The 46910-nt window shown below is 55.0% G+C and carries 45 protein-coding genes; 6 read left to right on the forward strand and 39 right to left on the reverse strand.

Going from position 1 to position 46910, the window contains the following annotated elements; all coding sequences use genetic code 11:
• Positions 1-191, reverse strand: a 191-nt coding sequence (locus E4P00_RS15870; RefSeq protein ID WP_248132039.1) for a hypothetical protein, incomplete at its 3' end; no start/stop codon positions are given.
• Complete coding sequence (locus E4P00_RS15875) at positions 178-429, reverse strand: carbon storage regulator (RefSeq protein ID WP_248132041.1); 252 nt, start codon at positions 427-429, stop codon at positions 178-180. The genes E4P00_RS15870 and E4P00_RS15875, both read right to left, overlap by 14 nt.
• 206 nt (positions 430-635) lie before the next feature.
• Between E4P00_RS15875 and E4P00_RS15880 the strand changes: the two genes are divergently transcribed.
• Positions 636-3083 (forward strand): alkaline phosphatase family protein, encoded by a 2448-nt coding sequence (locus E4P00_RS15880; protein ID WP_248132043.1) that lies wholly within the window; start codon positions 636-638, stop codon positions 3081-3083.
• 168 nt (positions 3084-3251) lie between these two features.
• Here the strand turns inward: E4P00_RS15880 and E4P00_RS15885 are convergent, their stop codons facing one another.
• From E4P00_RS15885 to E4P00_RS16040, 32 genes are all read right to left on the reverse strand, one after another.
• Positions 3252-3623 (reverse strand): LytTR family transcriptional regulator DNA-binding domain-containing protein, encoded by a 372-nt coding sequence (locus tag E4P00_RS15885; RefSeq protein WP_248132045.1) that lies wholly within the window; start codon positions 3621-3623, stop codon positions 3252-3254.
• A gap of 105 nt (positions 3624-3728) precedes the next feature.
• Positions 3729-3920 carry a DUF4223 family protein gene (locus E4P00_RS15890; protein WP_248132047.1) on the reverse strand — a complete coding sequence of 64 codons (192 nt, stop codon included), beginning with the start codon at positions 3918-3920 and terminating at the stop codon, positions 3729-3731.
• Between the two features lie 324 nt (positions 3921-4244).
• Positions 4245-4538 carry a hypothetical protein gene (locus E4P00_RS15895; RefSeq protein WP_248132049.1) on the reverse strand — a complete coding sequence of 98 codons (294 nt, stop codon included), beginning with the start codon at positions 4536-4538 and terminating at the stop codon, positions 4245-4247.
• 390 nt (positions 4539-4928) lie between these two features.
• Positions 4929-7181 carry a type II secretion system secretin GspD gene (gene gspD, locus E4P00_RS15900; RefSeq protein ID WP_248132051.1) on the reverse strand — a complete coding sequence of 751 codons (2253 nt, stop codon included), beginning with the start codon at positions 7179-7181 and terminating at the stop codon, positions 4929-4931.
• Positions 7178-7663: a hypothetical protein gene (locus tag E4P00_RS15905; RefSeq protein ID WP_248132054.1), complete on the reverse strand. Its 486-nt coding sequence runs from the start codon at positions 7661-7663 to the stop codon at positions 7178-7180. Before E4P00_RS15905 ends, gspD begins: the two co-directional genes overlap by 4 nt.
• Positions 7664-7710: 47 nt before the next feature.
• Positions 7711-8307 carry a type II secretion system protein GspM gene (gene gspM / locus E4P00_RS15910; RefSeq protein WP_282443237.1) on the reverse strand — a complete coding sequence of 199 codons (597 nt, stop codon included), beginning with the start codon at positions 8305-8307 and terminating at the stop codon, positions 7711-7713.
• Positions 8288-9136 carry a general secretion pathway protein GspL gene (locus E4P00_RS15915; protein ID WP_248132056.1) on the reverse strand — a complete coding sequence of 283 codons (849 nt, stop codon included), beginning with the start codon at positions 9134-9136 and terminating at the stop codon, positions 8288-8290. The genes gspM and E4P00_RS15915 overlap by 20 nt, the downstream gene beginning before the upstream one ends.
• Positions 9137-9363: 227 nt before the next feature.
• Complete coding sequence (locus tag E4P00_RS15920; RefSeq protein ID WP_248132058.1) at positions 9364-10011, reverse strand: type II secretion system protein GspK; 648 nt, start codon at positions 10009-10011, stop codon at positions 9364-9366.
• A 62-nt stretch (positions 10012-10073) separates the two neighbouring features.
• Positions 10074-10676 carry a prepilin-type N-terminal cleavage/methylation domain-containing protein gene (locus E4P00_RS15925; RefSeq protein WP_248132060.1) on the reverse strand — a complete coding sequence of 201 codons (603 nt, stop codon included), beginning with the start codon at positions 10674-10676 and terminating at the stop codon, positions 10074-10076.
• Entirely contained in the window at positions 10673-11050 is a 378-nt protein-coding gene (locus E4P00_RS15930; RefSeq protein WP_248132062.1) for a type II secretion system protein, read from the reverse strand. The genes E4P00_RS15925 and E4P00_RS15930 overlap by 4 nt, the downstream gene beginning before the upstream one ends.
• Positions 11047-11502 (reverse strand): GspH/FimT family pseudopilin, encoded by a 456-nt coding sequence (locus E4P00_RS15935; RefSeq protein ID WP_248132064.1) that lies wholly within the window; start codon positions 11500-11502, stop codon positions 11047-11049. Before E4P00_RS15935 ends, E4P00_RS15930 begins: the two co-directional genes overlap by 4 nt.
• A 2-nt stretch (positions 11503-11504) precedes the next feature.
• Positions 11505-11927, reverse strand: a complete 423-nt coding sequence (gspG, locus tag E4P00_RS15940) for a type II secretion system major pseudopilin GspG (protein ID WP_248132066.1) — start codon at positions 11925-11927, stop codon at positions 11505-11507.
• Between the two features lie 12 nt (positions 11928-11939).
• Positions 11940-13151 carry a type II secretion system inner membrane protein GspF gene (gene gspF / locus E4P00_RS15945; protein WP_248132068.1) on the reverse strand — a complete coding sequence of 404 codons (1212 nt, stop codon included), beginning with the start codon at positions 13149-13151 and terminating at the stop codon, positions 11940-11942.
• A gap of 2 nt (positions 13152-13153) precedes the next feature.
• Positions 13154-14854, reverse strand: coding sequence for an ATPase, T2SS/T4P/T4SS family (locus E4P00_RS15950; RefSeq protein ID WP_248132070.1), 1701 nt, complete (start codon positions 14852-14854; stop codon positions 13154-13156).
• Positions 14855-14908: 54 nt separating this feature from the next.
• Positions 14909-15337 (reverse strand): phospholipase C accessory protein PlcR, encoded by a 429-nt coding sequence (locus E4P00_RS15955; protein ID WP_248132072.1) that lies wholly within the window; start codon positions 15335-15337, stop codon positions 14909-14911.
• Positions 15338-15512: 175 nt separating this feature from the next.
• Positions 15513-15965, reverse strand: a complete 453-nt coding sequence (locus tag E4P00_RS15960; RefSeq protein ID WP_248132074.1) for a phospholipase C accessory protein PlcR — start codon at positions 15963-15965, stop codon at positions 15513-15515.
• 109 nt (positions 15966-16074) lie between these two features.
• Entirely contained in the window at positions 16075-18390 is a 2316-nt protein-coding gene (locus tag E4P00_RS15965) for a phospholipase C, phosphocholine-specific (RefSeq protein ID WP_248132076.1), read from the reverse strand.
• Between the two features lie 156 nt (positions 18391-18546).
• Positions 18547-19896 (reverse strand): OprD family porin, encoded by a 1350-nt coding sequence (locus tag E4P00_RS15970; RefSeq protein WP_248132078.1) that lies wholly within the window; start codon positions 19894-19896, stop codon positions 18547-18549.
• Positions 19897-20046: 150 nt separating this feature from the next.
• On the reverse strand, positions 20047-21105 hold the full coding sequence (locus E4P00_RS15975; RefSeq protein WP_248132080.1) for a haloacid dehalogenase-like hydrolase: 1059 nt from the start codon (positions 21103-21105) through the stop codon (positions 20047-20049).
• Between the two features lie 314 nt (positions 21106-21419).
• A complete protein-coding gene (locus E4P00_RS15980) occupies positions 21420-22235 on the reverse strand; it encodes a hypothetical protein (protein ID WP_248132082.1) in 816 nt (271 codons plus the stop codon).
• Positions 22236-22684: 449 nt separating this feature from the next.
• Complete coding sequence (locus E4P00_RS15985) at positions 22685-23536, reverse strand: hypothetical protein (protein ID WP_248132084.1); 852 nt, start codon at positions 23534-23536, stop codon at positions 22685-22687.
• Between the two features lie 5 nt (positions 23537-23541).
• Positions 23542-24084 carry a fimbrial protein gene (locus E4P00_RS15990; RefSeq protein ID WP_248132086.1) on the reverse strand — a complete coding sequence of 181 codons (543 nt, stop codon included), beginning with the start codon at positions 24082-24084 and terminating at the stop codon, positions 23542-23544.
• Between the two features lie 8 nt (positions 24085-24092).
• Positions 24093-24587 (reverse strand): fimbrial protein, encoded by a 495-nt coding sequence (locus tag E4P00_RS15995; protein WP_248132088.1) that lies wholly within the window; start codon positions 24585-24587, stop codon positions 24093-24095.
• Entirely contained in the window at positions 24584-25069 is a 486-nt protein-coding gene (locus tag E4P00_RS16000) for a fimbrial protein (protein ID WP_248132090.1), read from the reverse strand. The genes E4P00_RS15995 and E4P00_RS16000 overlap by 4 nt, the downstream gene beginning before the upstream one ends.
• Before the next feature lie 8 nt (positions 25070-25077).
• Positions 25078-25572, reverse strand: coding sequence for a fimbrial protein (locus E4P00_RS16005; protein WP_248132092.1), 495 nt, complete (start codon positions 25570-25572; stop codon positions 25078-25080).
• Positions 25569-26054, reverse strand: coding sequence for a fimbrial protein (locus E4P00_RS16010; protein ID WP_248132094.1), 486 nt, complete (start codon positions 26052-26054; stop codon positions 25569-25571). Before E4P00_RS16010 ends, E4P00_RS16005 begins: the two co-directional genes overlap by 4 nt.
• 10 nt (positions 26055-26064) lie before the next feature.
• Positions 26065-26640 carry a fimbrial protein gene (locus E4P00_RS16015; protein WP_248132096.1) on the reverse strand — a complete coding sequence of 192 codons (576 nt, stop codon included), beginning with the start codon at positions 26638-26640 and terminating at the stop codon, positions 26065-26067.
• 39 nt (positions 26641-26679) lie between these two features.
• Positions 26680-27435 carry a fimbria/pilus periplasmic chaperone gene (locus E4P00_RS16020; RefSeq protein WP_248132098.1) on the reverse strand — a complete coding sequence of 252 codons (756 nt, stop codon included), beginning with the start codon at positions 27433-27435 and terminating at the stop codon, positions 26680-26682.
• 24 nt (positions 27436-27459) lie between these two features.
• On the reverse strand, positions 27460-29949 hold the full coding sequence (locus tag E4P00_RS16025; RefSeq protein WP_248132100.1) for an outer membrane usher protein: 2490 nt from the start codon (positions 29947-29949) through the stop codon (positions 27460-27462).
• Positions 29950-29973: 24 nt separating this feature from the next.
• Positions 29974-30522 (reverse strand): hypothetical protein, encoded by a 549-nt coding sequence (locus E4P00_RS16030; protein WP_248132102.1) that lies wholly within the window; start codon positions 30520-30522, stop codon positions 29974-29976.
• A gap of 70 nt (positions 30523-30592) precedes the next feature.
• Complete coding sequence (locus E4P00_RS16035; protein ID WP_248132104.1) at positions 30593-31135, reverse strand: fimbrial protein; 543 nt, start codon at positions 31133-31135, stop codon at positions 30593-30595.
• Between the two features lie 170 nt (positions 31136-31305).
• Complete coding sequence (locus tag E4P00_RS16040) at positions 31306-31932, reverse strand: response regulator transcription factor (protein ID WP_248132106.1); 627 nt, start codon at positions 31930-31932, stop codon at positions 31306-31308.
• A 204-nt stretch (positions 31933-32136) separates the two neighbouring features.
• On the opposite strand from E4P00_RS16040, the gene E4P00_RS16045 reads away from it, so the two are divergent.
• Positions 32137-33357, forward strand: a complete 1221-nt coding sequence (locus tag E4P00_RS16045; protein WP_248132108.1) for an EAL domain-containing response regulator — start codon at positions 32137-32139, stop codon at positions 33355-33357.
• A 118-nt stretch (positions 33358-33475) separates the two neighbouring features.
• Positions 33476-37111 carry a transporter substrate-binding domain-containing protein gene (locus tag E4P00_RS16050; RefSeq protein ID WP_348984611.1) on the forward strand — a complete coding sequence of 1212 codons (3636 nt, stop codon included), beginning with the start codon at positions 33476-33478 and terminating at the stop codon, positions 37109-37111.
• Positions 37112-37636: 525 nt separating this feature from the next.
• On the opposite strand, the gene E4P00_RS16055 is transcribed toward E4P00_RS16050, so the two are convergent.
• Positions 37637-38428 carry a helix-turn-helix transcriptional regulator gene (locus E4P00_RS16055; protein ID WP_216090970.1) on the reverse strand — a complete coding sequence of 264 codons (792 nt, stop codon included), beginning with the start codon at positions 38426-38428 and terminating at the stop codon, positions 37637-37639.
• 136 nt (positions 38429-38564) lie between these two features.
• On the opposite strand from E4P00_RS16055, the gene E4P00_RS16060 reads away from it, so the two are divergent.
• Complete coding sequence (locus E4P00_RS16060) at positions 38565-39668, forward strand: polyamine ABC transporter substrate-binding protein (protein ID WP_078820751.1); 1104 nt, start codon at positions 38565-38567, stop codon at positions 39666-39668.
• Positions 39669-39716: 48 nt separating this feature from the next.
• Positions 39717-40004: a hypothetical protein gene (locus tag E4P00_RS16065; protein WP_005786654.1), complete on the forward strand. Its 288-nt coding sequence runs from the start codon at positions 39717-39719 to the stop codon at positions 40002-40004.
• Between the two features lie 501 nt (positions 40005-40505).
• On the opposite strand, the gene E4P00_RS16070 is transcribed toward E4P00_RS16065, so the two are convergent.
• The 3 genes from E4P00_RS16070 to E4P00_RS16080 all read right to left on the reverse strand — a co-directional run bounded on the left by E4P00_RS16070 (position 40506) and on the right by E4P00_RS16080 (position 44876).
• Positions 40506-41105 carry an FAD-dependent oxidoreductase gene (locus E4P00_RS16070; protein ID WP_248132112.1) on the reverse strand — a complete coding sequence of 200 codons (600 nt, stop codon included), beginning with the start codon at positions 41103-41105 and terminating at the stop codon, positions 40506-40508.
• Complete coding sequence (locus E4P00_RS16075) at positions 41092-43272, reverse strand: hypothetical protein (RefSeq protein WP_248132114.1); 2181 nt, start codon at positions 43270-43272, stop codon at positions 41092-41094. Before E4P00_RS16075 ends, E4P00_RS16070 begins: the two co-directional genes overlap by 14 nt.
• 113 nt (positions 43273-43385) lie before the next feature.
• A complete protein-coding gene (locus tag E4P00_RS16080) occupies positions 43386-44876 on the reverse strand; it encodes a PLP-dependent aminotransferase family protein (protein WP_248132116.1) in 1491 nt (496 codons plus the stop codon).
• A gap of 78 nt (positions 44877-44954) precedes the next feature.
• Here E4P00_RS16080 and E4P00_RS16085 point away from each other — a divergent pair, with 78 nt between their 5' ends.
• The gene (locus tag E4P00_RS16085) at positions 44955-46616 is read left to right on the forward strand and encodes a M24 family metallopeptidase (protein ID WP_248132119.1); all 1662 of its coding nucleotides are present in this window, start codon (positions 44955-44957) and stop codon (positions 46614-46616) included.
• 98 nt (positions 46617-46714) lie between these two features.
• Here the strand turns inward: E4P00_RS16085 and E4P00_RS16090 are convergent.
• Positions 46715-46910 (reverse strand): hypothetical protein (locus tag E4P00_RS16090; protein ID WP_248132121.1); only part of this gene is annotated, 196 nt, incomplete at its 5' end.

The raw sequence follows: 46910 nt of genomic DNA on the forward strand, positions 1-46910 counted from the left end.
CGACCAAAGAAGTGCTGAAGGGACCGTTTTAGTTCCTGGGTACCTGGCCGATTGCCGAGCAGTTCCAAATGGAAGAACACTTCTTCTTTGGCAATTGTTACAGTGGCTTCATTGCCTGTTTTGTTCAAGGCGTTTATCAGTGCGGCAACTGCCCACTGTGTGGCTAGCTCATCCGATTCAAGTTCCGTCATTAGAGGCCTCTTCTACGTCGCCGTCGGAGGGTGTATCTAATAGGAATACACTGTATTCCTTGTCGTTGCCATTATTGCGGCGCATGTGATCATTCCGCTCCTTCCAAGTAACAGGGATGTGTTCTGGGACACCGATAGCCAACGAGACGTTGTTTTCTTCAACGGCAAGCACTTGTAGCTCAATGATGTCATTGATGCGCAGGCACTCGGCAGGCTGCCGAGTAAAAAAGTAAAACATGGGATGCCTCCCGCAATTCAATATCTGAGCTCAGTCGTATTGAGCGCACAGACGTTCGGTAGCGTATGCAGGAAAATTCACTGCGTGCTGCTCAGCGTCGGCGTGGTCGCAGAGAGATAAATTTAAGTCGCCTTCAGAGTGGTCAATAATAAGCGTTCTATATAGTCGTCATTTTTCTGCCCAGACAATCCTAACGAGGCTTGCGTATGTCCAGAATTAATAGACGCGATTTTTTAAAAGCAAGTGCTACCGCAACGTTGACCGCAGGTGCCTTCGCTGGTTTACCTGCCAGTATTCGTACCGCATTGGCAAGTATTGACCCTAACACACTCCCAACCTCGCTGGCCGGTATTGAACACGTCATAATATTCATGCAGGAAAACCGCTCTTACGATCATTATTTCGCAACGCTGCCTGGAGGTCGTGGTCTCTTTGACCCACGTCCTGTACCGCTTCCAACAGGTAAGTCGGTTTTTTTTCAAACCAAATATGTTACTCCGCCGGGCAAACCGAACACCACTCACTACGCACCTTTCAAACTGAGGGATGTTTACAAGGAAAACTCCTACAAGAATATTGGTCTGGCTCATGATTGGGCATACGACGTAGACTGGAAAAATTGGGACCGTTGGCTTGATAACAGAGATCCAAATTTTCAAGGTACACAGGGATATTTGGATAAAGAAGATATTCATTATTACCACAGCCTGGCAAGCGCCTTTACGCTGTGCGATAAATATCATTGTTCCTTATTTGCCGGTACCAACATAAATCGAAGGTACTTTTGGTCTGGTACATCGGGCGCGGGAATCCCACAAGCCGTCAATTATAGAGAGGGTAAATATATTGTTTATAATGATGCGTGGGAAAAAAACTTGACGGCAGATGCGGTTCTCGACCAAGCCGAAGCAGGTTGGAAGTGGGAGACTTATGCGGATATTTTAGAATCGAATAAAATATCCTGGAAGGTGTATCAGGGGTTGGACAATTATGGTGATAACGGTCTCGCTTACTTTGATAATTTTCGGTTCAGTGGTAGAAAGGATAAAAGTGGGGCCGCACTCGCCAGCGTAAATAGCAAAATACAAAAGGCACGGTCCTATGCGGGTAGTAAAGAAGATTACGATAAGGCCAACGGCGATCTGGATAAAATCGCCGACGTTTCCATTACCGCACTGATGAACAGTTTGAAACAGGATGTTCAAAATAATGCACTTCCTGCGGTGTCCTGGATTGTTGCACCCCTAAAGTATTGCGAGCACCCAGGCTCTAAGTACTCAACAAACGCGGGTGAGTTTTTTACAGAAAAACTGTTGGAGGCTATTACAACGCCTGCACAAAACTCCGGCACTTCAGATGTATGGGCGAAAACAGTTGTTTTCATGACTTATGACGAAAACGATGGGTACTTTGATCATGTGCCTGCCGCCATGCCGCCCTTGGCGGGAAAGCATAATTTACTTACAGATATGGACGATCCAAAGGAAAAGTTTTCCCCCAATCGTGTTGATGTAGTCAATGCAAACGCCCATAAATTTCTTGGGTTGGGACCGCGCGTCCCGATGCTGGTCATTTCGCCGCTCAGTGTTTCCCAGGGTAATGGCCGGATATGTTCCCAGCTCTTCGATCACACATCGGTCATCCGCTTTCTGGAGGATTGGCTAGTTGCAAAGGGGCATAAGGCTGAGGCGGTTAAATGCAAACTTATTTCAAACTGGCGTCGTGCAGTGTCGGGGAATTTGGTGTCCACGCTCAATTTCTCTCGACCTTTTCCTGATATGAAACCTCCGAAAGAAACTGTCCCTTTTTCTGAGAAAGTACCACTAGCTAAAAAGCCCTCGAAAAAAATTCCTGAAAATAATCCACTTCCCGACTTTTCCATCTATGAAGGCAAGGACAAGGAAGCGGCTATCGCTTGCGCCATGCCCTTCCATAATACGGCGTGGGGAAAAATAGCCGCGAACAACAGTTTCTCAATCACTTATTCTACTCACAGAAATACTGCTGAAGATCTGTCTGCTACCTTCATTACCTACAAAAACCCGGGCTTGCCCACTCAAACGCCGTTCCACCTTGCTGTTTCGAACAAAACATCGCTCACTGTCGATTTTGAAAGTTCCTTGGGAACGGATGGTTATAAATTTTCGGTTTATGGTGATAACGGGTTTTACCGGTTTCTTTCAGGAACCCGTGATGATTCAATTACAGTGGAAGATAGTCTCGAGCGTTCATCAAACACCTTAAGGCTAACGATAAAAAACACGTCAGCAACTCCAAGAGCCGTCAAAGTAGAATTGAATAACGACTACACCGCACCCTCAGCGTATTTTATCTACTTGCCCGAGCAGTCCTCCAAGGTCGTCACGTTGTCTATCAGTGGCAAGCAAAACGCGGAGGCGTTGGTTTTTTCATTAAAAAACAGTGCTGGCTGGTACAATGTTAGCGTTCTGACTTCTGGCAATAAAAAGCAAGATGGAACTTATGAGAAAGGTTTTTATAGAGTGTTTGCGGGGAATGTTGAAACTTTTGAAGGGCGTGTCGATCCCGCTATTGGTTACTATCGAGAGGACGTTTGCAATAACAACTTACGACCCAATGCCAAGGATAATGGGGACATTGCGCAGGCTGGCGCACAAGGTGTGCTGAGGCGCTGATGTTGCAATAAATATCAGTGCATCTGGCCAGATGCACTGACAGTTCCTCACGAACCGCAGTCAATAGCCAAGTGCTGGACTTGTAGAGCGCACCTATCGAAGGTGTGCAGTTGTGTCTGCAACAATGATCGAACTCACGAACCACGGCATGCGGAACATCTACAGGTTTCACGCGATGGCGTTACGGGCTAAAAGGTGTAGCTTGTATTGGTTTTTGACAGTCGACCGGCATTGACGGGAGATCTGAAGTTCTCGTTCACCGATCATGCAATACGTTTCGCGGTTCCCTCCTAGTGGGGTACGCGCCACGAAACAGTCAATGGCACTTATTTTAACAATCATACGCCGATGAATACGAACGAACCCAAGGGTGTTGGCCAGAATCTGTTTTAGTGTATGGCCATCGATAAATAGCCATTCCACTCCGTCTGCATCCAGGCCGCACACAAACTTGTGGTCTGCCCAAAAGACGGTGAATTCCGACGCTTCAACTTTTTCCGGTTTCAAACGATGGTTTTTTCTGTAGCGGTGGAGTTCCATGATCAACGCCTGAAGGTCAGTCAGCCCTCTGCTCTGGTCCTCCGCATATGCCATACGGAGGACCAAACTCAATAAAAACCTTAGGAAGTTGGCGTAGTTGTTGGTTTATTGTTGTGGCGATAATTTTGCAATTGGACCGCAACCACCAATAATTTTTGAGATCGAGACAGAAGGTGTGAACAGATAGTCATAGGAACAATTTTTTTCCTGGTTATATACTTGGCCGGTGCAACCAGAGAGAAGAACTGTACTGGAGATTACCAGGGCTGCCAGAGAGGTTTTAAGTTTAATTATCATTAATCCTTAAATGTATAGGGCGGGCCACCTAATGATGGCAATCAAAGACTAGCGGGTACCTATGCCCATGGCTGTAGGAAAATTCACCGCAGTTTTGAAGGCACTCGAAATTGGGAGGGTAGGCTGGATACCACACGTGTTTTTGGGGGGGGCGATGGTCGCGATTAGGTTGGCTAACAGGCAATCATCACGGGTTGCAGGCTTTGAGTTGGCTCACGCAGCAAAATATTGATGAGATGAGCGCGGCTCATCCAATTGGGTTGATGAGCAGCCCAGTGTTTGAAATGACGGAGCCGCAGGAATAATACTTTGCGATTAATAGAGTTAAGGTGATTCCTCGCCCCGCGTCGGTAGGGCTGGCTGGCTTGCAAGTTCTTGAGGCAGGCTTGGAATTCGGGTCGCTATTTCGTTGGATGCGACAATATAAAATTGATGATCATTAATTTTCTTCGCCATACCACCACCCATTACAAGATAGATTTTTTGAGCAGCCTGCAAGCTAGTGTCCGCTGCCTGGCTGCTATTTTTAACTAAGCTTTTTTCGACCAGCAAGTAGATAAGCCCGGATGAACTTTTGACTTTAAAATGATCTGTTTCTATTGAGCGAAAGAATGTCATTTTACATTCCTGGGTCAAAAGTATGGCGTGGTTATATTGTCGGCGTGGTGTTCAATTATTTTTGCTTGACGAAGACTGTCGCCGGTCACTTCAATGATTACGATCAAAATGGTTGCCTCAAACGTACTGATGAAACTTGCATCAGGTTGGCGCGGACCCTAAGTCGAGCACTCATTGTTATTGCGCTTTCAACGAAAAGATGTGGGAAATTTCACCAGTTTTTGCACGCCCAACCGTGCCACTGTCCTTAGTTTTTAACCCTCTTCCCGGCTTTCATAGAGGTGAGTTGGATGTCTGGCTAGCGACCTCCCATGTATTCACGACCAGCGATGCAATCACAGGATTGAATACCGAGGATAGGATGTGACCCGCCCTTTATAGGCAACCACGTCAAGGCGTGTTACCTGGCTGCGGGCCACGCACAGGTTGGATCAACTGAAAGCGTTGCCGATATTCATCCGTTACTTCCCTTGCCTCGCTGGTATTGGTGATGACGCGTGGTGTGATAAGCACAATCAACTCTGTACGGTCGTCATTGTGCGCGGTATTTCCGAAGAGCCACTTCAGTACGGGAACTCGCCCCAGGTAGGGCAGGCTGGTGTCCGTTTCTATCTGGTTTTGCTTGATCAAACCGCCGAGTAACACGGTTTGGCCACTTTGCACCGCGACCTGTGTTGAAACAGCGCGGGTCGATATGGTGGGGTTCGCCGCAGGTGCTGTAGCGTTTGCGGCGGTCGTGGGAGTCGTTGCGTCGCTGACTTGTTGCTGAATATCCATGTAGACCAACCCTCCTTGATTGATCCTCGGTACGACGTTAAGGATCACCCCTGTTTGTACATACTGCACTGAGCTGGTCTGTAGCGCGCTGGAGCCGGTATTGATGGTGGTCTGGCTAATCGGAATATTGTTGCCCACTTGGATTTGTGCCGGCTGATTGTTCATCACCACCAGCGAGGGTGCCGAGAGTACTTTGGTGTTGCCGCTGGTTTCCAGTGCCCGCAGGGCGACTTGGAAGTTATTGCTGACAAACGAATAGAACAGTGACGATGTGCCTACACCTAAACCGCCGGCGCCCAATGCGCCTTGGCTTCCGGATGCGTTTTGGATATCTGGCGTCGTTGAGTTGACCGCCAAATTTCCCAGATACCATTGAACGCCCATTTCCAAAGAGCCCCTCAAATTGACTTCGAGAATGCGTGTTTCTATCTGTACTTGCAGGGGAGGGGTATCCAGGCGCTGTATGGCGGACTCTATTTCTGCCCATTGAGCGGGGCGGCTGCGCACCAGCAATTGGTTGCTGCTCTTTTGCGCAGTGATTTTGACTGAGTTATCGAATGTTTCGCTGGCCGCCGCGCTCGGTTCCTCTTGGCTGGGTTCGCTGGTGGGCTCGGATTCATCTTCAGGCGGTGGGGCCCTATCAGCGTTATCGTCCAACTGGAGGGTGCCACTTGCGCTGTTGGGGCCTCCCATGGCTGAAGCCTCACCACCTCCCATGCCGCTACCGAACTCATTGCTCGACAAGGTTACGGTTCGCAAACCAGGAGCGACATGGGCGGCAGGTTCATCGTTGATTTTTTCATTGCCATAAATCTGTCGCAGATACTTGGCCAAGTCGGTAGCTTTCATGTTACGCACGTCATACACGTACATTTGCGGCTCGTTGCCACCGCCCTGATCGATGGCGTCGATCCAGCTTCCCACTTCGCTGAGGTAGTGGGGTTGTGAGGAAATCGCCACGATGGAGTTGGTGCGTTCGATCGGCAGAAAGCGCAGCATGCCGGCCATGGGGGTGCCGCTCTGTGCACCAAACAGGCGGTCCAGGTCGGGCATCAGTTTGCTGACGTTGGCACGTTTTAGTCCGAACACGCTGATGGACATGCCTTTGAGCCAATTGATATCGAAGGTTTCGATGGTCTGTTGGTAGTTGTGCAATTCGTCAGAAGTCCCCGCCATGATCAACAGGTTTCGCGCGGGATCGACTTGTACGAAGGCATTTTCTCGCGCAAAAGGCTTCAAGAGTTTTTGCATTTCTGGCGCTGAGATGTAGTTGAGTAGAAAAAAGCGTGCGGTCATCCCACTGCCTGGTTGGGGCAGCGATAATTGTGGTGCAAGCTTACCTGCGATTGCCTGATTTTCAGGCAGCACGACATACCTATCCTGTTGGCGGATGAGTGTGTTTTTGGTCAGGGCCAGCAGCGTTTCCAGAATGGGCAATGCCTGGTTTTTATCGACCGGCTTGGCGGTGGAGAATGTGACGTTGCCTTCCACACCAGGGGCGATGGTGTAGTTTTCCTTGAGGACATCACCGAGAATCGTGTTGGCGACCGCTTGAATTGACACATTGGCGAAGTTGAAGGTAACGCCAGGCTCTTGTGACGCGATTGCACCAAGCCCCCTCGCAGGCGTTTTCGTGTTGATGAATTGTTGGTTGCCTTTAACTGCCTGAATGGTTGTCGTGGGCGACATGACCGCTAATGGCGACGTCTGCGACATCGAAGTGGGCAATGGCTTACGATCACTTCCGGTACCCATTAACGCTTCATTGATCAGTGTGCTGTCACGTGCATCTTGCAGAGTCTGTGTCGCGCAACCACCGAGAAGGATTGCACTGGCAAGGCCAGGGTAGAAAAATCGTTTTCTCACAGAGTGCGATCCTTGAAAGTATCGGACGAAGGGGAAGGGGCAGGGGAGTTCTGGGGAATTTTCAACAGCTGTAGCGTGAGGATTTGGATCTCGCTCCCCTGTATCAGGGAGACATGCAAAGGTTGGACCTGATCGACGAGCCATCCGTTGGGCAGCGATTGGTGTTCAAGGGCTGACAGCTGTTGCCCGTCTTCAGTTTTGAAAAACGCCTTGCGAACTTTTCCAGACGCAATCACGCCGGTCAGGGTGAGTCCTTTGAGGGCCACAGGTGTCTTTTCGCGGCTGTGCTGAGGCGGTGGATCTGGTCGCCGCTGGGCATTGAACAGCGGTTTTTCCCAAGTCTGGCTGTAGGTTTGTAATGCAATAGAAGTGGCCGGTGCAGTGGTAGCGATGTTCGCTGGCGCAGTGGAGGGGGGGAGTGCCGGTAGCCACTGCACTGTACGTCCTGCGCCGTTCAGCACAACCACGGTCAGCCCGACCAAGCCCAGCGCGCCGGCCCCGGCCCACAGTCTCCAGACGCTTGGGCGGTTTATTGCGTCGCCTCCTTCAATGCGGGGTTTTGCAGATAAGCGCTGATCAACAGCTGCGTAGCCAGTCGGTTGCCGACGAGCGCTCTTGTTCGGTTCGTTTCGATTTTCATGGACTCGATGAACATCGATACCTTGCTGTTTTCCAACTGATGTAACAGGCCCGCGAGTGGTTCGATCGCGCATTCAAGGTTGATACGCACGCTGACTTGGCGGTAGGGCGCTGTTTGATTCACGGTCACCGGAATTCGATTGGTGACAGTGCACTCGCCAGCTGTGGTAAACGTCTGAAGATCGGCTGCAATCAACTGCATGAGTTGGGCGGTGGCGGTGCCCATGTCTGCATCTGCCAGCAGGTTCTCATTGCCCGCAGCCGAGACTCTGAGTTGCGCCAATGTGGCCTCCAACGCGGGCCTTTGATTGGATAACGCGCCATAGCGTTGCTGATTGAGGCGCAGTGTTTGCATCTGCTCGGCAATGTCCATTAACGGTCGGCTGAACCATACATCCAGGGTCAAAAAGTACACTGCTGCCAGGCTGAATGCGGCCAATCCCAAGGCGGCGGCCCGCCGGCTGGCGCTAAGGAGACGTGGGTGCATGGCTGCTCTCCATCTTGCGCAAGGTGGCGAGCAGGGTGAACCGGTCCTGGCCGGTAGCCGAGTCCGGCTGGATGGCGCCCTGGAAGTTGATGCCTGTCAGGCTGTTGCAGCTTTTCATTGAAGACATCAACGCACTGGCCTGGTTGCTGTGGCCTGTCAGGCTCACTTGGCCATCGACACTGATGTCCAGGTACTCCAGGGAGGTGTCCAGGGTGATGCATTGGGTCAGTTCATTGAGTAATGCACTCATGGACGTTGTTTGCGCTCGACGCTCGACGACATAGCGCTGGGCATTCAAGGTCTCGTTGATCTGCTGATTGATCCTCAGCACTTGCTGTGTTTGCTCTTGCAGCACCTTGACTTGGCGCTGCATGTCTTCCAAGGCTTGTTGGCGATTGTGCAGCCAGAGCAGCGGAGGAGTGATCATCAGGGCAAGGGCAGCCAGCACCAGCGCTGGCAATGGCTGCATGAATGTGCGACGTACTTGGGCGCGACGATGAGGCGGGAGCAGATTGACGTTCAGGCGAGCGCCATGCTCGTCGACTACATCGACGGCGGTGATCGAGTGGTCCGCCTGCTGCGCCTGATCGAGGAGTGTATCCAACCGCTCCCGCTTGACCACGGCCAGGCGAATACGCACCAGCGCTCGATGCTTGATGGGTTCGTGAGCGAAATCGAAGTAAACCTGGCTGGCGGTGTATGGGGTGTATCTGTCCATTTCATACGACAGCACCGAGGCAAGATTCTGCGCCGCTGCAACAGGCAGCAATACCTCGTGGATCAACAATTGTGGAGACTGCAGGATAAGTACGGCTATGCCGGGTTCCATCACGGCGTGTTGAGCCCCGGTTTCTGTACAAAAAGCATTGTCACGAAAAAACAACAGCCGGTGCGTCTTCGCAGGCTTGATTGCGGCGTGCCAGGAGGCCGGCAGGCATGCCATCAACTCGGTCCCCCACCACAAGAAAAAAGCAGGCAGTGGCGAGGCGTGCCAGCGCTGCATGAGTAAGCTAGCCGAGGGCCGCAGGCGCTCTGCCAAGGCCTGGACCAAGAGGTTCATTCTTTCCAGCGCAGCACACGATGCGGCTGTTGGCCGCCTCCTTGAGGTGATAGAAAAACCACGGCCTGCAGCGAGGCGGATACCTGATTGTCAGTGGTGGCGAGAACATGCACATTGACTACCGACTCAGGCCCACGCTGCACGGCGCTTTTTGAAGGGGACAGCTTCAGCAAGGTCAGCAGGGCAGGGGTAGCGGCGTCCGGATCAGGTTCGGTAAGTCCCGACCACAACGTGATATGAGGTAGTAAGTGTTCATACAGCCGAGCATCCATTTGCGGCAGCTGTTGCAACTGTTCAAGTGCGGTGAGCTGACCGACAGATCGCTGCCGACGCAACGATTGGCTCCACTGTCGAGCCTGTTCGGATGTGGCGCCCAGCCGGTGAGCCAGGAGTGCGAAGCTCTCTGGCATGGCGAATTTCAAATCCAGCTTGCCACGTTCACTGCCGACACGGATGTCAAGCCTGGTCTGTTCAAAGGGGATCGAATAAACACGACCATCGGCAACCATGTACGGGGGATAGGCAAGCAGGCCCTGAATCGTCAACGCCAACCCGGCCTGAGCAGCCAGTCGAGCATGGGCTTGTTGCAGCGAGAATGCGCTTTGGCGGTTTTCCAGGCGCAAGGTGTCGACCACGCCGGCCATAATCAGCCCCAGCAGGGCGAGGGTCCAAAGGACCATAAGCAACGCAGCCCCACGTTGGCGCTTCATGGGCTGACCTCTGCGTCCAACCGCAATGCGATGACTTGCGTTGGCCAAAGGCTGCCTCCATCCGTAGAGACTTCGATGCGCACAGCCTGAGGCAGCTTGTGTGGCCATGGCCATTGTTCCAGCCATCCGGTGGGGTTTTGGTCGAGGTCCAGGCCCTTGTAACTCAAGTGCAGGCCGCTTACTTCCCGCATGAGTATTTGGGTATCCTCCCAGGGGGGCAGGCCGTCCGCGATGTTCTGGTTGAAGCGTATTTGCAGCGTGCCGGCGGTCTTCGATTGCGCAACGTATTCGAGTATGTGCACCTTCATTCCACCGCTCAGTTGGTCAGGCAGAGGGGCAAAAAAACGCATGTAATGCGGTGCGCCCTCAAAGACCTGAGCATCGGCGTTGTAGCGCGAGCCCTGGGCCTGTTGGAGTGCGCTGCGTAGGAAAAGCTGCGCGGCCCTGATCTGGGTCAGACGGTCAGCCTGGTGTTCGCTCAACCCCAACATACGGTTGCCAGCAATCAGGGCCGAGCCGATCAGGACTATCAACACACCGAGAAAACTCAGCGCAATCAGCACTTCCAGCAGCGTGAACCCCTGCGCATGGCGTCTCATTGCGTCAACCCTGCCGGACGCCCAAGCGCTCTTAGGGTGACAAACCGCTCTTGCCGATTGCCCAATTGCAGCAGCAGTTCCAGGCGCGAAAGCACAATGCTGCCGTTACCTGCAAGCGGTGTCGCGGTAAGGCGCCATTGCATGCCGTCGAGCGTGCCCTCCAACAGCGCAATCCGGCTCAACGTTTCGGCGTGTTCGTCGATAATCGACTCTGCCGCCAGGGCCATCTGCGTGACCTGCTTGTCGCGCGCCAAGGCTTGGGTGGCATGCCCCAGCGTGTTGAGCAGCACACTGAAACCGATACTCAGGACGATAATCGCCGCGAGCAGCTCTAGCAGGGTAAAGCCACGTTGAGACGGGTGTGAGATGTTCATGGTTGATGGATGTCCTGCCAACTGACGCGCCCGGTGAGCCATTCGATATCAATGCGTGACTGCTGTGTGCCGTGCGACACGTACAGGTGCCCGCCGCTGGAGCCTCCATTGGGGTAGAAGATGACGATGCCCGTGTGATCATCCGGGCCGGCAGCTGTCGTCAGACGTAGGGTCGTGCCGCGAGGTAAAAAATGGATCCTTTGGCCAGGCACCTGATAGCTGTTTTGCACTACATCTAACAGCAGCGATACAGACTGGCCAGAGCTAATGGCCTGACTGCGGACCTGGCGTAATGCCAGGCTCAGGTCCCGTTTGAGTTGGCGCTCCTCGGCGCTTTTGAGCCCCTGAGAGATACTGGAAGCCAGCAGGCCGAAGCCTGCGGCAACAATGACGAGTACCACCACCATCTCCATCAGGGTGAACCCCCGTTGAGTCGGCTTGGTAGTGGGCATGGCTACTCCCAATTGCCCAGGTCCTTGCTGTAACCCTCACCACCGGGCTGGCCGTCCTGACCGTAAAAAATCAGATCATATGCGCCGTGCTGGCCGGGCTTGCGATACCCAAACGCGTGGCCGAACGGGTCCTTGAGCTCGCTGGCCTTGGCGTATGGGCCGTTCCAGCGCGCAGCGTTGGCAGGTGCGACATTCAGGTCTGCCAGGTTTTGTGGCGGGCTGCCCAGATCAAGTGCGTAACTCTCGATTTTCATCGACAGGCTGGCCAGTTGTGCTTTGCCGGCACCGTACTTGCCTTTGTCGACGTTGCTGCCCACCTGACGTACCACGATGGTTGCAACGATACCGAGCAGAACAATGACGGCGAGCATTTCCAACAGTGTAAAACCGTTTTGATGTCTGGGACACGAGCGAGCTTTTTGCATGGTGATCTCCGGCTAAATATTACTGGTGAGGCTCATCAGCGGCAGCATGATGGCCAACATGATTACGGCCACTAATGCGGCCATGACCACCGTCAGGCTGGGAACGAGGGCAGCGAGTAAGCGGTCGATGCTGCGCTTGGCTTCATCGTCGAAAATACTTGCGACTTTAAGCAGCATGGCATCGAGCCGGCCGGACTCTTCACCCACTTCTATCATTTGAATTCCCAGGTCGGGTAACAGGTGTTCGGCTTCCAGTGCCGACGACAGGCTGCGGCCGTCCTTGACCTTTGCCGTGGCGTTTTCAACCGCAGCCCTCATTGCCAGGTTGTTGGCCACCTGCTGGCTGATGCCCAGTGCGTGGATCAATGGCACCCCGTGCGTCAGCAAGGTGCCCAAGGTGCGCGCCAGGCGAGCCGTTTCCAGACGTTTTAACAACGTCCCGGTCAGGCGCGATCGCAGCAGGTGCCTGTGCCATTTCAGCCGGTTTACGGGGCGGCTCATGTACGTCAGGGTGACCCAGGCCAACCCCAGGATGATTGCCAACAGGTGCAGGCCGTAGCGGGCAAGAAACTCGCCCAGGTCAAGAATGATTTGGGTCAGCAGGGGAACTGGTACCCCCAGGTCATTAAAAATGGGCACGAACTGCGGTACTACGTAGGCCAGCAGCAACACCAGTGAACCTAAGACCCCAACCACTAGAAAGGCCGGATAAATCAAGGCATTAACGACCTCTGCCCGAATGGCCTGCATTCGCTCTAGATAACGCGCCAGTTGTGCCAGGCTCTCGTCCAGTGCACCGGCGGCTTCGCCGGCATGAACCAGGCTCAGGTACAGCGCGCTGAACGGCTGTTGCTCAATGGCCATGGCTGCCGAAAGTGTCTGTCCAGATTTGACGCGATCCCGAATGCGCTCGATCAGTTGCTGGGCCAGGGGATTTCCGGGCTGGCGAGTCAAGAGGCTCAGGGCACGCTCCAGCGGTTGGTCGGCTTCCAGCAACGTTGCCAGTTGCTGCGTAAAACGCGTGAGTGCTTCGCGACTCAGATGCTCTTTGTGCAACCATTTGGGGCGGGCAAAACCAGCGTTGTTGCTGGTGCGCTGTAATTGCAGAATCAGCAACCCACGCTCCTGCAGTTGTACTGCCGCTGATTGCGGATTATCGGCTTTGAGGGTTCCGCTCACGGTTTGGTCGTCAGCATCCAGCGCCTTATATCGATACTGTTCCATGGCTAATCATTGCGCGTTGCGCGCAACACCTCTTCCAGTGAGGTGATACCCGCCAGTGCCTGACGTAATCCTTCTTCATGCAGGGTACGCAAGCCGGCGGCACGCGCTGCCTGTTCGAGGGTGGTCGCATCGGCATGGCGCATCAACAGGGTACGAATCTGTTCATCCATCACCAGCAACTCGGTAATCGCACTTCGCCCGCGATAGCCTGTACCAGGTGCATCGGCCCGGGGACGATAAAGGCGGATTGGACGTTCATCGGTGTAGCGATCCAAATGATGGGCGGCAATGAGTTCGGGGGGCGCGTCGAAGACTTCACGCCACTGGGGATCAAGTCTGCGCACGAGACGTTGCGCCAGAATGCCGGTGACGGTCGAGGCGATCAGGTAGCCCTCCACGCCCATGTCCAACAGCCGCGTGATGCTGGCCGCCGCACTGTTGGTATGCAGTGTCGACAATACAAGGTGGCCGGTCAGGGACGATTGGATGGCGATCCGGCAGGTTTCCAGGTCGCGTATCTCGCCAATCATGATCACGTCGGGATCCTGCCGGACGATCGAGCGCAACACGCCGGTGAAGTCCAGGCCGATCGCCGGTTTGACCTGAATTTGGTTAACACCGGCCAATTGATACTCCACCGGGTCTTCGACAGTAATAATCTTGCGTTCGGTGGTATTAAGCCGAGTCAGTGCGGTGTACAAGGTGGTGGTTTTGCCCGAGCCGGTGGGGCCGGTTACCAGCAGAATGCCGTGGGGACGTTCGAGCAGGTCAAGCAGTTGTTGGAGTCGCTGGGCATCGAACCCCAGGCTCGGGAAATCAAAGGTGACCGCCTCCCGGTCCAGCAACCGCATAACCACCGATTCACCGTGACGAGTAGGTACGGTCGATACCCTCAGGTCCAACTCCCTGCCTTGAATCCTCAACATCATGCGCCCGTCCTGCGGCAGCCGCCGTTCAGCGATATCCAGGCGTGCCATGATTTTGATCCGTGAGATAACCGCTGCCGATGAACTGACCGGAGGCGCTTCACCTTCGTGCAGGCTGCCATCAATGCGATAACGGACCTTGAGTTGATTCTCGAAAGGTTCGATATGAATATCCGAGACCCCGAGTTCCACCGCCCGCTGCAACAGTAGGTTGACCACGCGAATAATCGGCGCTTCGGAGGCCTGATCCTTGAGGTGTTCAATGTCGTCGGTTTTTTCGCTGCCTTCTTCGAGGTTTTCGATTAAAGCGCCCATGGCCGAGCGGCCCTGGCCGTAGTAACGCTCGATTAGCTGCTCGATCTCACTGCGAACGCCGATCGACACGCGTGCAGAGGCCTGGCAGGCATATTCCAGAGCCAGGATCGGGTAACGGCTCACCGGGTTGCAGGCCAGTACATGCAGCCCTGTATCAAAGGGGGGCAGGGGAACCACGCCATAATGTTTGAGAAAACGCGGTGATACTTCTGGCGGGCTGTCTTGAGTGAGGGCGACATCGACACTGCACAGCAAGGGGACTTCAAGCAGTGTCGACCAGGCGATGGCCAGATCCTGCTCCGAAAGGCGCCCGAGCCGAATCAGCAGTTCGATGAGCCCGGTTTTTTTGTCATCGGCTTCCAACTGCCGAGCCTGGGCGACCTCTGCAGTTTTCAGGTGCCCGTGGGCCACCAGCCAGTCAATCACCTGAGTGGTCAATGTGAGTGAGTCGGGTGTATTCATCAGCGGCTTCCGGCACCCGTTGTCTGGTGGTGTTTTGCTCTGTAAAAAACAGGGTCAATGGTTCAACGGTTGTTGCGCACTTTCTCCGAAAATTTCCAGACGCAACGCACTGAGCTTTTGTTCGATGGCGATACGTCGCGCATCGTCTGCGTCGACGGTATTAAGAACCTCATCAATCGCTTTTTCCGAAGCTAATCGATAAGCGTCCAACTGCTGCTGTTGGGCGGCGCTTGGTGGGGCAGGGGGGATGTAGTTGCTCTTCATATCCCTCCAGATTTTGTAGTTCAAGGCCTCCCGTAGCTTGGGGTCGGCCTCGATATAGGGCGTCAGTTGCTGGGCCTGTGCGTAGACGGTTTCAAGGTCTGCACCAGTGCTGATGGCGGCTTTGAGCTCATTGATCGAGCGCTCGGCGGCCTGACGACGTTGTGCGGGTGAAAGCGTTGCGCTTTGTGGTGGCAGCGCGAGTGTTTGGCTCTCGGCCATTGGCGGAGCCGGAGACACGGCTGCGTTTATCGACGGGGCTGAGGCCGTTGTGGGAGCGACTACGGAAACCTGATCCGTCCACTGGCGAACTACAAGCAGGTAGGCAACCAGCACGCCACATAGCACGAAAAAAATGGTTTTCATTGTTAAATGACTCCTGGATGGCTGTGCCACTTCATTGAAGCAAGAACTGGGGTTCTTCTACGCCAAAGATTTGTTTGCGTAACGTACTGAGCATCTCTTCGATAAGCACGTGCTGCGCCTCTTCGCCTTCGGTCGAACTCAGCACTTCGTCGATGATCTGCTCGGACGCTTTGGAATAGATTTCTATCTGTTCACGCTGAGCCGCAGTGGGCGCGGGAGGTGGGGTGTAGTTGTTCTTGAGTTTTCTCCAGACCTGATAGTTCAGAGCTTCCAGAGAGCTGGAGCTCGATTCGATATGCATCGTCAGTTGCTGGGCGTACTCATAGGCCGTGTGTAAATCAGCCCCTTGTGCCACAACATTTTCGATGGCTCCAATCAAATGCGTTGCGGTTTGCTTGCGGTCTGGCTCCGGAAGAGACCCAGCGGTTTGCGAGAAGGCTTCGATACGCTGAGCCAGCGATGACAGCGTTTGAGGATCGATCATAAAGGCCTCTGTAAAACGGTAAATGGCTGGTGTGTTCGGCATTAAAAATGCCGTTCATCAACGCCCACAGATGTGGGCGTGGGTGTTCTTTACCTGATAACTCATCTGTTCATGATGGCGTGATATCCAACAACGGATCTGTTCGACTGAGCTTGCCCGTTTCGACATGCCCGGCGAGCCGGCGGGAGAAGTTGGGTTCAGTATTCGTAGCGGTGAGGGTCAGGTCATACCAGCCATCACTGAGGCTCAATAACCACATGTCGCTGATGCTGGCCCCGGATTTGAGCGCAAAAGTTCGCTCTGGGTCTCCTTTGTAAGCCGCATTTGGTTTCACGGTTACCAGGCAATCCAGCGTTCCGGTATTGGTAATTAACAGTTCAATCTTCTGGCCGCTGTAGCGTGTGTTTACTTCAGGACGGGCCATACGTTTTGCTTGCAGGTTATTGCCCGTGAACTCCCTGAAAAAACCGTTGGGACCATGGACTTCAAAGTCGTAACGCCCATCGGGTTTGATTCTGTCGTCGAGTTGCACCGGGGTTGCTTGCACGGTGCTGGCTTGGCTGGTGGGGGCGTTAATATCGTAGCTGGTCACAGTATGGAAGCCCGGCTCACCGACTTCATTGGAGTGAATTTGAAAAACTGCCGCAGAGCGACCGAATGGATTGCCCGGCAGGGCCTTGCCATCATTTTTCAGGTTCAGTAACAAGGCGCCATCTGAGGCCCCGACACTGACGTAGGCGTGCAATTGGTAAGGGACAGCAAGTGCAACACGCTGGCCTTTTTCCTGGCCTGGCAGCGAGGTGGGCGCGATATAGTAAGGTGATTGACGATAGTACTGTTTCCAGTACGCATCATCCTGGCGAGCCTTGCTCTGGCTAAGATTTGTCAGGTCCGCCGGGACATCGGTTTTGCGTTGCCCGCTGAAGTCAAACAAAGACGTCAGGTCACCACAAACCGCGCGACGCCACGGGGAGATATTATCTTCAATGACGTTGAAGCGTTTTTCGAGAAACTGCAGGACCGAGGTGTGATCGAAGACTTCGGCGCTGATGTTTCCCCCTCGTGACCAAGGAGAGATAGCCAGTATTGGTACTCGGAAACCTAGGCCAATGGGTTGTTTGGATTGGGCTTCAATTTCCCCTTCGGTGCTGACGGTTGAACTGCCTGATTGAGTATCCCAACAGGGTGTGGGAGGGGAAACATGATCGAAGAAACCATCACCTTCGTCGTAGTTGACGATAAATACCGTTTGGGCCCACACTTTGGGGTTGCTGGTCAAGGCTTCCAATATTCTGGCGACATAGTTTTCGCCAAAGGATGGACCCCAATGTGGGTGTTCGGAGGCGCTGAACGGTGGAACGATCCACGACACTGAAGGTAGGGTTTCGTTTTGCACATCTTCGCGTAATTTGCCGATGCCCCTGGCAACCATGCTTCGCTGCCAAATGTCTGACTCGGGTGTCTTTTCCAAGTCTTTAAATTTTTTAAACCAGGCGAGGGCATTGCAGTCGTAGTTGTTATCTTCCTGGATGTAATTTACCCACTTCGATTGAAAGGGGAGCGCAAAGAAATTGGCAATCGATGCTACGGCTCCAAGTACAACCCCACCGACGATAGGGAAAATACCATTTCCCTGGTCCCACGCACCTTTAACAATATCGGTTAATTTATAAGGGTTACATGACCGATAACCGCCTTCTTGGTAGATGCGCCAATTTATATTTTTTTTGCTCAGTCGTTCGGGGTAGGTCATCCAATCAATTGTGCTACCCCCGTACCCTGAAGGCAGGGCCATGGACCCATCCCCCATGCTGTTGTCGATATGAACATCTTTGCCATCCGCTAAGGGTGAGGCGCGCCCCGTCATATGATAAAGACGATTAGGATTGGTGGGTCCTAACATGGATTGATGATAAGCCTCGCCCAACGTGAAGGCATCTGCCAGCGCATAATAATATGGAATGTCTACGCGCTTGAAATAGCCCATGGTCGTTGGGAGCTGGACCTCTGCCCACAAATCGTTGCGACCTCTGTTCCACGCTTCATGAAACGGGGACCAGTCATGGTGCTGACCTGCTGACCACTGAGCGCTAAACTTTGTCGTGTCGAAATGAAAGGGTAGGTAATCATTGCCCTTGTCGGACTGATACATCACCGAACGACCGTCTTTACGCTTGAGTGCTCGAGGATCATTAAATCCGCGAACGCCGTTAAGGTGACCGAAGTAATGATCGAAGGAGCGGTTCTCCTGCATCAGGATGACAATGTGCTTCACATCCTCAATCGTACCTTCGCGTATATCCGGCTCAATGGCCATTGCGCGGCGTATGGTTTCCGGGAGGAGTCCGGAAAGACCGGCCATTGCAGTCAGTTGAGCAGTACCTTTTATAAAGGTGCGACGATGAAACTTAGGGGTGTCTGTCATTGGTGAGACCCTACCATGTGCATGGTTTTTCAAACTATTGGGAAGCTTTGAAATTCGTTGGGTGGTTCATTTTATTGACAAGCTGCCGATAGTTACTGTGAAAGCGACCTTTCTATACAAAAAGCGACGGCGTGAGCGCTTAGGACGTTCTAGGTTTTATAAGAAAGAAACTGGAATCGGATAATCAACGATCAACCGGAACTCAGATATATCACCTTCACCTTGGTCGGCGTTCGCGCTGTGCCACGCTTGACGAAGGCGGAACGATAAATCCTTAGCCGGCCCAGACTGGACTATATACCTGGCCTCAAGGTTGGTTTCATGGTGTTTGCCGTCTGCACCATACAGCGGGGAGCCATTTCTTTTGCGATAGACGCTGTTGCCAGGCAGGCCAGTGCCATCAATGTCCCAGCCCTTGACGTAACGGCTCATAAAGCTCAAGCCAGGGACGCCATACTCGGCCATTTTAATGTCATAGCGAACTTGTGCGGACTTCTCATTTGGGCCATTGAAGTCAGAATACTGAATGGAGTTGGCGAGGAGGACAGAGTTACCACTACGGTCATTGTCACCGACACCGATGTAGTCGAAAGGTGTATCGCCATTGATTTTCTGAAAGGCAACGGTAACGGTGTGAGCCTTGAGGAAGGCGTAGGCGGCACTCAGGGAAAAAGCCGTATTGTTAATATCGCCTGCTTTGGCTTGGCCGGTGTCGGTCGTGCGGTAAATGTTGCCGCCCAAGGTAATGGACTGGCTATCGGCCAGGGGAACAATGTAAGTAAGGTTGGCGTAGTATTGCTTCCAAATGTCTTCAAACTTGGATGCGTAAAGCGATGCGCTCAGGTTCTCGCTGATGGCGTACCTGCCACCGGCATAATCGACTGTCTTGGCATCAACGTGAGCGTAATAAGCCCAAAGATTACCATCTCGATTGGTTTCATCCTGGCTGGTGGACGAGTAAAAGTGTCCCGCTTCGACATCAAGGTTATCGATCTCGCTGCTCTGCAATTGAAAACCACTGGCCGTTTGCGGGAGCAGGCGAGACCCGCCGACCGCGAATACCGGGCTGGTGTTCGGCTGCAGATCACCGACTTTCAACTCAGTCTTGGAAATACGGACTTTCAGGGCTGCCCCGGCCTTGCCAAAGCTTTCATGGTTCCTGCCTCGGCTATCAACGCTCAAGTTGCCTGAGCCTGAGTACTTATCTTGACCGTCGAGCTTGAGGCCCAGATAACCAAAAGCATCTATACCGACACCCACGGTGCCCTGCGTGTAGCCAGACTTTAAGGTGCCCTGTAGCCCCTGCGCCCAGTCTTTATCGTCAACGCCACCCGCCGTTTTATTCCGGTTGTAGTAGTAGTTACGTAGGAGTAAATCGAGCTTGCTGCCCTCTACAAAACCTTTGGCGTCCGCTTGGTTGCTCACAAAAGGCGCGGCCATACCAACTTGATGATTGGTTGCCGTAGCGACCAACGCGATCATGCTCCACTTCATTATACGTTTCATGATGTGCCCCTTTAGTGGTCGAAAGTGTTATTGCTTCGCCTGAAGTGATTATTCGGGAAGTCTTTTTATAGAGACAGATCATCTTTAATCGTAGTTAACTGCAGTAAAAATACTGCAGAAACTTAATTGCTTGCCACGACGGGTTATTGATTACTGAATGTCGGCCGGTTTCACGATCGCCCAGTTCTTGTCCGCAGTCACCGGCAACCCTTCTTTAGCCTGAGCCGCAGCATGTTTGGCGATCATGCCGTTCAATTGCGCCATATACTTGTCTTTGCGGTTGATCCATAGATGGATACCGCCCTTGGTTACGTCAACATCATGGAACAGCATGTAACCGTCACTGGTGGGGGTGTCACCAGCCACCAACACAGGTTTTTTCCATTCGTCGATATAGGTCAGGATGGCCGCATGCTTACCGGCCATCCATGTGCCAGGGGTCCAAAGATAGGGAGTCAGTTCCAGACCGAGGTTTGCGCTCTCGTTGTATATACCTTCAGTCACCTGTTTACGCGCTGTCGTCAGCTCGCCAGTCTTGCGATCCTTGAGTAACAGCGTTACACCGATCACGTTTTGCGGCTTGACGTTGTAACCATATTTGGGGTCTGAGGCGACCATGCGCACCAATTCTTCGGAAGCTGCGGTCATTACATAAACGTCGATGCCGTTTTCCATCAGCTTGTTGAACAATTCGACCTGGCCGGTGAAAATTTTCGGTGGTTGGACCTCAGTATTCTTGACTACGCCGCCTTCAAAGTAGCTGACGGGCACCGGCTTATCCAAGGCCATCAATTCATCGACGTAGCCTTTGAGTTCTTTGAGGGTGAAGCCCGAAAACACCTGGGCCACCCAGGGGTAGCAAACCATGTCGTCAATTTCGCAGAGGCGATAGTAGTAGCTGAACAGGCTTTCCTTGTGCTCGGCAGTATCTTTGAAGGGCATCAGTTTCAGTGAAGGGTCGAGGGTGTCCCGCGTGATCAGGCCCTTATTCTCCATATACGGCAGCAAGGACTCTTCCAGGTCATACCGGTAACTGGTGTTGTCCATGTCGAAGACAGCGTAATTGCCCTTGTTGGCATTCGCGGCGATCATCGTGTCCAGTTGTTTTGCCACGGGGGTCGGCCAATGTTTGAGCTCGGTGGCTGCAATGGCTTGGCTGGCGAGCCCCAGGCAGAGCACGGCGGCATACAACTTCGGTGCGAGTTTCATTGGCGGTTCTCCCTAAGTGAGGTTCAGGAAGTAAACAACGTCCGCGTTAAAGCTTTCATTCAAGGGCGACCGTTTTCGTCTTGAACGCGCCACCGTCATACGTCTATGCGCCATTTCATCTTCTAAAAACGACAAGGTCATGCGGCGACGATAATAAGCCGGTTGTGGTTGGCACGATTAGTGCGGCGCGCGGTGTGGATGAGATAGTTCGGTCTGATGCCTGAAGCAGGCTGAGGTGCAGTCGCAGGTTTCTTCGCGCTCTCAATGGAGGTACGCCATGTCCGACGCGCTCACATCTGACTACCCTTTGGCCCTCAAGGCGGTGAAACAGTAACAACGGTAGAGCCGGAGAATGAGCCGGGCTCGACTGTTCCATGTGTGCTCAGGGTAGAGGTGATGTTGAGCATAGCGGTTGTGCCATCAGAAACCTGGACATTGATGCCCTGTGTAGCGTCTTCGTTATTAACGGTGATTTTTGAGTAAAGGCTGCCGTCGCTTCTGAGTTGCACACCATTGCTGTTTGATCTGCTTGCCGAGACGATCAAGCTGGCTGGACCCCCCTTGCATTGTACATTCAGTAGGAGAGAGGCCTTCGCGCCGTCCAGGGCATTGTCGGGCAGGCTTTTGTGGTCAATGGTAGTATCGCCCTGAATGTCGCATTGCAGCGCAGGCGCCATAACGGGTGTGCATGGTCCGAAAGGCGCCATTTGTACGCCACCACCGCTCGTCACCGCAGCGAGGAAACTAATGCAAACCCTCCTGTTACGGTCGACCAGTATCGAATTCTTTGCCTGAAAACCCTTACTCTGAAGGTCTACTAGCAAGGTACCCAGATTGGTCTTCGGATAGGCTGGTAAGTCCCATTGTTGAAAGGAGCTTGCCATCACCCCGAAGTCGATTCCGGAAAGCGCAACACGGCATATTTTTTTTTCAGGGTTTGCTGTCTCGCATGGGCTGGGTGAGGGGTCAGTCGGTGACCAGTTTGTCACTTCAAAGAAGTAGCGGACCCCTTGTGACTCATATTGACTCCCCGTCGAGACGATATTGTAGGCTTGCGCTTGAGCCATGGCTGCGCATGACAGCACGGCTAACAGTGTGCTGCGTAGAGTGATTCTGTAAAATTTTCTCATGATAGTTACTCATAATTCACGGCAACGGTGTGTCGCCAATGCTCTCTAGCTCTGCCAACAGGCTATGAATATTTGCACTCTGTACTCACGCAGGGTCCGAAAAATTGGCCACCGCCTATCCCGGTTGAGCTGTATGTTGTGGCAACGAAACCTATGCAAGTTTCATTAGTGATACTGCCTTTTTGGAATTAACCCTGAACCATTGAAAGGCATTTGGAAACGCTCGCGCTGAAGGTCGGATAGGCACTTTCCCATGCTCGCGTTCTGCCGAGCAGCCCGATTTTAAACCGTCGTTGAACTCGATAAAATCTTCGAACCGAAACTCGCATTACATGCTGTATTCGCATGACTCAGCAACGGCTGTTCAATGAGTTAACAGACCCGCTTAGGATAGGTAGATCCTGCACGGTATGTTCGGTCGTCGTTCGGTCACACTACCCTTTGGTCCTTCAAGGTGGTGAAACGGTAATCACCGTGGAACCGGAAAAACCGCCTGGAGCAACAGTTCCGCGGGTACTTAAGGTCGAGGTGACGTTGATCGGGGTGGCCTGGCCAGCGACAACCGGCAGGTTGATGCCATTCGTGGCATCTTTGCCGTTGAGGGTGATCTTCGAGTAAAGACTGCCGTCGCTTCTGAGCTGCACGCCATAGCTGTTTGATCTACTTGCTGAGACAGTTACGCTGGCCTGACCTTTACATTGCACATTCAGTTGGAGGGAGGCCGTCGCGCCGTCCAACGCATTGTCGGGCAGGCTCTTGTGGTCGATGGTTGTATCGCCATTGATCTCGCATTGCAGCATTGGCGGCTTAACGCGTTGGCAATGTCCGAAAAAATTGCCAGCGCCTATCGTGCCTGGCTCGTATGGCGCCGCAACGAAACCGATGCAAGTTTCATCGGTGTAAACACTTTGTGTGTCCAGCACCGAGCCATTGAACGGGATTTGGAAGCCCTGGACCATAAGGTCAAGTAGAAAGGTTCCCATGGTGCTTTTCCGACGACTCGGTACAGTCCATGTGTAGGGTTTGCCCAGTATATAGAGGATGTTCGCGTTCCCGGCGTTTCGACGGATTGCGAGTGTAACGTGGCACTTTCCGTTTTTAGTCGCATTAGGATCCTCGCATGGACTGGGTGATGGATCATTCATTGACCAGTTGTTTACTTCAAAGTTATGAAGTATGCCATCCGGCACATACCGGGTTTCCGTTGAGACGATATTGAAGGCTTGCGCTTGTGCCATGGCTGCGCATGACAGCACGGCTAACAGTGTGCTGCGCAGAGCGACTCTGTAAGGTTTTGTCATGATAGTTACTCGTAGTTCAAGGCAAAAGTGAGAGACGCGTAAAAGTCGCCCAGTCCTAGTGAGCGATTGACCAGTGCCTTGGGGTCTCCTTGCAGGTAAGCGTTGAAGCTGACAAGGTTGTCGCCGCTGGCCAGCTTTCCCATACTGTGAGTCTTGTTCAAAGGCAATGGAGTGCCGCCAGCGGTCTCCAGCCCTACCAACAGGCCATGAACGTTTGCGCTCTGTACTATCAGCAGCCCTGGTGGCTCGATGCTTTCGGTACCACGAAGGGCGATAAAGGTGATGCTGACCATGTGCTTGCCGACGTCCAGTTCGCAATTTTTCAGACGCAAACTGATAGGGTGCCCGCGAGTCCTGCCGTTCAGATAGAGGTCTTTGTTTACCACGCTTTTGAAATCCAGTTCGATGACTTCATCTTCCACCGCAAGCACGCAAGGTTCGTTCACCAGAATGCCGGAGAAAGACAGGTTGTCTTCTGTTGCATGCGCCGCAGACAACCAGAGGCTGGTGCCGATGCAGACGCTCAGGGTTATGGCCCACTTGCCCATAGATGCTCCTAGTAGAGTTCGGCGATCAGCAGTGCCGAGGCTCGGAAGGTGGTACTGGGTAACGTTGCGCCGATCAGCTTTACGGGTACCGCCTCCAGCTTGGGCATTGTTCCGGATGCATTGATGGTGTTTATCCGGTGGGGCTGCATTGCGCTACCATCGAGTAGTACCCTGATGCCCAGGCCGTCTATCGAGGTTTTCAGTGCGGTCGGGTCGAAATTCGCCACAGCGCCCCTGAGTGTCAGGGTCATGCGGGCGGTTTGGGGCGCACCCGGGCATGCGATTTGGTAGGGAATTGCCTGGCGGCGATATTGCGCGCCATCGATTTTACTGATCGCGATGTTGCCTTCGAAATGCACGTTGATAGGCCCGCCCTTGTCGCTGATGGTGCAGGGTGGGGGCGCTATGAGGGTGCCGGTAAATTGCAGGTTGTCTTCGCCAAAGCACTGCAGAGGCAGGGCAGCAACCGACAGTATTGCTAAAATACGATATGGATTTTTCATTGATAATCCACCGCCAAGGTTGCGCTGGTCTGGAACGCACCTGCGTTGACCTTACTGAATAGGCTGTATTTCACCAGCACGGCTTGCAACACCGGTTGCTTGCGGGGATCGAAGTCGAACCAATTGTTCAGCGTCAGCCGCGTGCCGTCTTTTATCAGGGCGATGCCGATGTCGTCATTGTTCCGTATTGCCAGCGCCTTGCTATCGAACCCCGTAACGCCTCCGACATACATGCGTAATCCATTGGTCGTCTCGCTGTCGCAGTTGAGAGAGTAATCCAGGGTGATGCTCTTGTAGACACCATCGATTTTTTCGGTCTGCACATCGCCAAACGACGCGGTAACGGGCTTGTTGTTGTTGATCACGCAAGGTTCGCTCACCAGAATTCCGGAGAAAAACAGGTTGTCTTCTGCTGCATGTGCCGCAGACAACCAGAGGCTGGTGCCGATGCAGGCGCTGAGGGTTATGGCCCACTTGTTCATAGATGCTCCTAGTAGAGTTCGGCGATCAGCAGTGCCGAGGCTCGGAAGGTGGTACTGGGTAACGTTGCGCCGATCAGCTTTACGGGTACCGCCTCCAGCTTGGGCATTGTTCCGGATGCATTGATGGTGTTTATCCGGTGGGGCTGCATTGCGCTACCATCGAGTAGTACCCTGATGCCCAGGCCGTCTATCGAGGTTTTCAGTGCGGTCGGGTCGAAATTCGCCACCGCGCCCATGAGTGTCAGGGTCATGCGGGCGGTTTGGGGCGCACCCGGGCATGCGATTTGGTAGGGAATTGCCTGGCGGCGATATTGCGCGCCATCGATTTTACTGATCGCGATGTTGCCTTCGAAATGCACGTTGATAGGCCCGCCCTTGTCGCTGATGGTGCAGGGTGGGGGCGCTATGAGGGTGCCGGTAAATTGCAGGTTGTCTTCGCCAAAGCACTGCAGAGGCAGGGCAGCAACCGACAGTATTGCCAAAATACGATATGGATTTTTCATTGATAATCCACCGCCAAGGTTGCGCTGGCCTGGAACGCACCTGCGTTGACTTTACTGAATAGGCTGTATTTCACCAGCACGGCTTGCAACACAGGTTGCTTGCGGGGATCGAAGTTGAACCAATTGTTCAGCGTCAGCCGCGTGCCGTCTTTTATCAGGGCGACGCCGATGTTGTCATTGTTCCGTATTGCCAGCGCCTTGCTATCGAACCAAGTAACGCCTCCGAGCACATACATCCGTAATTCATTGGTCGTCGCGTTCGTGCAGTTGAGCGAGTAATCCAGGGTGATGGTCTTGTAGGCGCCATCGATTTTTTCGATCTGCACATCGCCAAACGACGCGGTAATGGGTTTGTTGTTGTTGATCACACAAGGAATTGATGCAAAGACGGTACCTTTGATCGTCACCTGTTTTTCGGCGGCATTTATCAACGACGCACTGCCAAGCAGCATTGCCATAAGTACAGTACGTACGGCAGTCATTCCGGTCTCCTCAGTCATATTCCAGCTTCACATTGAGGCTGGCGCGGAAGGGGCCAGGGCGCAAAGGCGCCACAGTGCGTTCAGGGCGGATGTAATAGGTCAACTGATTATCTCCCGGTGAGACGAACCAGGCCGGTGCAGTTCGTCCCAGGTGTACGTCTTGGCCGTTGACGTTGAGTAGGCGCAGGCCGAACCCCTTGGCGCCAGCCACCTTAATCAATTCGGGGGTGTCAGCGTCGGCCACGGAGTTGAAGGTCAGCGAAGCCACCGGCTCGATCGCGCTCCAGACCAGGGTTCCATGCTGGTTATCACGTCGGCCGCCATCACTGCGCACACAGCCTTGCAACTTGAGTTGAAGGGCCACCGGAGTGCCTTGATCACCAACGTGCATCAGTCGGACAGTACTTATGTCGCCCAGGTACACGCTCTGATAGGTCGAGCTCGGGTCCAGATAACAGGCGCTCTCAAGCAAGGTCCCCGTCACCCGAAACTCAGCTGTCTGTGCTGAGTTATCAGCGGCTTGAGACAAGGTTGAAACACTTGCACAGCAGAGCAAGGCAACCAGGTAGCTACGGGTTCCAGGCATCATGATTTCCACCCAGGTGAATAGGTCATGGCTTGTGTGTCAGCGTTTGCTGACGATGGGGCTGGCGGTGCAGGTGGCTGCGGTACAACTGAACTGCAGTTGTGGGCGACCGCCATAGTCATTGACGTAGGTCAGCACCGGCTTGTCGCCCAATACCCCACTGTTCAAACCCAGGTCCAACTGACCCTTTGGAGCGATCATCAAGGGTTTGAAGTCAGCGGCGCTACTGGCTTTAAGATCGCGCGTGGCATCGATCACGGTGACGTAGTAGGGCGTCGGGTTGTTCACCAGATAGCGGTCATTTTGACGGGTCAGGGTTAGCTTTTCCTGCCATGGTGCTTCATTCGCACCCACCGTCGTGGCAATTGCGACTGGCCGATAGAACAGCTTCACCCGCGTCTGCAAGGCGATCTGCAAGGTGTTCGGTTTTTCACTGCGAGGTGGGATTTCCCGCAAGTTGAAATAGAACAGCGACTCGCGGTCCTGGGGCAGTTGACGTAATTCAGGCAACCCCTGGATCTTTAACTGACTGCTGCCGCCGGCCTCCAGACGCTGGATGGGAGGCAGTACCACCAGCGGGGTGGTGATCTTCTCTGCCTGTTCGTTTTCGATCCAGGCCTGGGCCAGGTAAGGCAGTTGGGGGTTCTGGTTGCTGATGCTCAAGCTGACCGATTTTTCGTTGCCGGTAAAAATTACTCGAGTACGGTCCAGTGACACGGCTGCCAGGCTGGTCTGCGCCGAGCATGCACCGATCAAGGCGAGCAGGGGGAGGGTGTTGCGCTTGAAATTGATCATCTTATAAGTACCTGTAGCAATGGATTAAGCGGCGGAGTTTTCCGCCTCGCTGACGGGCTGGCACAGCAGCTCCAGTTGTCGTTCAAGCGATACAACGCGGTCGGGCAGGGTGAAACTGCAGCGTGCGCTGCCATCCCAATGCAGGGACATGGTTTCGCCCGGCTTCATGCCGCTCAGGTAGGTCGATCCTTCTTCCCCGACAATGCCGGTGTCCTGGCCTCGGCTGTTCTGTGCGGTCGCGCCAAAGGGCGGTGCGCCACGGTTAGTCATGCGGATAATGACCATGGCCTTGTGGCCGGCGATGACATCGAAGCGGCGATAGCCAATCGCACCTTCGGTTAAGGTCGCCTGGGTGGTCGATTGGGTGGCTTCGACATCGTCGGCCAGGCTGTCCAGCACAATGCTGGCGTGGTTACGGTAGTAGCTGTTCACGTCGGTAATGACCGCCTTGCCGAACCGGTTGGTACGGGTTGTCCCGCCGTTACCACGTACCGGCACATCCGCCACGCCCTGGGTGTCGACCAGCAGCCGGGTGCCGCCCATCACGGTGTTGCGGTGCAGCGCTGCGCCTTCGCCGGTCAACGTGGCGCCGCCTTGTAGAGAGAGGCCGGCCGAGGTGTACTCACCGGTCTCGTAGCTGGCACTGGCAACCATCTGAGCCTGGTCGCCGTCGTGGGACAGGAAACCGCTGGCGGTTTCGCCTCTTGAGGACTTGCCGGCACTGAGCATGTAGTGGTTACGCTCATCGAGACGGTCGTAGTAACTCAAACTATGGGTGCTTTCACCGCGACTGACCGAGGAGGTGTAGCTGACCGAGCCGGTGGCGTCCCAGGGAACACTGACCGACAAGTAGGCGCCATCATCGGAGGTACCGCCGCCCTTGTTTTGGTAGGCCGTCAGCGACAAGCTGAGGTTTTTCAAACCACCCACATTGAAGTAGCGCGACAACGACAGGCTGTAGCGATCACTCGCCTGGCTATTCCAGTAGGTCTGGTGGTTGTAGTTGAAGTAAACGCTGACATCGGAATCACGAAACTGCTTGCTCACCGTTGCTGTGTAGAGTTCCTTGCTCTGGTTCAGTGGCCGGTCGCCACGCCGGGTTTCGATGAATTCGTTCATGCTCAGGTAGTCCTCTTCAGAGAAGCGATAGCCGGCGAAGGTGACTTGGCTGTCGTACTCATCGAAGCGCTTGGAATAGCTGGCACGGTAGGACTTGCCGCTCAGCGTTTCCTTGCCCGGCAGTGTGGCCCGCGACTGAGTGACGTCGAACGACAACGCGCCGAAGGCCATTAGGTCACGGCCCATGCCGATGGCCAGGGAGCCGTAGTCCTTCGCGCCGAGACCGCCGCCATACAATGACCAGCCATTGTTTATCCCCCAGGAAAACTCGCCGGTGGCAAAGGCTGGACCATCCAGCTGATGTTCCCAGTCAGAGGGTTTACCGGCGGCCAGCTTGTAACGCACCGTCCCTGGACGGGTCAGGTAGGGGATGCTGGCAGTATCCATCTGAAACTCCTGGACGCTGCCATCCTGCTCTTCAACGCGCACGTCAAGTCGACCGCTGACAGCGTCATTGAGATCCTGAATACGAAACTGGCCTGGGGGCACCTGGGTGTCGTAAAGCACCCGGCCCTGTTGCCGAATCACCACGCGGGCGTTGCTACGGGCCACGCCGCTGACTTCAGGCGCGTAACCCCTGAGGTTAGGTGGCAGCATGTTATCGTTGCTGTTCAGGCTGGCGCCGGTATAGCGAAAGCTGCCAAACAGGTTGGAGTCCAAGTAGTCTTCGCCAACGATCAAGTTCGAACGCAGGGACGGCATGGCCCGCAGCGCATAAAAGCGGCTCCAGGCAAATTGCTGTTGTGACGGCTGGTCAGCACTGCGTTGCACCTGGCTTTGCCATTCGCCGCGCAAGCGCCATGGGCCCAGGTTCAGGCCAGCAGTGCCGTTGCCACTGAGGGTGTCGCTGCGACCTTTGCTTCGCTTGCGCTCGGTGGTTTGGGCGTTGAGGTTGTAGTCGAATAGCAGCCCGGTAATGCCATCGTCCCAGCGTGAGGGCGGATCCCAGTTTGCCGCAGTGTATTCCAAGTGTTCCTGCGGGATACTCACATACAAACCGGAAGTACCCAGGTCGCCACGCGCCAGCATGCCAGGAACACTGGCGAGATCCAGGCAGGCACCCGCGTGCCACCACGTCAGGGCATTCATGATCTGTTCTTTTAAACCCATCTCATTGACCAGTTCCGGCGAAAGACAGGCCAGACTACTTTTTGGATCGTTATCCTCAGGAAGATAGGTGACCGGGAATTCCGTCAATGTGTCGCGGTTCACATGTACCATCAGGCTGTATTGGCCGGGCATGATGAAGTTTGCCGAAGCAAACACCCCAAGATCGAGGTTCTCGCGATCTTTGAGGTCCAGTACATCGGTATTGAATTGGAATTCTTCGGCCGCACCTGCCCACGCTGCAATACAGCATAATGCAGTGGTCGCCAGTATTTTATGGTGATCCACGTGACTAAATCCTTGAGCGACAGTTTAGAAGTGCTGAATGCTCAGCTTGATCGTGGCGTGATAATTGCCAGCTTCTAGCGCTTGCCCGATACCCACTAGTGTCAGCGAATAATTGAGCATTAATGTGTCCGCGGACAGTGAGCCGTGCTCAAGTAACATGCCGGGAGAGATCAACGTTCCTTGCGTATTTTTTATCTGCAATGCAATGCCTTTAGCCGCGCCCTGAAGACTAAAGTGTTTACCTTCGCCCGCGCCTTCAAATGTTAATTTGAATTGCTGCGACGAGGGGGGGGCACTGCGCGAGTTAGAAGTGACGCAATCGGTGATGTAGATGTTCAAAGGTTGTTGAGGTGATGTGTTGCCATGCACTAATTCATTAAGTACTGTGGGTTTAAAATCAATCGTCTGGCTTTCATTGCCCACGCGGATGGTGCACGCACTGTCGACAATGCTTCCTGCCAGTTGCACACGGCCCTCGAGTGCAGAGTTAACCATTGGCTCAATAGCACAGACAGGCTGGCCGAAGGTATACAGAAGCAGAGGTATTAACAGCACGACGGGTGACCGAATCATCTAAACCTCCGCAAGCTTCCCCGGAGCACGTGTGTGCACATGCTCCGGGGCACCTCAGTGACGTTGCGTGTTACTGATAGCTGAGGGTGAAGTTGGCGAAAGTTTCGAAGTTACCTGGAGTGACAACGGCTGCTGTACCTTCTCCAGCCGCCACGTCACCCTGCAAGTAGGCGTTGAAGAGCAGGTAGCTATCGCCATCAGACAGCGTCTGTGCGGCCGACTCGGTGCCGAGCTTGAGCAATTCACCGTTGTAGTCGGCAATAGCCAGGCTGGCGCCTGCGGCGCTACCTTTGAGTTGCAGCAGATCAGGGTTGGCCGCCGGCGAACCGGTGAACTTCGCACTGGCAGACTTCAAAGTGTCCAATTCACAGCCGAGTAGTTGGATCTTGAATGGTGTCAACGGGGATTTGCCACCGTTCTTCAGGGCGACGTTGGCAATCTGATCCATTTCGACGGTCTGGTACTGCGACTCTTGAGAGATAGAGCAAGGCGCATCAATAATCGAACCTTTGAAGGTGACGACTCCGTGACCCTTATCTGCGGCAACACTCACAGCCGAAGTTGCTGCCAGGGTCATTGCAATTACTGCGCTGGCCAACGTACTGACTTTCATTTAAAACTCCTAGATTGAAGTTGATGTCCTGGAAGTGGACTCAATAGAACTCTAAGCTCTGGTATCTGTGTACCGTTGAGCTGGAGCAAGTCTAGAAGTGGAGCGGGTAGAAGTGAGTAGGACGTTGCCGACATGGCCATCGGAAATTTCCTACATTGCGTTTCGCCTCATCAGGGTGTCAGTGCGTTGCGCTTGGCAAACTCAGCCAAATCGACCAGTGAAGTAGCCCCCAGTTTTTGCAGCAGGCGGGTTTTGTAGGTGCTGACAGTTTTGTTACTGAGAAAAAGTTTTTCACCAATCTGTTTGTTGGTGAAACCCTGGGCCAGATACTGCAATACGGTTACTTCTCGCGCAGTCAGCGATTGAATCTGAGCATGCTCAGTCAGTTGCTCCGAAGCGTTGACGCTGTCAGAGGCGAGGGTGGGAAAGAAGTTATAGCCGGCCTCGACAGCTTTAATAGCGCTGATCAAACTACCGAGATCTTCTTCTTTGCTGATAAAACCACGCGCGCCTAGCTGAATACAGCGGCGACAAACCGCGTCGGCTGGTTGTGAGGTGAGTATGAGTATCTCGCTGCGAACATTGAGGGCTTTGATACGGGAAATAACGGTAAACCCGTCGAGTTTTGGAATGCCGATATCAAGGATGACCACTTGAGGTGTCAGTTCGCGAACGAGCTGAACAGCATCAATGCCATTGTCTGCTTCACCCACCACACGCATGCCGTGCTTTTCAAGCAGAACCTTGACGGCAAGCCGAATCACCGGATGATCGTCAACTATTAGAACGCTATGCATAGTGTCTTTAACCTGAGGGCGCGTTTATCACGGAGCGGTACAGCCTGGCTGTAAAAGTTCAACATCATTAGCCAGGCAGGGCCGTGTCGTAAATTCTGGTGGTTTATCTTAGGAAAATTCTTCTTGTTTGTGGGAAATATCTTATGGGGGTGTAGGGGGAAGGCCTTTCACACTGCTCTCCCTTTTTTGGCGTGTAGGCTTGTGATGCAAGATTTGACTGTTCTTGTCCTGGAGGACGAACCCTTCCAGCGCCTTGTCACCGTGACCGCGCTGGAAAAAATTCTACCCCATAGGATTCTACAAGCGGCGGATGGCCATGAAGCGATTGCGATCATGGCCACCTGTAGCGTTGTCGATATTGTTCTGTGTGATCTGCGAATGGCAGGTATGGATGGCCTGGCTTTCCTGCGTTATGCCAGCAGCTGTGGCAAAGTCCGTTCGGTGGTGCTGTGCAGTGAGCTGGAACCATTGCTGCGTCAGGCCACTGTAGCGATGATTCACTGCCTTGGCCTGACCTATCTCGGTGATCTGGGCAAACCCTTCAACCTGGCGGGGTTCCGTCAGTTGGTCAAGCGCTACCACACACACCGCAACGCCGCACCCAGAGCATTGTCGTGCGCAGAACTGCCGACCCTGGGCGACGTACAGCAAGGGCTGGACAACGGTGAATTCGAGGCGTATTACCAGCCTAAAGTCACCCTGGACGGACAACAGCTGGTAGGCGCAGAGGTGCTGGCGCGCTGGACGCATCCACAATGGGGAGTGCTGTCGCCTGCACATTTTTTACCGCTGATGGAGCAACACAATCTGATCGACAGAATGTTCTGGAGCTTGTTCGAGCAGGGTTTAGCCCTGCACCAACGACTGGCAGCAAAAGGGCGGGAGATCAATCTGGCGTTCAACTTGCATCCTGCGCAACTGGCCTGTAATAGACTTACCGAACGTATCCCGGCGTTGCTGAAACGCTCGCAGGTACCGCCTGCAAATGTGATGTTCGAGATTACTGAATCCGGGATGATCGGTGCGCCGGCCATAAGCCTTGAAAATCTGTTACGCCTGCGAATCCTCGGTTGTGGTCTGGCCATGGATGATTTTGGTGCTGGCTACTCCTCGCTGGATCGACTCAGTGAGTTGCCCTTTAGCCAGATTAAGCTCGATCGGGCATTCGTGCATAAAATGCAATATCAGCCCAGAAGCGCCGCGATTATCAGTTGTACGGTGGCCTTGGCGCGGGCACTGGAAATCTCGCTGGTCATCGAAGGCGTGGAAACCGTTGAGCAACAATCTCGCCTGATTGAATTGGGTGGCACCCTTGCCCAAGGCTTTCTTTTTGCCCGACCGATGCCTGAGAGTCATTTTTTCGACTTCTGCATGGGGCAGACGGTCGGCAGCGCAGGACCGGTGCCGATCATCGAACGATCCTGACGGCTTTGGACTATCATTGCGCCAGCTATGACGGTTCTCCAGCACCATGGGTGTTCCTGGATAAACAACGTCAACATTGGTTCCCGTCCCTCCAGACACTTTAGGTCTCTGATCTCGCATGTATTTACGCTCTTTCGGACTGTCCCTTTGCGTGCTGCTGGGCTGCGCCTCGGTAGAGGCAGCATCATTACCTTTGGCCCCCCAGGTGCTGTCCAGTCAGTTGAGGATCGATCGTCACGATATGGCGTCGATTTCTGCTGACGACTGGAATTGGCTGCGACACAAGGGCGAACTCAAGGTTGGCGTATCCTTCGGTGAGTCAGCTCCGTTCTCAGTCAATGCCGAAGATAACCAGTACGAAGGCATCAGTGCCGATGCGACCGCACTGGTTGCACAGCTATTGGGCCTTAAGGTGAAGGTCATTTCCTTTGCCAGCGATGAGGACGCCGAGAAGGCACTGCAAGCGGGCAGCATCGATGTAATGAGCAGTCATGGCAGCTTTGTGCCGCGCCAAAATCTGCTTTTCAGCCATCCTTATGCCCGGGACCGACTGGCACTGTTTAAGCGTAATGCCGAACCGCGGAATTCGCCTGCCGATCTCGCCGGTTTACGGGTAGCGATTACCGGCGAGCACAGTGCCGAGTTGAAACAACGTTACCCGCGAGCCAACTTGCGGGTCTATGCCGACCATGACAAGGCAATTGCCGCTGCCGCCTTCGGTCAAGCCGACGTTTACCTGGACGATCTGTACAGCGCCTACTATCGGATCAATCGCTCGTATTATGGCTATGTGCGTTTTGAGCGTTTCGCGGACTTAGCTGTCAGCGGTTACAGTTATGCGTTGCGTGCTGACAACACACGTATGCAGCGGCTTATCAACGTCGCCATCGAATCTATCGGCGACGATCAGCTGCGTAATCTGGCCAAGCGCTGGGTCGGGAACAGTTTCATCCCCAGTGAAGAACCCATCGACCTCACCGTAGAGCAGTTGCGCTGGATTGAACGCCATCCCGTTGCGCGGCTGGTGATCAATGACGACTTGGCCCCAGGAGCATATTTCGACTCGAGCGGCGTTTTTTCCGGTGGGATCGCCGACTTACTGGAAGTGATCACCCTGAGTACCGGCCTGCATTTCGAGGTGGTTTCGCGCAGTGGCGGTTTCCCGCAGCTTATCGAAGCCCTTCACAAGGGCGAGGCGGATCTAGCGTTGATGACCGCAAGTTCTGAGCGCGAAGAGTACTTGCGCTTTTCCAGGCCGCTGATTGCCAGTCCTTTTGTACTGCTCAGCAACATTGAACAGCAAGGCAACCTGGGGGGGCTGGTCGACAAACGTTTGGCCGTTCCCACAGGGCATGTGGCCATACAAGAGTTGCGCAAGCGCTATCCCGAAGCGGTAGTGGAGCAGGCGGGTGGTTCGGTGGATTCAATGAACCTGCTTTATGAAGGCAAGGTGGATGCCGCCATGGTATCGCTACCCGCAGCGCGTTATTACATCGAGCGGTTATTTCGCGACAAGTTGGTGATTAATCAAGTGCTCGATGTCGGACCTGCCACCGTCAACTTTGCGATGCGTCGCAGCGATGTTGAACTTCAATCAATCGTGGACAAGGTTTTGCAAAGCATTGCGCCGGATGAGCTCAATGCAATTTCCAACCGCTGGCGTTCTCCGCCAGGAATGAGCGGCCAAACCTGGGTTAATTACGAGCGGCTGATCCATGAAATTGTTGCTGGCGCCGCATTGTTGTTATTGCTGTCGTTGTTCTGGGTGATTTACTTGCGCCGGCAGATCAAGGCGCGGCTTGAGGCCGAGCGCAAGCTCAACGATCAATTGCAGTTTGTCGAGACGCTGACAGACTGCATGCCGCCGCCCCTATATGTGCGTGATATCAATGGGCGCATGCTGTCTTGCAACCGCGCTTACCTCAAAAGCGTCGGCCTGAGTGCCGAGCAGGTACTGAACCAAACAGTACAGCAGTTACCCCAGGAAAAATTCGCGAGCCTCCCGGATTTCCACCGTATCTACCTGCAGGCAATGCGCGACGGCAAGACGATCGAGTCGGTGCATGCCGTACAGTTACAGGGCAAGGAAGTGTGGATCAACCATTGGATTCAGCCTTTCCAGGATTCGAAGGGCGTGATCAAGGGGGTTATCTGTGGTTGGCTGGACATCACAGAGCATCGCCAGATGATGCAGCAGTTACAGGAGGCGAAGAATCTTGCAGACGATGCCAGTCGTGCCAAGACCAGCTTTCTGGCCACCATGAGTCATGAAATCCGTACACCAATGAATGCGGTGATCGGTATTCTCGAGCTTGCGCTCAAGCTCGCCGATAGCAAACCCATCGACCGTGCCAGTATCGAAATCGCGCATACCTCGGCAAAAAGCTTGCTGGAGCTGATCGGCGATATTCTCGACATAGCGCGTATAGAGTCCGGGCGCCTGAGCTTGTCGCCTAAGCGAGGTAATCTGCGCGAGCTGGTCGAGTCGGTGGCCAGGGTGTTCGACGGTTTGGCCCGGCAGAAGCGCTTGAACCTGATTCTTGATATCGACTCGAGTATTAATTGTGATGTATTGGTTGATGCCCTGCGTTTCAAGCAGATCCTTTCCAATTTGGTCAGCAATGCAATCAAGTTCACTGACGAGGGTTCGATCAAGGTCAGTATTTCCGGCGTGTTGGTCAATGCCAGCCTGCTCAATATCAACCTTACTGTCGAAGATACGGGTGTAGGCATCGGCCCGACCGATCAGCAACGCTTGTTCCGACCTTTTGTCCAGGCGCAGCGAAATGTACAGGACACTGAAGGCACGGGCCTGGGCTTGGTGATTTGCCGCTCCCTGTGCGAAATGATGGGGGGGACGGTGACGCTGACCAGCGCGCTGGGCCGTGGTACCCGGATTGATGTCGAAATGCGCCTGCAAGTGCTTGATCGCATTGACGTTCGGCAGGCACCAGAATTGATCGTGGCCCGGCCTCGGTATCAGTTGCAGATAATGGTGGTGGATGATCACGGGGTCAATCGCCAGGTATTGCATCAACAGTTGAGTTTTCTTGGCCATGAAGTCTGCGAAGCGGAAAATGGTCAAATGGCGTTCGAGCGCTGGAGCGAGCATCCTTTCGATATCATTATCACTGACTGCCACATGCCGGTGATGACTGGCGCCGATCTCACACGGGCGATTCGGCAAACCGAACGTGATAGGGGTCTGGAAGCTACGGTGATCATCGGGTTGACTGCGGACGCTCAGCCAGAGGAGATTGACCTGTGCATCCAGGCCGGTATGAACGATTGCCTGATAAAGCCGCTCGGCCTGGACGAGTTGGACGCTCGTCTACTGGAGCTTCAACCAGGGGCCGAGTCGGATACTCCACAGTTGGCGCATTCTCGGGCAGAGCCGTTGATTTTGGCGCCAGGAGAAATACAGGTGGTCGATCTGGGCCCGCTGGAGCTTTTGATCAGCGGTGAGCCGGTGAAGTTTCGCCATATCCTTGACGAGCTGATCAAGAATAATCGCAAGGACTGTCAGGTATTGAGCGCTTTGTTGCACGTGGGGGACACCGAAAGTCTGAACCAACTTGCGCATCGAATCAAAGGTGCCGCACGTGTGGTCCATGGTGACCAGTTGGTTGATCGTTGCCGTCACCTGGAGGTGGTGTGTCTGGATTCAAAGAGATCGCCTGAGCAACTCCAGCATGCGGTGGCGGAGGTTGAAGCAGCCATAGTTATCCTGGAAAAAGCGCTGTTGCACAGCTGATGGGAAACTGTAATTGCCAGTGTTTACCGATGCAGTCGGGTCAGGTTTTAGCACATGAACGAGTAATTCGCCCGCACTCGCTTATTCAATCGGGACCGAGGCGGCACTCCGGCCGTACTGTTCGAAAACCGAGGCATTCTACGACCTAAATCTTGGCCGATATTCGTCGGTTGTGAGTTGACTGGTGAGCGGGGGGAGGTTGGGACGTCTTTTCGGGCGGACTCATACCCTGTTGATCCTGTGGAAATGACACTGCCAGCTTGATGATCGTTCATCCATTGGCTTTGGGTAGAATCCAATAGCCTTGCTTAGGATTACCCCTTTTTCCTCTCTTGAAATACCCCAAAAACAAGTCCAGAATTGAGTCTTTTCCTGCTTCGGAAAGAAAACAAATCCCTTATATTTCAATGGGTCGGATGCCAGATGCGAGTCTCGTTTCCCGCTCCATATTCAACGAAAACGCCGATCAGAAATGATCGGCGTTTTTGTTTGTGCTGAATTTGGCCAGATACGGTTTTGCCGCGTTCAAACGGCCGCATGGGCTTGCGGCCTTGGCATAAAAAATCGGGCAAACAGTTCGGACTGCGATTTGATATTGAGCTTGCTGTAGAGGTTGCGGCGGTGAACTTTGATGGTTTCAGTCGACAGCGCCAGCTTCCCGGCGATTTCCTTGTTGGAAAAACCGCTGAGCAGCAACTTCAGCACGTCTTTCTCGCGTGCTGTTATTTGTGTGCCCAACTGGGTCAGCACCTCAGTCCATGGGGCCGGTTCGGCGATGTTCTTTTGTGGGTCAATTTCAAAGCACATGCGTTGATGCATCATTGCCGTCACCCACGGCTTGATCATGTCCAGTAGCGTGACTTGCGCCTGGGTGAAGCGCACGTTACTGCCAAACGACATGCACAAGGTTCTGTCGGCATCGAGTTGCACGTTGTACTGCGCCTCATCGACCGAGATGTATTGCGCGAAATATTGCTGGTAGTACTCGGTTTCAAGAAAGTGTTCCGGCGCAATATCGAGCAGATGGAAGAACCCGCTCTGCGGGTTTTCCCGATTAGCGATATAAAACGGGTCCAGCAGGTAAAGACCTTTCACATACCGATGAATAAAGGCATCCACTTCTTCGCTGTCCGCCACCTCCGGCAGGCTGATCACCCGCACGGCGTGATCGCTGAAAACCAGCACAACCCAGTTGTCTATCTGCACATATTCATTCAATACGCGAATCAATGAGCTCCAGAACTCTGGTCGATCAAGCTGCATGATCAGTTTGCCAACCGATCGGTGCCAAGCCAGGTTGTGAAGGTCAAGCGACATGTTCTACCCCTTTAGGGTTAGGGATTTGCAGGCCGGAGCTAAGTACTTGTAGGTATTTACTATTCGACAACGCCCGGTATATTCACCCCGAGCTTACGATAGCCATGAAGGCGCTTCGGGTAACAGGGATAGTCATATGAGTCGATCACACTTGCGAGCTATTTTTTTAGCCTCGCTGCTTGGCGCCGCCATCAGCACGCCGGCCAGCGCCGCGCAATCTTCGGTGTATCTGTATAACTGGTTCGGGTTTCTCGAGCCGCAAACCCCGAAGGAGTTCCAGCAGGAAAGCGGCATCAAGCTGCATATGGATGCCTTCGACAGCGCCGAAACCATGCAGAGCAAAGTCATGGCCGGGCGCACCGGTTATGACCTGGTCGTGGCTACTTCCAATGTGCTGCCCGGCCTGATCAAGGCGGGGGTGTTGCAAGAGCTGGACCGCTCGCAACTGAGTAATCTGTCGCATATCGATCCCGATATCCTGTCTCTGTTGGCGGTCAATGACCCTGGTAATCGCTACGCCGTACCCTACGTCTGGGGCACCACCGGCATTGGCTACGATGTGGACAAGGTCAAGGCCGCCCTGGGTGATAACGCCCCGGTGGACAGCTGGGATCTGATCTTCAAAGAAGAAAATATCAGCAAGCTCAAGGCCTGTGGCGTGGCCATGCTCGACTCGCCCAGCGAAATCATTTCGATCGCCTTGCACTACCTGGGGCTGCCCAGCAACAGTACCAACCCTGAGGATTACCAGAAGGCCCAGGCCCTGCTGCTGAAAATCCGTCCCTACGTGCTCTATTTCGATTCCTCGCGAATCGACACCGATTTGGCTGACGGCAATATTTGCGCAGTTGTAGGCTGGGCCAATGGTGCGCTGGCTGCGCAGGCGATCAATGAAAAATCCAACAGCGGACGCAAGATTGCCTACAGCCTGCCTCGAGAAGGCGCATTGGTCTGGTCTGAAAACTGGGTACTGCTCAAAGACGCTCGGCACCCCAAGGCTGCGCTGGAGTTCATTAATTACATGCTGCGCCCCCCGGTGATTGCCAAGACTTCCAACTACATGCTCTATCCCAACGCCAATAAAGATGCCACGCAGTTCGTCGAGCAGAAGTTGCGCGATAACCCGTGGATTTATCCCGATAAAAAGACCATGGCCACGCTGGTTCCGCTTGAGCCGTTGCCGTTGAAGGCGGAGCGTATTCGTACCCGGGTCTGGACCAAGGTCAAGAGCGGTACGTGAGTGTAGGCCTATTGGGCGTTTGACCCAGGGGCCGGGGAGGGCAACAGCATGCGCCAAGGCGGTGATCAGTGCTATTTGGAGTCAGACGACTACAAAGCGTACAAAGAGATTGAAGAGCAGATCGGCCTCTGCACGCCGGAACAAGCCTGGGCCATGTATTACGTCTCGACGGGCATGGTGCGAGAAAACATCACCCTGGCGGTGATGGAGCACATCGGCAGGGGGAATCGCGCATTGTTGCTTGAATTCCCCGACCTGGTACGGGTCAGGGGGCGAGACTATGAGCCCGGAGCACTCGCGTCCAACTGGCCTTTGTTGCGCAGGCATCGTGGATAACGCCCTGCGCAGCGCCTATGCAAAGCAAAGCTTGATCGCAGGATATCCATGTAAGGCATATTGCACTGGCTACGGCGCTGGGGCTCGTTGGTCGTCTCATAGCCAGCCAGGTGGATAAGGGTGGGCTCGATAGAAGCGACGTAGGGCGAGCACGTCTCGCTCGACGGTTTTTTTTACCCAAGCCTGATAAGCCGCTTGCACTGTCATTTCGCCAGCCGGCCAGGACCGACAATCGATAATCGCCGAGGCCGCCTGCATGCCGGATATCAATGCCTTGATCACGCCGTGAGAGGCGCACGGGTCCAGCGTCGCAGCGGCGTCACCGACTAGAAAATAACCGCTCCCGGCTGTCGTGCGGCACAGTCGCCACGAGACATCTGCTCCGCGAATCCGGCCGATCATCCTCAGTGGCTCCAATGCCTTGGGTATCAGGCGGTGCGGCACGTCTTGAGCAAACGCCAGTTGGGTCCAGTGCAGGCAGGTTGGGCTGATACGGGCAATCTAGTGCCAGCCGTCTGAGTGGGCAAACAGCCCGAGTTTTTCATCCGGCAGGTTGCTGTCTTCGCAGTAGCCGTAACGTGCGACCAACCGCGGTGAAAAACGGCGCAAGGGTATTTTCAATTGGCGTTGCAGCCAGGCGTGATGCCCAGTGGCATCTACTACAAATTGCCCGGTCCATTGTGCTGCTTGCGCCTGGACGCCTTGAACACGACCTTGCTCCAGCAATACCCGGCTCGGATGTCTGAGATGAACGATCTGCACGCCCAGATTGCGTGCCTGTTCAAGTAATTGCTGGTCGAGTAACGCTCGCGGAATCTGGAAGCCCCTCCATTGCTCGTCGCCACTTGCGCTGAATGCCTGGAAACGAGGCGGGCCATCCCAGTGAACCCAATGGCCCGTGTGGCGGTGGCAGTTCTGGGGGGGGATCCCCAGTTGGCGCAGCAGCGGCTCAACGCCAGGGTGCAGTGTTTCTCCCGGCCGGTGTCTGGGAAAACTGGTCTTCTCCAGCAGGACTACCCGTAGCCCTCGCTGTGCGCAGTGGATTGCTGCAGCGCAGCCAGCCGGGCCGCCGCCGACAACAACGACGTCAAAGTGACTCATCGAGGTGTCGCCAGGGCTCCCCGTCCCGGCGGATAAGCAGCGCGTCCTGGCTCATATACAGTTCGATCTCTTGCTCTATTTCCACATGACGAAGTTTGAAGTCATGCGCTGGGGTGCTGATCGCGCCGTGTTTGTAAAGCCTGTAGTACGCCACCTCGCCTTCCAGTCGCAAACCGGCCTCTTGCTGTGCGACGTCGAAAGCTTCGTCCGGTAATTGCACCTGAAAAAACGACAGCAGCGGCCAGCGTTTTCGTTGCTCGCTGTCTGAGCCCGCACCGACTGCTTGATAGGCGCGGCGCATGCCCAGGACACGCTGATGGTACTGCCTGGTGCTGGTCTGCCCGGTCGCGGCCAGTGAGATCCGGCCATCCAGCGCGGCCTGGGTGTAGTCGCCGTATTCATAAGCCTGGTATTGAACCAGCGTGCGCCCCTCCAGTTCGATCAGTGAGGGGCCGCTACGCCCATCCCAGGCAGGCTGGTCTAGCAGGCCGATTTCGTTGTCAGTCAGCGGGATGACCGTAGCAGAGACATTGCGTGGTTCGAACGTACGGGTTGAATCAGGCGCCACCCCTGGCCAGTACGAACCCAGCGCAGCACAGATGCGTGCATCTTCCGTGAACGGGCTGGCTAACTGATAGCCACACAGCATATTGGTGAATGGGGCATCTACCAAACCACGGCCGACTTCCCAGCCAGGCCCGAAGACGCCGCTGGCGAAATCCGGCAGGCAGGATTGTCGCTGGGCATAGGCCGCCGGATGTCCGGGGCTTGGAGTCGTGGACGTTTGGGGGTGTGAGACGATCGCAGTGGCGCCGCGGTCTTCAGCGGAAAAATAACCGCCCCTGAGCGATTGATTGATGAAAAACCGCACATCGGACAGTGGGTTGACTCGCGTGTGCCATACCTGCGGACAGGGTGGGGTAGGACAAGGAAAAACCTGCGGGTCGCTGGACCATTGCTTGAGTTCCCGTTGTCCACACAACGGGTAAAAATCCGGTGCTCCGATAATCGAATAGGCGGCGATGCTCTGCAGTTCCAGTGCTGGACAGAGTGCGCGCACCCAGCCATCGGCCATTGCGTCCTGATAGTGTAAGGCTCGGTAGCCTCCGGCCTTGACGATGGCATCGACATCCTCACGTTGATTCAGGTCTTCAATCGAGCCGTCGTCACGCACATGATGGCGCCCATGCACCAGGCCGCCGGTGCCTGGGGGCATCATGAAGGACAACGGTCGACCTTGGTAGTGAGCCAGCTGCACCAGCCGCTCCTTGGCGTTGGGCACCAGCAAGCCTGGTGCAAAGCCATCGATATCCGCCCAATGACATAACCCCTCGGTAATGACGAACGGTGCGTTGAGAATGTCAGGCTCTTGCCAACCGGTATTGCGAAAGCGTCTGTGGATTTGACCGATCTTTTCATTGACCTGGTGATTGACCAACTGAACGCTCAGGTCCATACCCGCCACGCACTCATCGCCATCGAATACCTTATGCAAGGGCACCCAGAACTCAAGATCATGGTCGATGGATTGAGCATTCATCGGGCCGAACCGCTCGGGCTGACCCACATGCCGTGCCGCTATGAACGCGCCGTAGCGCGCCGGGATAACGCGCATTTGATTGGGCTGGTCCTCGACAAAGGGCAAAAAGCCCCTGCGTTGCGGGTCATACAGCGCTGGCGCCGTACCGACCCGGGCGATTCCGGTGCGGGAAAAGCACAGGTCGGCCTGGCGCCCATGCACGGTCTCGGGGCAGGGGCGGTATTCATAGGCAAACACGGCAATCGCCAGCTCTGCATCACCGGCGGCCAGCCGCAAAACCTCCATGCTGGGAGGATTGGCACCGTAGACATAATTAAGGATGTGTTCGGTTTCAGCAGGGGTAGGGAAGGCTGTGAGTGCACTGCCGTTGATTCCGAGGTTCACATTCGGCGAGGCGAATGCATGAAACAGCAGGCTGGCGGCCGGGTGCCCAGGCTCGACGCCACGTACGCCATCGGCCGAAAAGTCCTCAAAGCCGGGCTGGGTACGATCGATGAGCAGGGGTTTGGCGAGTTCATCGCGCAGGGTTGTCGAGGTTATGTCCAAGCCATGGTGCAGCAACAGATCACGCCAGCCGGTGGGAGCCAGGCGTGTGCAGGCGCGTTCGACAGCATTGATCAGCGACATCCCGAGTGCTCCGACAGGTTCAGAGGCCAGGGTACGTTAAAGGGGGCGGCGCGGTAACTGACCGAACGGCTAGGTAAGCGGGAAAGGAGCCGTTGCACCGGGCCATCACGCGTTCAGCGCCTATCCATCGCTTTCATAGCCTGCGCCAGCCGTTGTGTTGCGTGATGGATCTCATCCCTGTCCAGGGAGGCAAAGCCCAGGCGCAGTGCGTTTTCCGCTTGGTCGCTGGGTGAAAACTGACGACCGCTGCGTACCACCAGCCCATGCTCCAAGGCGGTGTGCACCAAGCGATCCACGTCCAGGCTATCCTCGAAACGCACCCAGAGCGCCAAGCCACCTTCGGGCTCGCGTATCTGTATGCGCTCACCGAATGCCTGGTCCAGGCAGTCGCGCAGCACGGTGCGGCGCGCCCTGTATTCCTTCGAAACGCGGCGCAGGTGTTTTTTCAACTCACCGTGATTGATCAAGTCCGCCAGCATGGTCTGTGCGACCGCATCGGCATCGCCCAGCATCAGTGCGGCATTGCGCTGCAGGGCTTCAATCACTTGCGTGGGGGCCACGATGTAACTGCAACGAAACGTCGAGCCCAGCACCTTGGATAACGAGCCGATATAGATCACATGGCGCTGGCCGCGGTCACTGGCCAGCGGCAGGTAAGGGCGGCCGCTGAAGTGATATTCGTGGTCGTAGTCTTCTTCGATCACGCAAAAGTCATGTTGCGCGGCCAATGCCAGCAAGTGTTGTCGACGTGCGGCATGCAGGCTCACGGTGGTGGGAAATTGGTGGTGGGGCGTGAGGTAGATCAGGCGCACCGTGTGCTCGCGGCATAAGCGCTCGACCTGGTCGGTGCGGCAACCTTCATCGTCGATGTCGACCGTGACCAACTGCGCGCCGAGCTTGCGGAAAATTTCCCACGCCGGCGGGTAGCTCAAACGCTCCACCAGTACCACGTCGCCAGGCTTGATCAGCAGGCTGGCGCTCAGGTACAGGGACATCTGCGTGCCTTGGGTCAGGCAAATATTTTCGGCAGTCACTGTCAGCCCGCGGTTATTGCGCAGCATCTCGGCCAGGGCGCAGCGCAACTGATAGCCGGTGCCCTCACTGCCGTAGCGCACCGTGTTGGAGGCGAAGCTGTTACGCAGCGCATGGCGATAGTAGCGATGCAACACGGCCTGGGGCAGCAAGCGGTGGTCGCTGGTGCCATTGTCGAAGAACAGCGCACTGTGCCGATGCTGAAGCGCGACCACCTGGGCGTTATGGGTGAAATACGGTACCAGCTGCTGGTCCAGCAGCAGTGGGGCGAAAGACGGTTGCACCGCACAGGGCAAGGGCTTTGGCGCCAGTTGCGCATTGACGAATGTGCCGCGGCGCGGCTCGCTGATCAGCCAGCCTTTGGTCATCGCTTCTTCATAGGCCAGGATCACCGTCTTGCGGTTGACGTCGAGCATTTGTGCCATTTCCCGTGTGCCCGGCAGCAACGTCCCAGGCGGCAGGCGCCCTTCGACAATCGCGGTGACCAAGCCTTCGGCAATCTTGCGATAGGACGCCTGGCGGGTGTCGTCGTCAAGCTTGAGCAGGGGGCGCCATTTACGCAACTGGACCATCTGAAGTATCCAAAACTGGAGGTTTTAATGGTCCTAGTCTAGCGTAACAATCCAGGCCTCACTTACCCCGAGGTCTTTATGAACACACGCCATGTCATTGAACTGTCTCCCTCGGGAAAAACTTTTGAGACCGGCGACGAACTGTTGCTCGACGCCATGCTTGCCAGCGGCCTGGCCGTGCCGTTCTCGTGCCGCCGCGGCGCGTGCGGCTCCTGCAAGGTGGTGGTCGCCGCAGGTGAGTACCGGGCCAAGCGCCTGGCGCCGGATGCGCCGGCGCCGTGTTACCCCCTGGCCGCCAATGAAATGTTGCTTTGCCAGAGCCATGCCTGCACCGACATGCGCCTGGAGATTCCCGGCTGGTCCCTGGACACACCTGCGTTGGTCGTTGGCGCTCAGGTTATTGGCAAGCGCGCGCTCGGGCCTGATGTCATTGAGTTGATGCTCAAGCCCGATACACCGTTGAAGGTGCGAGCTGGCCAATACCTCAAGTTCCACCTGGCAGACGGCGACACGCGTTGCTTCTCGGTTGCCAACCTGCCAACAGAGGACGAGGGGCGTTTGGTCTTCCAGATTCGTCGGGTGCGCGGCGGGTACTTTTCCGAGGGCGTACTGGATGGCTTGGCCGTGGGCGCGCGGATGCAATTGGAAGGACCGTTTGGCGCCTGCACCTGGCAGGACGATGACGCAGCGCCCGTCGTGCTGTTTGCCACGGGTACCGGTTACGCGGGCATCAAGCCGATCCTGTTGACCGCGCTCAAACGCAATGTCGAGGTGACGTTGTATTGGGGCGGCGCGCAGTCAACCGACTTTTATGACGGCGCCTTTCTGGATGAATCGATGCTTGAGCACCCCCGTTTTCGCTGGCATTCGGTGCGATCATCCGAGGGGCGGGTGCAGGAGGTTGCATTGAGCCACGGGCATCATTGGGAGGCGACCCAGGTCTATGCGTGTGGTAACGGCCCCATGCTTAGCCAGGTGCGTGCCCATTGCGTCGAGGCGGGGTTGCCGAGCCATCGGTTTGTCGCGGAGGCGTTTGTCGCCAGTGGCCGGTCAAGCGCGCAAGCGGTGTCGCTGTCGTTCGACCCGATCTGGGAAAAAGTCGGCCCGCGCTATTCCCTGGACGGGATGTTGGCGGCGCGAGAAAAATCCATACGCGCCCTGGCGGCCATCGCCAGCCGGTTGACGGTCGGCATGACCACCAGCGAAGCCCTCGAGATGGCCGCCCAGCAACTCACGGCCATGGGCGCCTCGCACACCTGGCACCCGACTTACATTCGCTTTGGCCCCGACACCATCCGGCCCTCCCGCGAAGGTGTTGATCGTCAGCGCAAACTGCGCGCCAGCGATATCGTCGTGGTCGACCTGGGGCCGGTATGGGACGGCTATGAAGGCGACTACGGCGACACGTTCATCTTCGGTGAGTTGCCGCTGCATCTGGCGTGCAGGACTGCGTTGCATGAGGTGTTCGATGAGACCCGCCAAGCGTGGCTGCGTGGGCTGACCGGGCGCGAGCTCTACGACTTCGCCGAACAGAGCGCCGTGTCGAAAGGCTGGAGGCTGGCACGCAATCTGGCGGGGCATCGCCTTGCGGATTTCCCCCATGCCTTGTTCGAAAGCAAGGAGTTGGCTGACCTGGAGATCCCACCGAGCGAAATGGCCTGGGTGCTGGAGATCCAGTTGTGCCATCCCACTGAGCCAGTGGGTGGGTTCTTTGAAGACATGCTGATGTTGCAAGCCTGAAGAGCCTGCCATTGCTGCCGAGAATTGTGCTTGTCGCGATAGCCCTGCCAACCGAGATCAACCCAGCACTGCCGATCCCCTGTGGGAGTTGTCGAGCTTCAGCGAGGCTGCGAAAGCGGTGGTTCAGGCGATGAAAATGTTGCCTGTGCCGCCGCCATCGCAGCCTCGCCGGGGCTCGACAGCTCCCACATTTGGGCGGTGTTGTTGTCAGGAGTTGTGCTTGGCGCGATGGTGCTGCCAAACGAGATCAACCCAGCACTGCCGATCCCCTGTGGGAGTTGTCGAGCTTCAGCG

The organism is Pseudomonas sp. B329 (assembly GCF_023127835.1).
GTDB lineage: Bacteria > Pseudomonadota > Gammaproteobacteria > Pseudomonadales > Pseudomonadaceae > Aquipseudomonas > Aquipseudomonas synxantha_A.

Bases quoted from the DNA above. Each gene is read 5' to 3' on its own strand.
- E4P00_RS16050 (WP_348984611.1), top strand. From the start codon at position 33,476: ATGTATTTACGCTCTTTCGGACTGTCCCTTTGCGTGCTGCTGGGCTGC.
- E4P00_RS16085 (WP_248132119.1), top strand. From the start codon at position 44,955: ATGAACACACGCCATGTCATTGAACTGTCTCCCTCGGGAAAAACTTTT.
- E4P00_RS15980 (WP_248132082.1), bottom strand. From the start codon at position 22,235: ATGAGAAAATTTTACAGAATCACTCTACGCAGCACACTGTTAGCCGTG.
- E4P00_RS15935 (WP_248132064.1), bottom strand. From the start codon at position 11,502: ATGCCCACTACCAAGCCGACTCAACGGGGGTTCACCCTGATGGAGATG.
- E4P00_RS15995 (WP_248132088.1), bottom strand. From the start codon at position 24,587: ATGAAAAATCCATATCGTATTTTAGCAATACTGTCGGTTGCTGCCCTG.
- E4P00_RS15960 (WP_248132074.1), bottom strand. From the start codon at position 15,965: ATGATCGATCCTCAAACGCTGTCATCGCTGGCTCAGCGTATCGAAGCC.
- E4P00_RS15885 (WP_248132045.1), bottom strand. From the start codon at position 3,623: ATGGAACTCCACCGCTACAGAAAAAACCATCGTTTGAAACCGGAAAAA.
- E4P00_RS16040 (WP_248132106.1), bottom strand. From the start codon at position 31,932: ATGCATAGCGTTCTAATAGTTGACGATCATCCGGTGATTCGGCTTGCC.
- E4P00_RS15915 (WP_248132056.1), bottom strand. From the start codon at position 9,136: ATGGAACCCGGCATAGCCGTACTTATCCTGCAGTCTCCACAATTGTTG.
- E4P00_RS15970 (WP_248132078.1), bottom strand. From the start codon at position 19,896: ATGAAACGTATAATGAAGTGGAGCATGATCGCGTTGGTCGCTACGGCA.
- gspF (WP_248132068.1), bottom strand. From the start codon at position 13,151: ATGGAACAGTATCGATATAAGGCGCTGGATGCTGACGACCAAACCGTG.
- gspG (WP_248132066.1), bottom strand. From the start codon at position 11,927: ATGCAAAAAGCTCGCTCGTGTCCCAGACATCAAAACGGTTTTACACTG.
- gspM (WP_282443237.1), bottom strand. From the start codon at position 8,307: ATGCACCCACGTCTCCTTAGCGCCAGCCGGCGGGCCGCCGCCTTGGGA.
- E4P00_RS15955 (WP_248132072.1), bottom strand. From the start codon at position 15,337: ATGGCCGAGAGCCAAACACTCGCGCTGCCACCACAAAGCGCAACGCTT.
- E4P00_RS16030 (WP_248132102.1), bottom strand. From the start codon at position 30,522: ATGATTCGGTCACCCGTCGTGCTGTTAATACCTCTGCTTCTGTATACC.
- E4P00_RS15920 (WP_248132058.1), bottom strand. From the start codon at position 10,011: ATGGCCGGCGTGGTCGACACCTTGCGCCTGGAAAACCGCCAAAGCGCA.
- E4P00_RS15975 (WP_248132080.1), bottom strand. From the start codon at position 21,105: ATGAAACTCGCACCGAAGTTGTATGCCGCCGTGCTCTGCCTGGGGCTC.
- E4P00_RS15965 (WP_248132076.1), bottom strand. From the start codon at position 18,390: ATGACAGACACCCCTAAGTTTCATCGTCGCACCTTTATAAAAGGTACT.
- E4P00_RS15930 (WP_248132062.1), bottom strand. From the start codon at position 11,050: ATGAACATCTCACACCCGTCTCAACGTGGCTTTACCCTGCTAGAGCTG.
- E4P00_RS16045 (WP_248132108.1), top strand. From the start codon at position 32,137: ATGCAAGATTTGACTGTTCTTGTCCTGGAGGACGAACCCTTCCAGCGC.
- E4P00_RS16080 (WP_248132116.1), bottom strand. From the start codon at position 44,876: ATGGTCCAGTTGCGTAAATGGCGCCCCCTGCTCAAGCTTGACGACGAC.
- E4P00_RS16000 (WP_248132090.1), bottom strand. From the start codon at position 25,069: ATGAACAAGTGGGCCATAACCCTCAGCGCCTGCATCGGCACCAGCCTC.
- E4P00_RS15880 (WP_248132043.1), top strand. From the start codon at position 636: ATGTCCAGAATTAATAGACGCGATTTTTTAAAAGCAAGTGCTACCGCA.
- E4P00_RS16070 (WP_248132112.1), bottom strand. From the start codon at position 41,105: ATGAGTCACTTTGACGTCGTTGTTGTCGGCGGCGGCCCGGCTGGCTGC.
- E4P00_RS16035 (WP_248132104.1), bottom strand. From the start codon at position 31,135: ATGAAAGTCAGTACGTTGGCCAGCGCAGTAATTGCAATGACCCTGGCA.
- E4P00_RS16020 (WP_248132098.1), bottom strand. From the start codon at position 27,435: ATGATCAATTTCAAGCGCAACACCCTCCCCCTGCTCGCCTTGATCGGT.
- E4P00_RS16065 (WP_005786654.1), top strand. From the start codon at position 39,717: ATGCGCCAAGGCGGTGATCAGTGCTATTTGGAGTCAGACGACTACAAA.
- E4P00_RS15950 (WP_248132070.1), bottom strand. From the start codon at position 14,854: ATGAATACACCCGACTCACTCACATTGACCACTCAGGTGATTGACTGG.
- E4P00_RS16075 (WP_248132114.1), bottom strand. From the start codon at position 43,272: ATGTCGCTGATCAATGCTGTCGAACGCGCCTGCACACGCCTGGCTCCC.
- E4P00_RS16060 (WP_078820751.1), top strand. From the start codon at position 38,565: ATGAGTCGATCACACTTGCGAGCTATTTTTTTAGCCTCGCTGCTTGGC.
- E4P00_RS15895 (WP_248132049.1), bottom strand. From the start codon at position 4,538: ATGACATTCTTTCGCTCAATAGAAACAGATCATTTTAAAGTCAAAAGT.
- E4P00_RS15890 (WP_248132047.1), bottom strand. From the start codon at position 3,920: ATGATAATTAAACTTAAAACCTCTCTGGCAGCCCTGGTAATCTCCAGT.
- E4P00_RS16015 (WP_248132096.1), bottom strand. From the start codon at position 26,640: ATGCCTGGAACCCGTAGCTACCTGGTTGCCTTGCTCTGCTGTGCAAGT.
- E4P00_RS16010 (WP_248132094.1), bottom strand. From the start codon at position 26,054: ATGACTGCCGTACGTACTGTACTTATGGCAATGCTGCTTGGCAGTGCG.
- E4P00_RS15990 (WP_248132086.1), bottom strand. From the start codon at position 24,084: ATGGGCAAGTGGGCCATAACCCTGAGCGTCTGCATCGGCACCAGCCTC.
- E4P00_RS15925 (WP_248132060.1), bottom strand. From the start codon at position 10,676: ATGAGACGCCATGCGCAGGGGTTCACGCTGCTGGAAGTGCTGATTGCG.
- E4P00_RS15875 (WP_248132041.1), bottom strand. From the start codon at position 429: ATGTTTTACTTTTTTACTCGGCAGCCTGCCGAGTGCCTGCGCATCAAT.
- E4P00_RS16055 (WP_216090970.1), bottom strand. From the start codon at position 38,428: ATGTCGCTTGACCTTCACAACCTGGCTTGGCACCGATCGGTTGGCAAA.
- E4P00_RS15985 (WP_248132084.1), bottom strand. From the start codon at position 23,536: ATGACAAAACCTTACAGAGTCGCTCTGCGCAGCACACTGTTAGCCGTG.
- E4P00_RS16005 (WP_248132092.1), bottom strand. From the start codon at position 25,572: ATGAAAAATCCATATCGTATTTTGGCAATACTGTCGGTTGCTGCCCTG.